This window comes from Streptomyces canarius (assembly GCF_014650735.1).
GTDB classification, from domain to species: Bacteria; Actinomycetota; Actinomycetes; order Streptomycetales; family Streptomycetaceae; genus Streptomyces; species Streptomyces olivaceoviridis.
The window spans coordinates 56,591-113,391 of sequence record NZ_BMVN01000026.1 but is presented as its reverse complement, the minus strand read 5'-3'; the positions used below and the strand labels follow the sequence as shown (position 1 = coordinate 113,391).

Below are 56,801 nucleotides of genomic sequence, written 5' to 3'. Positions count from 1 at the left end.
AGCGCTCATGAGGGTGGCACGAGGGCGATGAGGAATTCCTGGTCGCGCGCACCGGAGCAGCGGCCCTGGACGATTTCCGTGCCCTCTTCGGTGTCCTGGTCGCGGAGCGAAAGGCATTGCCGGGTGGCGACGGAGCGCAGACGGAAATGGGCTGCGCCCGGTGGGCCGATCTGTTCGACACGGAACTGTTGTGCGGGGTCGTCGTCGGCACAGTCGTCCCGGGGTTCGATCAGATCGCGGCCCGGGCCGTCGCGTAGAAGGGTGAGACACCCGATGCCGTACTTCGGGTGATGCCATTGGATCTGCACGACGTTGTCACCGAGAGGTTCTATGTAGGTGCGCGGTTGGCCGGCTTTCGCGCACGGTAATTGTGCTGCGACGGCCGTGGAGTAGCGGTGCGTCCGGTCTCTTCCCTCGGTGAGGCAGAGGTGTGGTGTGCGGGCGGGGTGAATGTGCGCCCAACTGCCCACGGCCAGAATGGACAATCCCTGCACCGGATGTGTCGCGCGCGCCGTTTCGTGTTTTCCACCGAGGCCTGTCAGCAGCGCGTGCCCGCCCAGCGCTGCTCCTGCGCCGATCAATGCCGCCGCGAGCAGGTGCAACAGGTGACGCCGGCGACCCGGATACGGATTTTCGGGGCCATCCGCGGGGTCCGTCGCCGCGTCCAGGTCCGTGTCGGACGGGGTAGCGCCGCTGTGGGGGACGGGTCTCCCCTGGCCCAGGGCGAGGCGTCGGCGAGCGTCCAGCCATCGCTCGACGTCGGCTTCATCGAGCCCGCAGGCGCGGGTGTACACCGCGACGAACGGCTCGCGGGGCAGCGTGTTGCGGCCGAGGGTGGTGGCGATCGTGCTGGCGGGCATGGCGTCCCCGGAAGCCGTGGATTTTCCCTCCAGTTGGCGGTAGGTCAACCCGCTCCAGATCCGCAACGCGCGCAACGCTGCTGTGAACTCCTCCGGAGTGCCGGCCTGCTCCGGTTGCGGTACGTCTGGCGGCACCTCGCCCCGGTTCCTCTCTCGTCCTTGTGGCATCACTCCACGGTAGCGGCCGGCACGGGCACGAGGTTCAGCCGAACTCGTCAATCAGGTGCAGTGTTCGGCCATGTTCGGAACGCTGGTGAGCAACGTTCCGAAGATTCGCGAACACCTTACCGGGTTGATCCTGCCTACCGCCATTGAGACGCTTCGGGCTGTTGTCGCCGGCCGGCCCCGCGCAGAGGACGGCGCGAGGCCCGGTCCAGGGGGGAAGTCGTGGCCGCTTGCCCGGGCGGGGCCGGCCTGGCGATCCGCGAAAGGCGGCAGACCCGAGAAAGGCGGAGCATGAAATCGAGTTGGACGTATTCAGTCGTAGGTGCCGCAGGTGCCGTTCTGGCCCTGGGGATCTCCGTCGCACCCGCGCAGGCCGCACAGTCGGCTCCGGCGGCGTCGCCACTGCGTGCCGTACAGGCGAACTGCGGCTGGGAAGGACCCGACGTGGTCCACGCGGAGGGCACCATCATCAAGGACCGCGCAGCCGTTCACACCGGCCCCGCGGCCGAGTGCAGGGTCACCGACCATCGGTCCCTCAACAGCGGAGTGGAGATCTACTGCAAGTACACGAACACTGCGGGAAATCTCTGGTACTACACCACATTCGGGTGGATTTACAGCTCGTACATCAGGGTCGACAAAGTGTCGGTTCCCCCGGGCTACATAACCAGCTGCTAGTCGCGGAGTGCGTCGACGTACCCCCGTGAGCAGCCGCGTAAGCAACGAGGAACGCGTCTGCCCTCTTCGGCAACGAGATTCACCCGCACCAGACTCTGAAAGGACATCACATGCGCAAGAATGCCATCGGCGTGCTCGGAGCGTCGCTTGTCCTGGGCCTCGCCCTCACCGGCACTGCGTCGGCGGAAGTCGAGTCGGACGCGTCGAGCGGTGCGCCGGCCGTCTCCGCCAAGTTGAGCGCGGTGTCCGGCCGTTTCTACGTGGACGGCGTGAGGATCCACAACAAGCCGGACCTCGACGCGAACGTGAACGGGCTCGGGTACATCGGTCACAAGGTCACCGTGTACTGCTTCACCCGCGGGCCGCTGGAGACGAGCTGGTGGCGTATCACCGACACCACGACCGGGGTGCCCGGCTATATCGAGCAGAGCTACGGCGGCCCCAACAGCCCGGTGACCCAGCGCTGTTAGCCTCCCGCTCCCCCGAACCTGCGCCCAGGCGCCGCCCCGGCCGGAACGATGCCGGGGCGCGCTGAGCGCAGCCTGGTCACCCATGGGCACCTGGCACACAGCCTCTTTCCGACTGAGACAGGAGAATCCATGAAAACCAAGGTAGCCACAGGACTGCTGTGCGCTGCGGCCCTCACGGGTTCAGTTGCCACTGGTGTCGCGCACGCAGGCACCTCGAACGCGGCAGCGACCTCCTGCTACGCCCAGGCCGCCACACCGTTCTACAAGAACGGCACGGTCTATGCGACAGGCCATGCCTATTGCTCGCCGTGGGCTGACGTGGAGATCACGGTGACGATCACGGCGGACGGCGCCTTCGAGGGGGACACGGAGACCGGCGTGATCGCAGCGCCGCACATCTCCGACACCGCAGCCGCGCCGAACCGCTCCGGGAACCAGAAGTGGTGCACGCTGGTGAGCGGAAGCTACTACACCAACGGGAAGACGTATCCCATTTCCGATTCGGCGTGTGAGTCGTCGACGGCGTTCTAGGACGTGCGTCAAGCACGCGCGTGCGAACCATCGACCCCGCTCACCGTTCTTCCCGGCTCGATGTCTCGATCAGGCGGCGCCGTACCCCCCGTCCGAGGGGTCGCTCAGTCCGGCGACGCCGTTCGGGGTGCCGATGCCGGTGGGGGCGTCGTATCCGGGTACCGCGGCGAAGCCGTCGGCGGCGCCGGTGGTGATGTCGAAGAAGTTCCGCGGGTGCGCGTAGGGGTAGGAGTTGGGAAGGTTCCGGGGGCGGGGTTGCCGATCGCACTCCGTTCGCCGCGGTGACCTTCTTCCGTCCCGACGCGACGCGCCACCTGACCGCACCCATGACGAGACACGACGTGGAATCGGTCGTCGACGAACTCGCACCCAGCGGCAACCTGATCCGCGCCGTGCGCGTCGACGGCCACGTCGGCAGCGTCCGCACCAGAACGGTGGCCGAACAGCATCGCCCGTACCCGCCGTTGGTCGAAGCGGCCGAGGGTCGGGCCGTCGCCGCCTTCCAGGACATCGACGGCACCCTCGTGGGGTTCGTGACACCGGAATACGAAGGCGGAGTGTCGGTGCCGGGTCACCACCTCCACTTCATCGACCAGGCGAAGCAGAAGGGAGGGCACTGCTTCGACTTCGAGATCACCGCCGGCACCGTGGCCGTGGCCACCGCGCACGAGTTCCCTCTCAGCCTTCCCACCTCACCGGCGTTCCTGGCCTCGCGGCCTCCCGCCTCTTTCGGAGACCAGGTGCAGCGAGCGGAAGGCGGATCCGACCATGGGGAATGAGGCACAGGGAACAGACGCCGGCCACGTCTCGGACGGGCGGGTGCGGGGTCGCTACGGCGGCGTCGAAGGAAGCTTCCGGCCCAGAGGGCTGTCCACGGCGAGGCTCGGCGGACCGGTCTCCCTGCGGTGAGGATGCCTGCCCTCGGCGTCGCGCGCGAGGTGGCGCTGGGTTCTCACTGCGTCGCGTGCGGCGAGCAGGGGGTCCGCCCGCCGGGGCGGTCGTAGGGGCTGACGCTAAGGAGCGGGTGGTGCCCGCGCCCCGGCGCCACCTGCGCGCCGGAGCCCCCTCCATCCGCGGCTGTGCAGGCTTGGACAGGCGAGGTGGCGGCGCCGGCCTCCGGGGGCTCGACTCCGTACGCGTGGCCCGGTCCGCGATCAGGGACACTCCGCCGGCGCCCGCAGCCGTCGCGCCCGAGCGGGTACCGGGCCGCCCGCAAGCGTCGTATTCGAGATCAGGGACACTCCGCCGGCGCCCGCAGCCGTCGCGCCCGAGCGGGTACCGGGCCGGTCGACTCACGGGCGATGTACGTCGTGTTCAGGGTGTGCCGGCGGGGACGGGCGGCGGCTCCGTTGATGCGGCGGATCAGGATGTCCGCGGCCAGGCCGCCCAGTTCCTGCACGGGCTGGCTGACCACGCTCAGCCGCGGCCGGATGAGCGTGGTCCACTCCGCGTCGTCGAAGCCGATCACCGAGACGTCGTCGGGGATGCGGGCGTCGAGGTCGAGCAGGGCGTCGAGGGTGCCGAGCGTCGCCACGTTGTCGGTGGTGAACAGGGCGGTGGGGCGGTCGCGCGAGGTCATCAGCTCCAGTACCGCCGACCGCGCCCAGGCCCGCTCGTACCCGGTGTGCCGGATCAGCTCCGCGGAGCGCGGGATGCCGGCCGCTCGCAGGGCCTGGCGGTAGCCGGCGACACGTTCCGTGGTCGTCCAGATGTCCGCGCCCGGCGCCAGACGGGTGCCGTCGTCGCCCGGCATGGCCGAGGTGATCACCGCGATCCGGGTGTGTCCCGCCTCGGTGAACCGGGTCACCGCCGCCTTCACCGCCCCCCGGTTGTCGACGACCACGGTGTCCAGGGCGGCCCCGGTCAGCACACGGTCCAGCAGCACCACCGGGATGCCGGCGGAGACGGCCCGGGCGAGGTGCTCGTCGTCGATGGCGGCCGGCGCCACCACGAGCCCGTCGACGCGCCGCTCGATGAACAGCTGGACCGCGGCCTTCTCCTTCTCGCTGTCCTCGTCGCTGTTGGCGAGGATGGCCTGCAACCCCGCCTTGGCCGCGACGTCGGCGATGCCACGCACCGCCCGGGCGAAGTAGGCGTTCTCCACGTCCGCGACGACCACTCCGAGAGTGTCGGTCCGGCCGCTGATCATGCTGCGGGCCACGGCGTTGGTGCTGTAGCCCAGCTCGGCGGCGGCGGCGAGCACCCGCTCCCGGGTGGCCGCGCTCGCCGATCCGTACCCGCCTAGGACGCGTGCGGCCGTCGCCTGTCCCACACCGGCGTGCCGGGCGACGTCCGGGATGGTCACGCGACGCCTCGGCCGCGATTCAGGGGACATGTGCGGATCTCTTCGTGTCGGGCCGGCGAACGCCGGGGAACGGGACGGTGGGATTCACCGCCATTCAACCATTGACGCGGGGCCTCGGGGCGTGGGTAAGGTACGAGCGCGTTGGTAACGTTATCAATCCTGCCCGTCAGAACGCATCCTCCTGCCCTCCCCCGGACGGCCGTCCATGCGCCCTGCCCGACGGCCGCCCGCTCTCCCCTATCCGAACTCCGGAGGTCTCCGCGATGGCAACCGACACCCTTTCGCCGCCACCGGTCGGCGCAGATCCGGCCATCACCCTCGTCGACGTGGTCAAGGACTTCGGCGGCGTCCGCGGCGGAGCGGCGGTGCGAGGGGTGAACCTCACCATCGCCGAAGGGGAGTTCTTCTCCCTGCTGGGGCCGTCCGGCTGCGGCAAGACCACCACCTTGCGGATGATCGCCGGCTTCGAGGAGCCCAGCGGCGGGCAGATCCTGCTGCACGGCCGGAACATGGTCGGCGTCCCGGCCAACAAGCGGGACATCAACATGGTGTTCCAGTCCTACGCGCTCTTCCCGCACCTGAGCGTCGCCGACAACGTGGCGTTCGGGCTGCGCCGCCGGCGTGTCCCCAAGGACGAGATCCACGACCGGGTCGACCGCATCCTGCGCACCGTCGAGCTCGCCGAGAAGGCCGACCACCGCCCCCGGCAGCTCTCCGGTGGCCAGCAGCAACGCGTGGCCCTGGCGCGTGCCCTGGTCAACCGACCGCGTGCCCTGCTCCTCGACGAACCACTGGGCGCGCTCGACCTGAAGCTGCGGCAGTCCATGCAACTGGAGCTCAAGCGCATCCAGCGCGAGGTGGGCATCACCTTCATCTACGTCACGCACGACCAGGCCGAGGCGCTGACCATGTCGGACCGGATCGCGGTGATGAACGGCGGCTTGATCGAGCAGGTCGCCTGCCCGCAGGAGGTGTACGAGCGCCCCGCCACCGCGTTCGTCGCCGGCTTCATCGGCACCTCGAACCTGATCAGCGGCCGTCTGACCACCGCCGGACCGGAGGGCGGGGTGATCGACCTCGGCGACGGACAGCGCATCACCGTCCCGCAGTCCGCCGCCGGATCGGACGTCCAGCTCACCGTACGGCCCGAGAAGATCACCCTGACCACCGGCCCGGCCGGGGACGCGAGCCGCCTTAGGGGCACCGTCAGCGAGGTGGTCTACCTGGGCACCTCCACCAGCTACACCGTGGCCACGAGCACCGGCGCGGAGATGACCGTCTTCCAGCCCAACGACGGCACCGCCTCCGTCGTGCCGGCCCGCGGCGACACCGTCTGGCTGTCCTGGGCCACCGCCCACTCCTACCCGCTCGGCACCACGCCCGCCGCACCGGCCACGTCCACCACCGCCGACCGCGCGGTCCCCGACTCCGGTTCCCTCACCCCGAGCTGACGACAGGTCGACCACGATGCCCCTCCAGCCCACACCTCCCGCGCCCTGGCTGCGCGGACTGACCGAGCGCCGCTGTTCCCGGCGCGGTCTGCTGCGTGCCGCCCTCGGCGCCGCCGCCCTGGCCCCGCTCGCCGCGTGCAGCGTGCCCGGCGCCCGCAAGCCCGTGCCCGGCACGGCCGCCGAGATCGCCGCCGCCGTCGGCGACTTCTGGACCGGACGGAAGAAGAAGGGCCGGCTCAGCTTCGCCAACTACACCCAGTACATCGACACCGACCCCGGCGACCAGAGCCGGCACCCCACCCTGGAGGCGTTCACCCGCGAGACCGGCATCAAGGTCTCCTACGACGAGGTGATCGACGACAGCGCCTCCTGGTTCGGCAAGATCCAGCCGGAGTTCGCCTCGGGACAGGGCATCGGCTACGACCTGATGGTGCTGGGCGGCGACAGCTACCTGCCCAAGTACATCGAACTCGGCTACCTCGCCCCGCTCGACCACAGCCGCCTGCCCCACTTCGCCCAGTACGGCGGTGCCGCGTTCAAGAACTCCTCCTTCGACCGCGGCAACGTCTACACCGTGCCCTGGCAGTCCGGCATGACCGGCATCGGCTACGACCCGGACAAGGTCGGCCGGAAGATCACCAGTTGGCAGGACCTGCTCGACCCGAAGCTGCGCGGCAAGGTCGGCATGTGGAACGACGCGGTGCAACTGGGCAACATCGCCCTGCTGGCCGTCGGCGTCGACCCGGAGACCTCCACGCACGCCGACTGGCGCAAGGCCGCCGCCTGGCTGCGCGAGCAGCGCGACGCCGGCCTGGTCCGCTCCTACAGCACCAGCACCTACCAGTCCTCGCTCCAACGCGGCGACCTGTACGCCTCGTTGGTGTACTCCGGCGATGTCTTCCAGGCCAACCGGAGCGGCTCCCGGCTGGAGTTCGTCATTCCCGAAGAGGGCGGACTGCTGTGGACCGACAACCTGTGCATCCCCTCGACGGCCGCCCACCCCGTCGACGCCCTGACGTACATGGACTACGCCTACCGGCCCGAGGTCGCCGCGAAGATCAGTGAGACGGTGCAGTTCGTCTGCCCCGTCCCGGACGCCCAGCCGCTGATCGCGCGCGACGCGGACGCCGCCGACGGCAAGCGCCGGTCCCTGCTCCGCTCCCTGAGCACCAGCCCCCTGGTCTTCCCGACCAAGGCCGACGAAGCCAAGCTGCGCCACCTGCGGGTGCTCGACGAAACGGAGGAGAAGCAGTGGAACGCCCTGTTCGAACCGATCTACCAGTCCTGACGCGCCGCCGGCGGCGCCCCGGCGCGGTGCTGGCCCCGTATCTGATGGTGCTGCCGGGCTGGCTGTGGCTGGCCGCCTTCTTCGTGACGCCGGTGATCGTCATGGTGTCGCTGTCCCTGCAAACCGGCGACTTCATCGACGGCTTCCGCCAGACCTTCCACTTCGCCACCTACGCCCACGTGGTGCAGACCTACCACGTGCAACTGGTCCGCTCCCTCCTCTACGGCGCCGCGGCAACCGTCGGCTGCGCGCTGGTGGGCTACCCGGTGGCCTACTGGATCGCCTTCCGGGCCGGCCGGCACAAGTCGGTCTTCCTCTTCCTGCTCCTGTTGCCGTTCTTCGTCTCCTTCGTCATCCGCACCCAGTCCTGGAACGTGGTGCTCGCCGACAACGGCGTCCTGCTCGGCCCGCTCAAGCACCTGGGGCTGCTGCCCGCCGGCTTCCACGTCCTGGCCACCCCGTACGCGGTGATCGGCGGACTGACCTACAACTTCCTGCCGTTCATGGTGCTGCCCGTGTACGTGGCCCTGGAGCGGGTGGACGCCAAGGTGATCGAGGCCTCCACCGACCTGTACGCGTCCCGGGCGCAGACCTTCCGGCGCGTGGTGCTGCCGCTCTCCCTGCCCGGAGTCTTCGCGGGCGTCCTGCTGACCTTCGTGCCCGCCTCCGCCGACTACGTCAACGCCGGCATCCTCGGCGGCCCCTCGACCACCATGATCGGGAACATCATCCAGACCGAGTACTTCACCAACCTCGACTACCCGGCCGCCGCCGCCCTGTCCTTCGTCCTCATGGGCGCCCTGCTGCTGGCCGTGTTCGCCTACGCCCGCGCCCTGGGCACCGACGACGTGCTGGAGGTGGCCGCGCGATGACCACCGGCACCGTCACCCGCGCCGAGGACGCCGTCACGGCGCCCCGGCCGCGCACCGGCCGACGCCCGCGCCGCCGTCCCACGCTCACCCTGTATACCTGGCTGGTACTGGCCTGGCTGCTGCTGCCGATCGCCGTCATGGTCCTGTTCGGCTTCAACGACACCCACAGCAAGGTGAACTTCACCTGGCAGGGCTTCACCCTCACCTGGTACCGGCACCTGTTCGCCCTCCCCAACCTGACCTCGGCGCTGGTCAACAGCCTCACCGTCGCGCTGGTCGTCACGGTGGTCGCCACCCTGCTGGGCACGCCGATCGGCCTGGCCCTGGGCCGCCACCGCTTCCGCGGGCGCGGCTCCGTGGACCTGCTGCTGTTCGCCGCCATCGCGGCCCCCGAGATCGCCCTGGGCGCCGCCCTGCTGTCGCTGTTCATCGTCCTCGGCGTGCCGCGCGGCTACTGGACCATCGTCATCGCGCACGTGGCCTTCTGCATCCCGTACGTCGCCATCACCGTACGGGCCCGCATGGCGGGTCACGACCCGACGCTGGAGGAGGCCGCCCGGGACCTCGGAGCCGGGCCGTGGACGGCGTTCCGGCTGGTCACCCTGCCCGCGCTGCTGCCCGGTGTGGCCTCCGGCGCCCTGCTGTGCTTCGCCCTGTCCATCGACGACTACATCATCACCAGCTTCAACGCCGGCCGGACGGTCACCTTCCCGCTGTGGGTGTACAGCGCCAGCCGTACCGGCGTGCCCCCGCAGGTCAACGTCATGGGAACGCTGATCTTCGTCGGCGGCCTCGTCATCGCCGGTGCGAACGTGCTGTTCGCCCGGCGCCGCGCGGCCTGACACCTCTCCCGCGCCGCCAGAACACCGGCCCGGTCGCGGCCGGTCGGAAACAACCCCTCGAAGGAAACCATCACCGTGCTCTCTTTCAACGAAGCCGAGTTCGTCGCGCAGACGGAAAGCCTCGTGGCACTGCGCCCCCGGATCGAGGAGGTCGTCGACCGCCTCGTGGACGAGGGGTACGACAACGTCCTCCTGGTGGGCGCCGGCGGCACCTACGCGCAGATGTGGCCGTATGAGCACCTGGCCCGGCGCACCTCGGTGCTGCCGGTGCGGGCGGCCATCGCGGCGGAGCTGGTCGTCTCCGGTGACGCCCGGCTGGGCGAGCGGACCGCGGCCGTGTTCACCTCCGTCTCCGGCACCACCGAGGACAGCCTCAAGGCCATCGACCACTGCAAGGAGCGGGGCGCGTACACGATCGGCTTCACCGGCCACCCCGACTCCCCCGTCGCCCAGCGGGTGGACACCGCGCTGGTCTCGGCGCCCAAGGCCTGGCCGTTCGACGTCCAGATGCTGCTGTTCATGGGCCGGCTGCTCTCCCGGAGGGGCGAGTTCACCGGCTACGACCGTCTCGCCGACGAACTCGCCGGCCTGCCCCGCATCCTGGTGGAGGTCGCCCGACAGGCCGAGCCGGTGGCGTCCGACTTCGCCGAGGCCCACAAGGACACCGACTACCACTTCCTCATCGGCGGCGGGAACCTGTGGGGGTTCACCTACCTGTACTCCATGTGCATCCTCGAAGAGATGCAGTGGCTGCGCACCACCCGGGTGCACAGCGCCGAGTTCTTCCACGGCTCGCTGGAGCTGCTGGAGGAGGACACCAGCGTGATCGTCTTCCAGGGCGAGGACGAGACCCGCGCGCTCACCGACCGGGCCGAGGCGTTCGCCCGGCGCGTCTCCAAGGACGTCACCGTCTTCGACACCCGCGACTACCCCCTTACCGGCATCAGCCCCGAGTTCCGCGGGCTGCTGGCACCGCTGGTGCTGGACACCGTGATGGACCGGGTCAGCAAGCACCTGGAGCGGGTGCGCGACCACTCCCTGGACCTGCGCCGCTACTACCGCGTCATGGACTACTGACCGCGGTCCGCCCCACCCCACCTCCATCCGCCCCGGCGTGCCCGTGCCCGTGCACCGGCACGCCCCGAGCGGGCGCCGCGCACCCGCGCGGCGCCCGCCCTCCTGGAGACTTTGATGAACATCCTCGGTTTCGGCGACAACGTCGTGGACCGTTTCGTGGACCGCGGCATCGACTACCCGGGCGGCAACTGCGTCAACGTGGCCGTGTACGCCCGCCGTCTCGGTCTCGACACCGCCTATCTGGGGGTGTTCGGCGACGACGGCCTCGGTGCCTTCCTCCGTACGGCCGTGACGGCCCAGGGCGTCGCGGTGGAGCGCAGCGTGGTGCGCCACGGTGAGTCCGGCGTCTCCACTCTCCATGTGCAGGGCGGCGACCGGGTGTTCCTCGGCTACAACGGCGGCGGTGTCACCGTGCGCGATCCGCTCGTCCTGGACGACGCCCTGCTGGCGTACGCGGCGTCGTTCTCACTCGTGCACTCCAGCGTCTACTCGCGCACCGAGAGCGAACTGCCCAAGCTGGCCGCGGCCGGTCCCCTGGTCAGCTTCGACCTCTCCGACGACGACGAGTTCCGCTCCCCCGCCTACCTGGACCGGGTCTGCCCCCACCTCGACCTGGCCCTGCTGTCCTGCTCCGACCTGGACGAGGCGGCCACGCGGCGGTTGCTGGAAGCGGTGGTGGCGCGGGGAGCGCGCATGGTCCTGGCGACCCGCGGCCTGGCGGGGGCCATCGTGTACGACGGCCGGACCCTGGCGACGGCACCGGCGCGCGCCGCGGACCCACGGACCATGACCGACACCATGGGCTGCGGTGACGCGTTCCTCGCCGGTTTCGCGGTGTCCCTGCTCCACGACGGCTGGTCCCGCCGCAATCCGCCGTCCCGCACCTCTTTGGAACGCGCGCTGCGGCACGGCGCGCGGTCGGCCCATGACCAGTGCTTCGTCGAGGCCGCCTTCGGCCACGGCCGGCCCGCCCCCGGGACACCGGTCCCGGTGCCGCTCGACCAGGCCGGCGCGAACGCCGCGGAGTCCCAGCCATGACTCGCCGCGCCGCACGGCAGAGCACATCGCCCGCGCGCTGCCGCGAGGCTCCTGGACCGCGGTGACGGACGCATCCGGGCCGTGCGGGCGCGCGGGAGCGTGGGATCGGAGCCTCTGTGGCAGACCCCAGGTCTTGAGCGGGACGAGGTGGAATGGCACAGTCACCTCATGACGAGCGCCGCCGCCGACCGCCACGACGATCTCAGGACGTGGCTCTGTGCCATCGCGGACCTCGCCGAGGCGGTGAACGGCACCGGAAGCGTGCGCTCACTGCTGGACCTCGTGGCCAGGACGGCCTGCCGGCTGCTGGACTACGACTTCTGTTCCGTGCTGCTGCCGGACCCGGCGCACCGGGTCCTCGCCATCGAGGGGGCCCACGGGCTGTCGGCCGCCTACATCAGAGGCGTGAACATCAAGCACCCGGTGCGGATCGGGGCCGGCGAGTGCGGAGAGGCGCCTTCGAGCCGGGCGTTCCGCACGGGCAGGGCCGTCGCCATCGGTGATGTCACGGCCGAGACCCACTACGCGTGGGGCGGGGTCGCCGAGCAGCAGGGCTACCGTTCCATCATCGCCGTACCTCTCATGACCTCCGGCTCCTGCCTGGGCACGCTGACGTGTTACCGCGCCGGCACGCACGAGTTCTCCGACGACGAGCAGGAACTCCTCACGACCCTGGCGAACCAGGCGGCCATCGCCATCGAGACGGCCCGCCTGCGGGACCGGGAACAGCAGACGATCGGCGAACTGCGGGGACTGAACGACTCGCTGCGCGAGCAGCATGCCCTGCTGCGGCACAGCGAGGACATCCACCGCCAGCTGACCGAGGTCGCCCTGCGCGGCGAGGGCATCCGGGGAGTCGCCGTGGCGCTTGCCGCACTGCTCGACCGTCCCGTTCTGTTCGAGGACGCCGACGGGAGCAGGCTGGCGGCGGCGCAGCCCTCCACAGCGGTGCCGGGCGACCCGTTCGACGGTCCGGACGGCTTCTCGGTGCCGCGCCAGTCGCTCGCGGACCTGCCGGCCACCGGGGTCGTCGAGGTGGGGACGGACGGCGGCGGGATGCCGTGGGCGACGTCCGCGGTCGTCCTGGCCAAGGAAGTCGTCGCCCGGGTGTGGATCCCGGGAGACCTGGCCGGCCTCGGCCCCCTCGGACGACGGGCCATCGAGCACGCGTCGGTCGTGGCCGCCCTGGAGATACTGCGCGAACGCACCGCCGTCGACGTCGAATGGCGGCTGCGCGGAGAGCTGTTGACCGATCTGCTCACCCAGCAGCCGGCCGCCATGGCGACGGTCGTGGCACGGGCCGCCCGCCTCGGCCACGACCTGCACCGGGCGCACTCCGTGCTCGTCGTCCGAGTGGACGACGAGCCGGTGACACCCGGCTCGGCCCGGGGAACCGACACCCCGCGCCGGGTGCTGTCGGCCGTCCACGCCATGGCGACCCGGCAGACCCCCCGCCCCTTGGTGGCCCGTCACGGTGACGACGTCGTCGTGCTGTGGCCGTCGGACCCCGACGGGGAGGACGTTCCCGCGGGAGAACCGACGCCCGTGACAGCACACGTCGCACCGGCGGCGGTGTCGGCGGCCGACACCATCCGCCGGTCCGTCGCACGCGCCCTGCCGATCACCGTGACGGTCGCGGTGTCGCGGCCGTGCGCCGACCTCGCGGACTACCCGGCCGCGTTCCGTACGACACGGGGCGTCCTGACCATCACGCGGTTGCGTGGCCGCCGCGACCGCACGGTGGAACTGGGCGACCTGGGGGTGCAGGGGCTGCTCCTGCAACTTGAGGACCCCTCGGAGCTGCTACGGTTCGCCGACCGCGTGCTGGCGCCCGTTCTCGACTACGACCGGCGCCGCCACACCCGGCTGCTGGACACGCTGCGCACCTATCTCGCCCACGGCCTCAGCACGGCCCGCACGGCCGAGGCCCTCTTCGTACACCCCAACACCGTCGGACTGCGGCTGAAGCGGGTCGAAGAGCTGCTTGAGGTGAGCCTGACGGAACCCGACGCGCTCTTGCAGATCACCGCCGCACTCGCGGCGATCGAGGTCAACGGCCTGGGATGACGGCCGTACCAGGCAGCCGTTCGCACATCCTCTGATCAGCCCCCAGCCCCCTCACGGTCCGGCGACGGTCCGACCGAGCATGCCCCCTGAACGGCCCGCCGTGGACTGTGCGGGTCCACAGCGAACCCCTTTGACGATGTGTGCCCACACATCGAAACGGACGTTGCCTGGGCCAATACTCGATCGCAGTCCGGCCGCCGGAACCACGATTCCGGTTCGACACCCTCGTGCCCCGGCCGACCCGCGGACGCCGGCCGTGCCCGCACCGCGAACCCCATCTCCGCTTCGTCCGAAGTGTGACGCCTGAAGGAGGCGAACCGCCCTGGTTACCCAGATCCCCGTCCCCGCAACGAGCGAGGCCACCACGCACCGCGACCGGGCCATCGTGAACCCCGCCACGGGAGAAGTGATCCGCTCGGTACGGGACAACACGCCGTCCGAAGTGGACGAGGCGGTCGAGGCGGCGAAGGCGGCCTTCGAGTCCGGTCCGTGGCCACGTCTGCCGCGCAGTGAGCGCGCCCGGCACCTGCTCCGCTGCGCCGACGCGATCGAGGCGAACAGCGAGGTGCTGTTCCGGCTGGAGACACAGAACAACGGCCGGCCCCTCACCGAGACCAAGGCACAGCTCTCCCGTGTCCCGGAGTGGTTCCGGTACAACGCGGGACTGCTGGCCGCCCAGCGGGACGCGGTCCTGCCCGGAGACGGCCCCTACCTGACCTACCAGCGGCGTTCACCGCTCGGCGTGTGCGGGATCATCACGCCGTTCAACCACCCGTTGCTGATCCTCGCACGCAGTCTGTCCGCGGCCCTGGCCACCGGCAACACCGTGGTGGTCAAGCCCTCGGAGCTGACTCCGCTGACCACGCTCGCGCTGGTCGACGTGCTGCGCGCTGCCGGACTCCCCGACGGGGTGGTCCATGTGGTGACCGGCGGGCGGGAAGTGGGGGAACGGCTGACCGGGCATCCGGACATCGCCAAGATCACGCTGACCGGGGGGACCGAGGCGGGGCGCGCCGCCGCGGTCGCCACCGCGTCCCGGTTCGCCCGTGTCACCGCGGAACTCGGCGGCAAGACCCCGATCGTCGTCTTCGACGACATCGATCCGCGCGTGGCCGCCGAAGGGGCGGCGTTCGCCGCGTTCGTCGCGGCCGGCCAGTCCTGTGTCGCCGGTTCACGCTTCCTCGTCCAGCGGGGTGCCTACGACGCCTTCGTCGAGGCGCTCGCCTCCCGTGCGTCGGCCATCCGCATCGGCGACCCCGCGCGGGCGGAAACGCAACTGGGTCCGTTGATCAGCGAGGTCCAGCGCGAGAAGGTCCTGCGGCTGATCGGGACCGGCGTCCAGGAGGGCGCCCGTGTCGCCGCGGGAGGAGGCGTTCCCGAGCTGCCGGCGGAACTCGGCGACGGCTACTACGTGCAGCCCACCGTCCTGGCCGACGCGACCATGTCGATGACGGTCGCACGGGAGGAGATCTTCGGTCCCGTCGCGGTCGTCGTGCCCTTCGACGACGAGGACGACGCGGTCGCCATGGCCAACGACAACCGGTTCGGCCTCGGGGCGGGTGTATGGACCCGGGACATCGCACGGGGGCACCGGGTCGCGGACCGCGTCGTCGCCGGAATGGTGTGGGTGAACGACCACCACCGCCTGGAGCCGTCCCTCCCGTGGGGCGGCGTCAAGGAATCCGGTGCCGGCCGGGACGCCGGCCAGGAGTCCTTCGACGACTTCACCTGGGTCAAGACCGTCGTGGTGCGCACCGCCGCCGACGACGTCGACTGGTACGGGAACTCCGCGCCCGGCCGTCTCAACTGACCCTGCCGAAAGGTGAGTTCGTCGCCCCGGTTGCGACGCCCACCGCGTGTCCTGACACATCCGACGAAGGAGTCGCGCATGTCGAACACAGCGAACGGCCGCCACTTCGGTGCGCGATGGCCGAGGGAGATCACCCGCACGCAATGGCTCGTTCTGGCGGGAACCACGATGGGCTGGGCCCTGGACGGGTTCTCCGGAAGCCTCTACGCCCTGGTCCTCGGCCCCGCCATGACCGAATTGCTCCCCCACAGCGGCATCCGGGCGGACGCGAGCGGCATCGGCTTGTACGGGGGCCTGACCGTGGCCCTCTTCCTCGCCGGCTGGGCCGTCGGCGGCATCCTGTTCGGCCTTCTGGCCGACTACTTCGGGCGGGTCAGGGTGCTGTCCGCCGGCGTGGTCGCCTACGCCGTGTTCACCGCGCTGGCCGCGTTCACCGACACCTGGTGGCAGTTGGGCGTACTGCGGTTCGTCGCCGGACTCGGCTCCGGTGTCGAGGCACCGGTGGGGGCCGCGCTGGTGGCCGAGGTGTGGCGCAACCGGTACCGGGCGCGTGCCTGCGGCGTGATGATGTCCGGCTACGCCGCCGGCTTCTTCGTCGCCGCCCTCGCGTACGACTTCCTCGGGGGCCAGGGCTGGCGCGTGATGCTGGGCATCGCCGTGGCCCCCGCCCTGCTGGTCTGGTTCATCCGCCGGTACGTTCCCGAACCCCCGGAGATCAGGGCCGCCATCGCGGACCGCCGGAACCGGAAGGCGCGGGGCCACACCGCCCCGGAGGACCGGTTCGTGCTGCGCAGGCTGCTCGCGCCGCCCTTCCTGAGCCGGACACTCGTCGCGACGACACTCGCCACCGGCTCGCTGGTCGCCTTCTGGAGCGTGTCGACCTGGTACCCCCAGATCATCCGCCACGCCGCCGACGCCGGCGGGCTGCCGCAGCACACGGCCGACAGCCATGTCGCGGTCGCCTCCATGCTGTTCAACGCGGGCGGCGTCCTCGGATACGCCTCGTGGGGGTTCCTCGCCGACGCGGTCGGCCGGCGCAAGGCGTTCGCCGTCAGCTTCGCCGCCTCCACCGCGGGCGTCGCCTACCTCTTCCCCTTCCAGCACGGCTACGCCGAGTTCCTGCTCGCCCTGCCGGTCGTCGGGTTCGGCCTGTTCGGGGCGCTGTCCGGCACGTTCGTCTACGGCCCCGAGCTCTTCCCTCCCAGTGTGCGGGCGACCGGCATGGCGCTGTCGAACAGCGTCGGCCGTCTGATCACCGCGGCGGGCCCGCTGGTGGCCGGCGTCATCGCCGTCTCCTGGTTCGGCGGCGACCTCGGGCTGGCGACCACGTGCGTCGCCGCGGTCGGCCTGACGGCGGCGGTCGGGCTGGCCTTCGCGCCGGAGACGCGGGGGCTGGACCTCCCGAGCGATCCCCTTCCCACCGGTCCGGAGCGGGCACCGGCACCGGCCGAGACCACCACTGCCAAGGAGATGCATTCATGAACGCGTACGACGGCGCCACCGCAGCGGTCGTCGGCGGATCGATCGGGGGGCTCACCACCGCCCTCCTCCTGCGCGACCTCGGCTTCTCGGTCGACGTCTTCGAGCGCACCCCTACCGCCCTCGACGGCCGTGGCAGCGGCATCGTGCTCCAGCCGGACACCCTGCGCTGGTTCACCGAACGCAGCGAGCAGCACCCGCAGGACCTGAGCACGTCCACCGAGTGGGTGCAGTACCTCGGCACCGGCAACGACGTCGTCTACCGCGAGCGGACGACATGGAGTTACACGTCGTGGGGCACGTTCTACCGCGCCCTGCTCGCCGACTTCGGGACGGACCACTACCACCTGGGCGAGTACGCCTGCGGATTCGACCAGGACGAACAGCACGCCACCGTCCGTTTCGTGAGCGGACGCGAGGTGACCGCGGACCTGGTGGTCTTCGCCGACGGGATCACCTCCACGGCCCGTCAGCGCTTCGACCCCGCCGCGGCCCTGACGTACTCCGGCTACATCGGGTGGCGTGGCACGGTCCCGGAGAAGGACCTGTCCGACGACACCCGCGAGCTGCTGCGGAACGCCATCACCTACACGGTGGTCCCGCACTCGCACATCACGCTCTACCCGATCCCCGGCGAGGGGGGAACCGGCCCGCGGGACCGGCTCATCAACTACGTCTGGTACCGCAACGTGCCCGAGGGGCCCGAGCTGTCCGAGATGCTCATCGACAAGCGGGGCATCCCGGGTACCGTCTCGGTCCATCCGTCGCAGGTCCAGGACCGGTACGTCGACGAGATGCGGCAGTCCGCGGCGCGGATGCTCTCCCCCGCGGCGGCGGAGGTGGTGACGTCGACGGCGGCCCCGTACGTCCAGGTCGTCTCGGACGTACGGGCGTCCCGGATGGCCGAGGGCCGGGTGGCCCTGATCGGGGACGCGGCCTGCGCGGCTCGGCCGCACGCTGCGGCCGGCACGGCCAAGGCCGCGGCCGACGCCTGGGCGCTGAGCGCCGCGCTGGAGGCCGCCGCGGGAGACATCGGCGCCGCCCTGCGCAAGTGGGAGCCCGCCCAGCTCGACATCAGTGCCCGGCTGCTCGAACGGGTCGTCGCCATGGGGAGCCGCTCCCAGTTCTCCAACACCTGGACCCCCGGCGACCCGAGCCTGCGCTTCGGGCTCTACGGCCCCGGGCGATGACACCGCCGGACGCCCTGGGCGTATCCGCGGAACTCGACGACGAAGACGGAGGAACGATGACGGACAGCGGATTTCTCACCGACCTGCCCCTCGCGGGCGTGCTCGTGGCCAGCGGATTCGAGGGCTGGTCACCGGCTCTGCGGAAGGAGTTCGAGGAGCACTCCCACGACGGCCGGGTCGGATCCCGGCTGCTCAGCGAGACACCACGGGTCCGGGTGTGGGAGATCCGGCTCGCCCCGGGTGAGCGCTGGCACGCCCACCGGCACGTCCTCGACTACTTCTGGACCGCGGTGAACGCGGGACGCAGCCGCCAGCACACCCACGACGGCACGGTCCGCGAGGTCTCCTACTCCGCCGGGGAGACCCGGCACTTCACCTTCGGTCCGGGGGAATACCTCCTGCACGACATCGAGAACATCGGCGACACCGCCCTGGTGTTCACCACCGTGGAACACCTGGACAGCGCCAATCCGCCGCTGGACATCCACGGCGGCACGGACGGCCGGCGGGAGCGGCAGCCGTGATCAGCGCACCCCTGGCCGACGGCGTGATCGACGTCCACGCCCACTGGCTGCCCGCCGAACTGTTCAGCCTTCCCCCGGGCGCCCCGTACGGGCCCATGCGGGACCGTGACGGCGCCCTGTACCTCGGTGACATTCCGCTGTCGATCCCGACCCGGGCCATGAGCGACGTCGCCGCGATCCTCGGCGACATGCGCACGGCGGGTGTGGGGGTGAGGGTCGTGTCGGCGCCGCCCTTCGCGTTCCCGGTCGGAGGCGTGCCCGGTGCGGGTTCGTACGTAGCCGCGTTCAACGAGGCGCTCTCCGCGGTGGTCGCCGACGCGGGCGGCAGGCTCGTGGGCCTCGGGATGGTCAGCCTCGACGAGCCCGCCGAGGCCCGGGCCCAGATGGAGCGGCTGGCCGGGACCGAGGCCATGGCAGGGATCGCGATACCGCCCCTGCACTACGGCCGGTCCCTGGACCAGGGCTTCCTGAGGGACGTCCTGACCGATGCCGACGCACTGGGTCTGGCCGTACTCGTCCACCCGATGCAGCTGTCCCGGCCGGAGTGGTCGGAGCACTACCTGTCCAACCTCATCGGCAACCCCGTGGAGACCGCCACCGCCGTCGCCGCCCTGCTCCTCGGGGGTGTCAAGGAGCAACTGCCACGGCTGCGGATCTGTTTCGTGCACGGCGGAGGATGCGCACCGGGGCTGCTCGGCAGGTGGACCCATGGCTGGCACGCCCGGGGCGATGTGCGCCGGCACTCGTCCCGGCCGCCGGACGAGGGCTTCGGGGAGCTCTTCTTCGACACCGTCACCCACGATCCCGGTCTGCTGCGCCTGCTGACCACGCACGCGTCCAAGGACGGCATCGTCTGCGGCAGCGACTACCCGTTCGACATGGCCCAGAGCGACCCCGTCCGCTTCGCCACCGACCACGGGCCGTCCGCGGCGGTGCTCACCTCCAACGCGCGTGCCTTCCTCGGCCTGTGACAACGCCTCGACCACTCTTCGAAGGACTCCCCCGTGACCGACACCTCACAGGTCGAGCGCCGTGCCCTGAGAAAGGCCGCCGGACGTCTCGCCCCGCTGGTTCTCCTCCTGTACACCGCGGGCTATCTGGACCGGGTCAACCTCGGGACGGCCGCGCTGACCATGAACGCGGACCTCGGCATCAGCACCGCGGCCTTCGGCTTCGCCACCGGGATCTTCTCGGCGGGCTACATCGCCTTGCAGATTCCCGGCAACCTGGCGCTCAACAAGCTCGGCCCGCAGCGCTGGCTCGGACTGCTGACCATCGGCTGGGGCGTGGTCGCCATGCTGACGAGCCTGGTGCAGGGCGAGCGGAGCCTGGTCGTCGTCCGGATCGCCCTGGGCGCCGTCGAAGCGGGTCTCCTGCCCGGCATGTTCATGTACCTGACGATCTGGTTCCCGCCGAGGATGCGCGGCCGGATCACCGCCATCGTCTGCCTGCCGTTCTACGCGATCCTCGGCACGCCGCTGTCCGCGTACATCATCCAGTACGCCGACGGCATGGGCGGCCTGGCCGGATGGCGGTGGATGTTCCTGCTCGAAGGGGCGCCGACGATCGTCATCGGACTGTTCCTGCTGCGGTTCCTGACCGATTCCCCCGCGACGGCCGACTGGCTGTCGGCCGAGGAGAAGGCGGCCCTGCTGCGGGTCACCGCGGCGCAGCAGACCGAGGGACAGACCGACGAGAAGCCGACGACGGGCGCGCGGGACATCCTTGAGCGGCTGCGCGACCTCCGCCTGGTCACCCTCTCGATGGCCGTCGGCCTGCTGTGGGTCGGATTCGCCGCCATCACCGCCTTCCTCCCGCTGATCGTCGCCGGCTTCGCGGAACACACCCATACGAGACTCAGCCTGGTGCAGACAGGTCTCCTGTCCGGCCTCGTCTACGTCCCGGCGGCCTTGGTCGCCCTCGCCTGGGTCTCCAGTTCCGACCGGCGCGACGAGCGGGTGAAGCACGTGGTCTGGGGAGCGCTGCTGGCCGCGGCCGGCACCGTCCTGGCCGTCAACGCCCCCAACCTGTGGCTGACCCTGCTCGGTACGGTCCTGCTCACCTCCGGCATCTACGCCGCCCTCTTCCTGGTCTGGCAGATCCCGGTGGCGCATCTGAGAGGACCGGTGGCCCTGTCGGTCGGTATCGCCATGACCACGACGCTCGGCAACGTCGGCAGTTTCCTGGCGCCGTACATCGTGGGATGGCTGCGGGACAGCACCGGGAACTTCGACAGCGGGCTGTACTTCATCGCCGTGTCCCTCGTCGCGTGCGCGGTGGTCACCGTGGCCGGCAACCGGATACGGGTGAACCCGGCGCACTCCCGCCCACCGACGAAGAACCCGCTGACACGAACCCGCTGACAGAACCCACTGACAAGAGACGGAACACTGTGCTCAGCATCGACCACATCTCCCTCGGGTGCCGCAACATCTACGAGGGCACCGAACGGCTCTGCGAGGAGACCGGGTTCGGACAGTACGAAGGCGGCTGGTTCCCCCACCTCGGCATCGCCAACCGCATCGTGCCGCTGGGACCGGACCAGTACATCGAGGTCGAGAGCGTCATCGACGCCTACTCCCCGCGGACCAACCCGAGCGCCCGCTGGTTCTACGACCAGATCGAAGGGGGCGACGTCTTCATCGGCTGGTGCCTGCGCGTCGACTCGCACGACGAACTGACGTGGCTGGCACGGCACTTCGGCACCGACATCATCGACAAGCCCCTGCGCAGGCGGACGGACGGTGTGCAGCGCAACGCCGTACGCGTTCCCGAGACGATCCCCTGCTGGCAACGAGGACTCCCCAACGTCTTCCTGGTCGAGGACCTCACCCGGCACCCGGCCGCCCAGCCGCGCTCCGGGGAGAAGACCTCCCCGCAGGGGATCACCTGGATGGAAGTGGGCGGTACCGAGAAGGACATGCGCGCATGGCTCGGCGACGGGGCGTTGGACCTGCCCCTGAAGTACAACGGCGAACGCCCTGGGGTGTACGCCGTGGCCGTCGCCACGGACGAGGGTGAAGTGGTCGTCCGGCGCACGGCGGTCACCCAGCCGGAATGAGCTCGACGGGGGTGCGGCCGGACGGAGTCCGGGGCCGCACCCCCCGCGCGCCGACACCCTTCGCCCGGAACGACCCGTGCGTGAGAGTCACTCGGAGACGAAGAAGCGACGGCTGCCGGCCGTCCCGAGCGACGACCTGTCGGCCAGGTCGATCCCGGCACGCGAAAGCGCGACCAGGTGCAGGAGCCGTTGCTGTTCCCAGTCCGCGAGCCGTCCGGCCGGCAGGTCCTGGCCCGGCGTCCAACCACGCAGGGCCGCCGCGAGCCCGGCCGCGTCGGCGAATGCCTTCGAGGTTCCGGAGGCCGTGTGGGGGCGCACCGTACCGACGGCGTCACCGATCAGGGCGGCGTGGTCGGCGACCATACGGTGGGGCGCCAGATCGAAGACGGGCTGCATGAAGACGTCCGAGAGCCGGACGAGCTGCGCGAACCGCGCCGGGAGCGCCGCGTCCGCCGTGGCGGCGAGTTCCGCCGCGGTCTCCGGGAGGATCTCCCCGGGCGGCAGGAACGTGGTGTACGGCTTCCCGGACCGGCTCGCGAGCAGCCGCGGCAGATCATGCTCGGGCACGTTCGTGTACCACACCCAGTTGACCCGTCTGGAGCCCTCCTCCAGCTCGCCGTCGGGGCCCGGCACCAGGTAACACAGCATTTGCAGGCCGTCCGAGCCGAAGAACGTGAACCGGCCCGTCAGCACCTCCAGCAGATCGGCGGGCAGGGCTGATTCCGGCTCCAGGCCCCGCCAGGCCACATAGCCCGCGTACGAGGGACGCGTGGCGGGATCGAGCAGCCGGCGCGTGGCCGAGCCGATCCCGTCGGCGCCCACCAGGAAGTGGCCCTGCGTGGTGGACCCGTCCGCGAACTCGGCCGTCACCTCGGAACCCTCCATCCGGACCCGGGTCAGGGCGCTGTCCAGGCGGTAGCAGAGCCCGGCGACAGGCTCGCGCAGCACGCGGTAGAGGGTGTCCCACGCGGTCATCAGCTGGGGAGCCGCGTACCGGGTGGCCCTGCCGTGCAGGTGCAGCTGCTGGCGCTCGCGCAGTTCGACGCTGACCTCCCGTGCCGACAGGCCCAGACGGACGAGCAGCGCCTCCACCTCGGGCTGCATGACGACCCCGGCGCCGCGGGCCTGCATCCGGCCCGCGGAACGTTCGTACACGGCTGTCTCGGCACCGATGGCGCGCAGCTCATGGGCTGCCGCGAGACCCCCGACGGACCCTCCGACGATGACGACCCTGGCCGCCTTGGCGTGCTGCATGGGACACCTTCCTGCCGTATCACCCATCCGGTGACATGGTCTCCCCTCGCCCGCCCCGCCGCGCGGGATGCGATTTCCGTCAAGGGGGCCGCCCGCGGCGGCAACGGATCGGGCGTCAGTTCCCGTCTCCTGGCGGGGCGCGGGGAGGGTGGGACGGGGCCTGTCCCGCCGTGGAGCCTTCGGTTCAGAAGAGCCGGCGAATGACTTCGACCGCGCGCGCCAGGTGGGGTTCGTCGCGGTCGGCGCGGTGGGCGACGGCCAGTTCGATCGACGCCGCCGGGCGCACCAGGGGCCGGTAGACGACACCGTCGAGCGCGAGCGCGGTCACCGGCTCGGGCGCGACCGCGACTCCGAGGCCGCCGGCGACGAGGGTGATGAGCGTCGAGGTCTCCCCGACCTCGTGCCGGACCCGCGGCTCGATGCCGGCTTCTCGCAGGACACCGAGCACGACGTCGTGCATCACCGAGCGGCGGTCCGCCGAGTGCATGATCATGTCGAGGCCGGCGAGGTCGGCGGCGCGCACCCGGGTCTTCGCCGCGAGTGGGTGCTCGGCGGGGAGCGCCACCACGAGGCGGTCCCGGCGCAGGGTGTGGACGGCGAGGGACGGGTCGGCCGCGGGCGGGCGCAGCAGGGCCACGTCGATGGCGCCGTTGCGCAGCGCCTCCACCTGATCGGGGGCGAGCATCTCCCCGCGGAAGGAGAAATCGATGCCCGGCAGTTCGGTGGCGAGGTGACGCGAGAGTGTCGGCAGCAGGCTGTACGTCGCCGAGCCGACGCAGCCCAGGGTGAGGTGGCCGACCGAACCGGCGGCGACCCGGCGGGCGTGGTCGGCGGCCTGGTCGACCTCGGCGAGGATCGCTCGCACCCGGTCGAGGTAGGCGCGGCCGGCCTCGGTGAGGTCGACCCGGCGTGTGGTGCGGTGGAACAGGGCGATGCCGAGCTCGCCCTCCAGCCGCCGGATCGCCTGCGAGAGCGGTGGCTGTGCCATGTGGAGCCGTTCGGCCGCACGTCCGAAGTGGCGTTCTTCCGCGACGGCGAGGAAGTAGCGGAGCTGGCGCAGATCCATATGTTCAGGATATCAATCGAAGGCGATATCGATACTTCACGATATCGACGCCGCCGTCTAGCCTTCGAGCCATGAAGAGCGCATTCCTCTACGCCGCCACGCGGACACCGTTCGGCAAGTTCAACGGCGCGCTGGCCGGCATCCGGCCCGACGATCTGGCCGCCACGGCGATCGGCGGCGTGCTCAGGCAGGCACCGGCACTGGATCCCGCCGCGATCGACGAGGTCGTGTGGGGCAACGCCAACGGCGCCGGCGAGGAGAACCGCAACGTCGGCCGGATGGCCGCGCTGCTGGCCGGTCTGCCGACCAGCGTGCCCGGCACGACGGTCAACCGGCTGTGCGGGTCGAGCCTGGACGCGGCGATGGCCGGCTCCCGCACGATCGAGACGGGCGACGCCGAGGTCGTTCTCGTCGGCGGTGTCGAGTCGATGACGCGGGCGCCGTGGGTACTGCCCAAGCCGTCGCGGGCCTTCCCGGCGGGCGACCTCACCGCGGTGTCCACGACTCTGGGCTGGCGGCTGGTCAACCCGCGGATGCCGAAGGAGTGGACCGTCTCGCTGGGAGAGTGCAACGAGCAGCTCCAGGAACGCTTCGGCATCTCCCGCGAGCGCCAGGACGCGTTCGCCGTCCGCTCCCACCGCCTCGCGCACCAGGCGTGGGAGGACGGGTTCTACGACACGCTGGTCACCCCGGTCGGCGACCTGGTCCGCGACGAGGGCATCCGCCCGGACTCGGACCCCGAGAAGCTCGCCGCGCTGAAGCCGTCGTTCCGGCCGGACGGCACCATCACCGCGGGCAACGCCTCCCCGCTCTCCGACGGCGGCTCCGCGGTGCTCCTCGGCAGCGAGGCGGCGGCGACGACCATCGGCCACGACCCGCTCGGCCGGATCCTCGGCAGAGGCGCTATGGCGCTGGACCCGCGGGAATTCGGCTACGCCCCGGTCGAGGCCGCCAACCGGGCGCTCGCCCGTGCCGGGATCACCTGGGACCAGGTCGGTGCGGTCGAACTCAACGAGGCGTTCGCGGTCCAGTCGCTGGCCTGCGTCGACGCCTGGCTCAAGGACGGCCTGCGCGATCCCGGGATCGTCAACCAGCGCGGCGGGGCCATCGCGATCGGGCACCCGCTGGGCGCCTCCGGCGGCCGGATCCTCGGGACCCTGGCCGCGGTCCTGAAGGAGCGCCGCGAGCGGTACGGCGTGGCCGCGATCTGCATCGGTGTCGGCCAGGGGCTGGCCGTCGTCCTGGAGAACCTGGAGGTGTCGAAGTGAGCCGCGCCGCCGTGCTGGAGTCGACCGACGAGGCCGTAGCCGGGATCGAGGACGGTTCCACCGTCCTGGTCGGCGGCTTCGGCCTGGCCGGGATGCCGTTCGACCTCATCGACGCCCTCATCCGGCAGGGCGCGAAGGACCTCACGATCGTCTCCAACAACGCCGGGAACGGCGATGTCGGACTGGCGGCGCTGCTCGCGGCCGGCCGCGTCCGCAAGGTGGTGTGCTCCTTCCCGCGGCAGGTCGACTCCTACGTCTTCGACGCGCTGTACCGCGAGGGGAAGATCGAGCTGGAGGTGGTTCCCCAGGGCAACCTCGCCGAGCGGATGCGGGCCGCCGGCGCCGGGATCGGCGCGTTCTACTGTCCGACCGCGGTCGGCACCCCGCTCGCCGAGGGCAAGGAGGTGCGCACCATCGACGGACGCGACTACCTGCTGGAGTATCCGATCAAGGGCGACTACGCCCTCATCTCCGCGTACCGGTCCGACCCGATGGGCAACCTCGTCTACCGCAAGACCGCCCGCAACTTCGGTCCGGTGATGGCGACCGCCGCCACCACCACGGTCGTCCAGGTCGACGAGGTCGTCCCGCTCGGCGGGCTCGACCCGGAGGCGGTCGTCACGCCGTCCATATACGTCGACCGCGTCGTCCCGGTCGAGACCCGCCACTACACCGTCCAGGGGGCACGATGACCACCGACACCACCGCCGCGGCACGCTCGGCGTCCGCGTCCGACGCGCCGATCGCCGTCGACCACCCGCTCAGCATGGACGAGGTGGCCGCCGTGATCGCCCGGGACATCCCGGCCGGCGCGTTCGTCAACCTCGGCATCGGCCGGCCCACCAGGATCGCCGACCACCTGCCCGAGGAACTCGGTGTGGTCCTGCACACCGAGAACGGCATGCTCGGCATGGGCCCGAAGGCCGAGGGCGCCCGGATCGACCCCGACCTCACCAACGCCGGCAAGGTCCCGGTCACCGAGCTCCCGGGAGCGGCGTACTTCCACCACGCCGACTCCTTCGCCATGATGCGCGGCGGCCACCTCGACGTCTGCGTACTCGGTGCCTACCAGGTCTCCGAGCGCGGTGACCTGGCCAACTGGCACACCGGCGAGCCAGGCGACATCCCCGCCGTCGGCGGCGCGATGGACCTCGCCATCGGCGCCAAGGACGTCTACGTGATGATGACGCTCTTCACGAAGTCCGGCGCGCCCAAACTGGTCCGGCAGTGCACCTACCCGCTCACCGGCATCGGCTGCGTCAGCCGGGTCTACACCGAGGTCGCCACCTTCGACCTACGCCCCCAGGGCGTCCACGTACGGGAGACCTACGGCATCACCCTCGACGAGCTGCGCTCACGCCTCGACGTCGCACTGCACTGACCTCCTTGAGCGTGTCAGCCGCTCGTCCGGCGGATGGCGGTGTCGCTGTCCGGATGGAGCGGGAAGATCTGGTCGAGGCCGACGATCCGCAGGATCCGCAGGGTGTTGGCCGGTACGGCCGCCAGCGCGATGTCGGCCCGGGCGGCGTCGGCGTGGCCGCGTGCGGCGATCAGGGCGGTCATGCCGCTGGAGTCGCAGAATCGCATGCCGCTCAGGTCCAGGACGAGGCGCTGGCCCGGCTGGAGGGTGAGCGCGGCGACCCGTTCACGCAGCTCGCTCGCGTTGGTGTGGTCGAGCTCGCCGAAGATCTCCAGAACAGGACCGGTCGGGGCGTCTCGGGTGGTGATCTTCAGCGGGCTCATCTTCTGTTTCTCGTCGGGTGGTCGGGGGCTGGGACGCCGAGCGCGAGCAGGGCGGTGTCGTCGTCGAGGCCGTCGCCGAAGCTGTCCAGCAGACCGGTCAGGGCCTCGATCACGGCATGGGGCGGCCTGCCGCCGTGGCCGGCGGTGAAGGCGAGCAGCGCCTCGTCCCCGTACAGGCTGGTGCGGTCCGCGCCGGTGCGGGCTTCGGTGAGGCCGTCGGTGTAGAGCAGCAGGGTGTCGCCGGGGGTGAGGACCGTCGCGGCGGTCGTGAAGCGCGCGGTGGGCAGTACGCCGACGAGCAGGCCGCCAGGGGTCGGCAGGAAGTCGGCCGTGCCGTCGGCCCGCAGCACTATGACCGGCGGGTGGCCGCCCGAGGCGAGGTGGACGGTGAGCTGTCCGGTCGCCGGGTCGGGGTCGAGGGTGCCGAAGACGGCGGTGCAGTAGCGCGGGTCGCCGCTGCCGGCGTAGCGCTCGTGGAGCACCTTGTTGAGGGTGGTCAGAGCGGAGACGGGGTCGGGGTCGTGCAGGGCGGCGGCGCGCAGGGTGTAGCGGGTGAGCGAGGTGACCGCGGCGGCCTGGGGTCCCTTGCCGCACACGTCACCGAGGAAGAAGGCGAAGCGTTTGCCGTCGAGGGGGAAAACGTCGTAGAAGTCGCCTCCGAGCCGGTCGGGAGAGGCGGTGTGGTAGTGGGTGGCCGTCTCCACGCCGGGTATCGGGGGCAGGGTGTCGGGCAGCAGTGACTGCTGGAGGACGGCGAGGGCGTCCTGCAACCGGGCGCGATCGGCCTCCGCCTGTCGGCGTGCCGCTTCGGCCGCTTTCCGGCCGCGCAGCAGTTCCTCTTCGTAGGCCCGGCGGTCCCCGGCGTCGAAGACAGTGGTGCGGATCAGCAGCGGCTCGCCGTTGCCGCCGCGTTTGACCACGGAGGAGACCAGCACCGGTATGCGGTCACCGTCGGCCCGCCTGACCTCCAGGGCGATTCCGTTGATCTCGCCCTGCATCCGCAGCAGCGGTGCGAAATGCGTCTCGTGGTACAGCTTGCCGCCCACGGTCAGCAGGTCGGTGAAGCGCATCCGGCCCACCACCGCCTCCCGCTCCAGACCCAGCCAGTCCAGCAGGGTGGCGTTGATCTTCGCGATGGTGCCGTCCATCAGCGTGGACAGATACCCGCACGGCGCCTTCTCGTACAACTCCTCGGCACTGTCCTCCAGCAGTGCGGCGAACGCCGCGTCCGCCGCCTTCTCGTCGTCGGCGTCGTGGCGGTCGTAGGGGTCGGGCTGCTGCCCGGTGCGGCACATCACCGCAGGCCGGCCAGGAAGCTCCGGATCGCCTCGTTGGTGGCTTCGGGCGCGGACAGGTGCGGGCAGTGCCCGGTCGCGTCCAGGGTCACCAGCGTCGATCCGGGGATCGCCCGGTGGACGAAGGCGCCGACCTCCCGGGGGGCGATGACGTCCTCGCTGCATTCGAGCACCAGGGCCGGCACCTTCACGCTCTTGAGGTCCTGCCGTGAGTCCGACAGGAACGTGGTGCGGGCGAAGACGCGCGCCATGTCCGGGTCGGTGGCGCAGAAGCTGTTCCTGAGTTCTTCGCCGAGTTCGGGGCGTTCCGGGTTCCCCATGATCACCGGCGCCATCGCCATCGACCAGCCCAGGTAGTTCGACTCCAGTGACGCCAGCAGTTCGTCGATGTCCTGCGCGCTGAACCCGCCCCGGTAACCGTCGTCGTCGATGTACCGCGGAGACGGAGCGACCATCACCAGCGCCCCGATGCGCTCCGGAGCCGCGTCCGCGGCCAGCACCCCGATCATGGCGCTGACCGAATGCCCCACGAACACCGCGTCGCGCAGGTCGAGTGCCTCACACACCTCCACCACGTCCCGGGCATAGCCGTGCAGAGAGCCGTAACGATTCTCCGAGAACGCGGACAGGTCCGAGCGGCCCGAACCAACGTAGTCGAAGAGCACCACCCGGTAGTCCTCGACCAGAGCAGGCAGCGTCAGTCGCCACATGTTCTGATCACAGCCGAACCCGTGAGCCAGCACCACTGCGGGCCCCTGCGGGTTGCCGGTGACGGCGACGTTGTTCCTGCGAGCGATATCCATACCCGTCAGTCTCCCAGGCACGGGCCACCGCTCCCGCGGGGCCCCGGCCCGACCCCGTTCACGACAGCGCCTGATCGGACGAGGCGGCCTCGTCCGCTCCGACCTACGGGTCGATGACATGCGGGACGTCATTAGCTGTTCAAGCAGGTAATTCGGTGGGCTCCACCTTGGAGATCGATCGCAGCAATGGATACAGGCCCTGTACCTGCCACTGCCTTCTGCACATTCCACCCGTGATGCACTTCACACGCCCTTGAAGGGAACGCCCTCGCATAAATTCTTGTTCGAACAAGTAACGACCTTGCGGAGACCTCGCTCGGCCGTACGAACACGCCCCTTCCGCTACGAAAGAGACGACGATGTCAAAGGCATTCGAGCCTTACGAGCTCGGTGGCAAGCGCCTGGCCAACCACCTGGTGATGGCGCCGATGACCCGAAGCCGCGCCTACGGTCCCGGCCAGAGCCCCATGCCGTTGACGGCGGACTACTACACGCAGCGCGCCTCCGCCGGGCTGATCGTCACCGAGGGCGTCCAGCCCTCCCGGGTCGGCCAGGGCTACCCCGACACCCCCGGCATCCACACCACCGAGCAGGTCGCCGCCTGGCGTCAGGTCACCGGAGCCGTGCATGCCCAGGGTGGCGTGATCTACCTCCAGATCATGCACACCGGACGGGTCGGCCACCCCGCGCTGACGGGCCTGCAACCCGTCGGCCCCTCCGCCGTCGCAGCCGCCGGGCAGGTGTACACCCACGAAGGCCCCCAGGACTTCGTCACCCCGCACGAACTGACCGACGCCGAAGTCCACGCCACCATCGCCGACTACGCCACCGCCGCCCGCAACGCCGTCGAGGCCGGCTTCGACGGTGTCGAGCTGCACGGCGCCAACGGCTACCTCATCCACCAGTTCCTCGCCCCGAACAGCAACCGGCGCACCGACGCATGGGGCGGCAGCCCCGAGAACCGCATCCGCTTCGCCGTGGAGACCACCAAGGCCGTCGTCCAGGCCATCGGCGCGGACAGGGTCGGCTTCCGCCTCTCCCCGGGCAACCCCTTCAACGACATCGACGAGTCCGACACCGCCGTCACCGAGGCCACCTACACGGCCCTGGTCGAGGCCCTCGCCCCGCTGAACCTGGCCTACCTGCACCAGATGGAGGCCCCCGGCGTACGCGACCTGACGCTCCGGCTGCGCAAGGCATGGCCCACGACCTACGTCCTCAACCCCTTCACCGGCCAGGCACCCACCGGACCGGCCGAGCTGGAACTCGTCGAGAACGGCACCACCGACCTGCTCGCCTACGGCACCCTCTTCCTCGCCAACCCCGACCTGCCCGCCCGCCTGGCCCAGGGCGGCCCGTTCAACACCCCCGACCCCACCACCTTCTACGGCGGTGGCGAGAAGGGCTTCACCGACTACCCCACGCTGGACGAAGCCCGCGGCTGACGGCTCGGCGACGGACCCGAGCCCGCCGGGCATGCCGCGCCCGAGCAGCACATACCCTGCTGCACAGGACGCGGACCCGAGAGCCTGTACGCGGCAGCCGGCCCCCGCGCCGGCTGCCGCGGTCGGCACGGGCCAGGACGGCCGCACGGGAGAAAGCGGAAGGCAGCACCATGGACTCCGAGGCAATGCAGCAGGTCACCGAGACCGGGGAGCTCCCCGAGGCCGCACACCGCGGACCCATCAGCCACGCGATCTTCCGGGTGGCCCGCCTGCACCGCATGCTCGCCGGCCAGCTGCTGCGCGAGGTCGGGCTGCACCCGGCCCAGGAACTGGTCATGATGCAGCTGTGGGACCGCGGCCGGATGCGCCAGACCGACCTGGCCCGGCACGTCGGTGCCGACGCCGCCACCATGACCCGCACCATCCAGCGTCTGGAGAAGGCCGGCTTCGTGCGCCGCGTGCGCTCCACCAGCGACAGGCGCTCCGTCCTGGTCGAACCCACCGCCGCCAGCCAGGCTCTGCGCCAACAGGTCGAAGACCTCTGGGCCCGCCTTGAGGACTACGCCACCGGCGACCTCACCGACACCGAACGCGGCGAGGCCCTCACCGTCCTCGAACACCTCGAAACCAACCTCGCCGCCCGCATCGGCGACACCCAGCCGACTTCGCACCCCGACGCGGCCGACGCCTGAACAGGCGCGTGCGATCCGCCGGAGTGGACCAAGCGCCCCTGGCACACCTACGTGTTCGCGTTCCCGGTGCTACGTGACCGACTGCTGCCGGGTCACCTCACCTCTCGTGGGAACCGCGCTCCTCGTCCGGAGCGGTGAGGGGAGGGTGAGAAGGACGCTGACGCTCATCCCGGCGGCGCCGATCCACAGGGTGGCTGCCGCTCCGAGTACGGAACCCAGAGTTCCGCCCAGCAGTCCGCCGAGAGGCATTCCTCCCCAGGAGATGAAGCGGATCGTCGCGTTCGTCCGGCCGAGCAGCCTGTCCGGCGTGAGGGCCTGCTGGAAACTCGTCTGTGCCACCACTCGGACGACTCCGCCCAGCGAGAGAGCCGCGAGTCCCACCGCGGCCACGTACACGCTCCACCCCGGCCGGGCCAGCGGCATCAGGGCAGTCAGCGGACAAGTGACCAGTGACGCCAGCCAGATGACCGTACCCTGACCGACCCGCTTCGAGGCGGTGCTGGCCAGCAGGGCGCCCAGCAGAGCGCCGAGGCCCATCCCCGAGAACAGCAGGCCGATGCCGGAGGGCTGGAGGCCGATCTCGCGCTTCAGGAAAACGAGCAACATGGCCTGGTACACGGCCAGGGAGACGTTGAAGACCGCGTCCCCGAGGGTGATGGCACGCAGTACGGGATGGCGGAGGACGAACTTCAGCCCTTCCTTGGTCTCGCGTCGCAGACCGGGGTGCCTGCCTGGCCGTGGCGTGTGTTCATGTGCGTGGATGGTGGCCGCGAGAAGGCCGGACAGGGCCATTCCTGCCGCGCCGGCCACGAGAGTGGCGGGGGCTCCGACCAGGGCGGTCAAGGGGCCTGCCGCGGCCGGGCCGCTGATGCTCGTCACGGAGCGGACAGCCGACAGTCTCGCGTTGCCTTCCACGACCTTGTCGCGTCCCACCAGGTGCGGGAGGTAGCTGACGTAGGCGACGTCGAAGAAGACGGTCAGCGTCCCGTGGATCAGGGCGATCGCACAGAGCCACCAGATGGTGAGCAGGTCCGCCCACCATGCGACGGGGACGGTCGCGAGTACCAGCGCACGGGCGAGGTCGGCAGCGACCATCACCGTTCGCTTGCGCAGCCGGTCGACCCACGCCCCGGCCGGCAGCCCGACCAGGAACGAGCCCGCCGTCGTCATCGCTGCCAGCAGCCCGACGTGGAACTCGTCCGCGTCCAGTGCCGCTACAGCCACCAGCGGCAGCGCCAGGAAGACGACCCGGTCACCGAACTGACCCAGCGCGGTGGCGGCGAACAGACGGCCGAAGTCCCGGTCACCGAGGAGTCCGGGCCGGGCGGATGCGGACATCGAGTCTCCAGCGGTCGGGGGGAGGCGTCACCTGCGCGGGTCCGGCGGTCACGGGCGATCGATCCCGAACTCGTAGACCACTGCTCGGTGCGCGTCCGGGATGACGATGTCGGCTGTCTCCACCGGCCGGCCGTCCGTGTCGAAGATGGTCCGCTCGATCCGCAGTACCAGGTCACCCACCCCGATCCCCAGGAGCCGCGCCTGTACGGGGGTGGCACGGGCCGGGCGCTGCAGCTCGACCACCGTGTCGACGGTGATGCCGATGGCACGCATACGCGCTACCACCCCCTTCCCCGCGAGCGGCCCCCGCTCGGGAAGCATCACCGGCGTTCCCTCCGTGACGGCCATCGGCTCCCAGGACGCGGAGAGCTGGATGGGCCGGCGGTCGGCGAGGAACTCGTAGTGCGTGTGGACGCAGAGTTCTCCGGACGTGACGGCGAGCCGCTGGGCGATGGTGTCGGGGGCGGGAACACGCACCTGGCTGTGCGCCTCCCAGGCATCCGCCGCGCCCCGCTCCCGCGTACCGACGCGCCCGGGAGAACCACCCGAACGCCCGCGGTGCCAGGAGCGGACCAGACGCAGGCGCTCACGCGGCTCCCGGACATACGTGCCCGAACCCGCACGCCCCTCAAGGAGCCCATCCTCGATCAAACGGTCCATGGCCCTCTGCACGACGTTGCGGCCCACCTGGTACTCCTCGGCGAGCCGCACGCGGGGAGGCAGCCGCTCCCCGGTCTTCCACTCCCCCGCCAGAACCCGGGCGCGCAGCACATCGACCAGTTCGAGGTACGGCGCCTTGCGGGGCATCGCGAATCCTTCCCTCCACGCTCAGCGCGCGGCATCAGGTTGCAGGGGCGCTGGAACGCTACTGCACCGCGAAGAATCTGCTGGAGTAGCCGCACACACAGCACACCTCCCACCAGCTGGGTTTCGTGCCGGCGTCGACGGTTCCCGTATTCGGTGATGGCCCGCCCCACGTCGCGGCGGTCGCCGGCTCCGCCCCCTCTGCCCACGGCACCGGGGTGGTGAGCGGGCCGCCCTGGAGGCGGACGATCACTGGGCCACCGTGAGCACGATCTTGCCCTGGATGTGCCCGCGGGCGGCGCGTTCGTGCGCTGCCCGGGCATCCGCCAGGGCGAACGTGCTGTCGATCGCGACGCGGACCGTGCCCGCGTCGAGCAGGCGCCCCAGTTCGGCGAGCTGCGCACCGTTCGAGCGGACCTGGGCGCTGGAGACCGTGACGCCCAGCTTCGCGGTCTCCTCTTCGTCGAAGTCCCCGGGGAGCACGGGGAACTGGGCGCCGCCGCGCTTGAGTGTGCGCAAGAAGCGCTTGCTGTCGGGGCCGCCGACGGTGTCGACGACGAGGTCGACGTCGTGCACGAGTTCCTCAGCACGGCTCTTGGTGTAGTCGATGAACCGGTCGGCGCCGAGGTCGCGCAGGAACGGTTCATGCGCGCCCGACGCCACGGCGATGACCCGTGCGCCCTTCCACTTCGCCAGCTGGAGCGCGAAGTGCCCCACACCTCCGGCGGCGCCGTTGACGAGCACCGTCGTGTCGGCGTCGAGTGCCGTCGGGCGGTGCCGTGCGTCCTGGAAGGGCGAGGGGTGATCGTGTCCCGGGTCGATCAGGAACTGCCACGCCGTCAGCCCGGCCATGGGCGCCCCGGCGGCGTGCACGTGGTCGATGCCGGCCGGCATGCGCGCGAGGTCCGACGCGGGGGCGGCCACGTACTCGGCGTATGCGCTGCCGTGGAAGCTGGGGAAGCGCAGGAGACCGAAGACTTCGTCACCTACGTCGAAGCCGTCCACGTCCGCGGCGACGGCCTCGACGACGCCCGACACGTCCGTCCCCGGAATCACCGGCAGGCTGACCGTCGATTCCGACTCCCCGGGCATCCTGGTCAGCCCGCCCCGCAGGTACCAGTCGGGAGGATTGACGCCGACCGCGTGGACGCGAACGAGCACCTCGCCCGGCCCCGGTTCGGGGATCGGCACCTCGTCGTAACGCAGCACTTCAGGGCCGCCGTGCTCGTGGAGCCGGACGGCCCTCATCGTGTGTGTCGGCATCGGTTTCTCCTGCCCCAGTTGCGGGATACGCTATCCGGATCAGCGGTCCACATAAACGGACCACTGATCCGAATATATGGATCACTGATCCGGACAGTCAAGAGGGACAGATGCGGGCCGACGCCAGGAAGAACCGCGACCACCTGCTCGCCACAGCGGGCACCGCCATCGCCGAGCACGGCGTCGACGTGTCACTGCGCGACATCGCGCGCAGGGCCGATGTCGGGCTCGCGACGCTGCTGCGCCACTTCCCGACGCGTGAGGCGCTGCTCGACGCCCTGCTGCGCACGAGTTTCGACGAGCTGACGGCCAAGGCAGGCGCACTGGAGGCCTCCAACTCGCCGGAGGACGCGCTGGTTTCGTGGCTGCGCGACTGCGTCGCCTGGACGACCGAGTACCGCGGCGTGACCGTGCTGATGGCAGCCGCCATCGAGGACACCGAATCCGCACTCCATACGTCATGTGTCACCCTGCGCGCGGCCGGAGCGCGGCTCCTCACCCGCGCCCAGGCTGCCGGCGCGGCGCGCACCGACATCGATGGCGCCGATCTGTTCGCGCTGGTAGCGGCGCTCGCGTGGCTCGGCGATCAGCCCTCGCTCGCACCACAGGCGGACCACCTCTTCGAGGTCGTCGCGCACGCGCTCGTGACGAATCCAGGGAGGACCGGCACCGGGTGACGCCCGGTCAGCGGGGCCGGTACCAGCCCCTGGCCGGCACCTCACGGCCGCACCAGTACCTTGAGCGCCTCGCGCGCGTCCACGGCTCGGTAGCCCTCGGGTATGCCGTCGGGGCCGACGGTGCGGTCGAAGACCCGGCCGGGTTCGATGCGTCCCTCAAGGATGTCGGGGAGGAGCTCGTCGATGCAGGCGCGGGCCGGGGCGGGGCCTGCGGTGAGGGTGATGTCGTGGCCGAAGAGGCTGCCGAAGCCGATCGGGGCCTCCTCGTACTGGGGGACGCCCAGACGGCCGGCCGACCAACGTGGAGCTGGCCAAGCGGGTCGGGCTGACCCCGCCGCCCTGCCTGCGTCGGGTCAAGCGGCTGGAGGAGGCCGGCGTCATCGCCGGGTACCGGGTGGTCATCAACCCCGAGGCGCTGGGCCGCGGCCTGGAAGTTCTGATCGACGTCGAGATCTACGCCCAGGACCGCAAGAGCTTCGAGGAGTTCGAGGGCACCGTTGCCTCCTATGAGGAGGTCATCGAGTTCCGTCGCTTGTACGGGCGCCCCGACTACTTCATCCGCGTCGCCGTCGCCGACCACGCCGCCTACGAAGCCTTCCGCACGGGCAAACTCAGCGGCCTGCCGGGTGTCCGGTGTATCGAATCCCATCTGACCATGAAGGACATCAAGACCAACGACCAGGACAGCGCTCGCCCGAGCCATCGCGCGGGCGAGCGCCTGAGACGGTCCCTCACGGAGTCGGGTTACGGCAACAGGACGATCTTCCCGGTGGTGTGACCTGCCATGCTCTCGCGATGGGCGGCGGCTGCCTCACGCAGCGGGTGGCTGGACGCGATCAGGATGCGCAGTCGTCCCGCCGCCGCGGCTTCCGTGAGCTGGAGGCGGGCGGCCTCCCTGATCCCGGTGCCGAGGTCGCCGCCGGGCCCGCTGCCGAGGAGTTTGATCCCGGCCTGGCCCCCGCGCTCGAACGCCGCGATGGTGGCGATACGGGAACGGTCGCTCACGAGTTCCAGGGAGACGTCCACCGCCTCGTCGGTGCCCACGAGGTCGGCCGCCGCGTGGATCCCCTCCGGCGCCGCCGCACGTACGCGGTCCGCCAGGCCGGGCCCGTACGCGACCGGGACCGCGCCCAGTTCCCTCAGCAGCTCGTGCTTGGCGGGGCTTGCCGTCGCGACAACGGTGGCGCCGCGCGCCACGGCCAGCTGGACGACTACGAGGCCGACCCCTCCGGCGGCCCCGTGGACCAGCACCGTCTCGCCCTTGCCGAGTCCGACCGCTTCGAGGACGTGTACGGCGGTCGCGCCGGCGGACATCAGCCCGCCGGCCTGCTCCCAGGACAGGCCGGCCGGCTTCGGCACCACGGACGTGGCCGGGACGACGAGTTCCGCGGCGTACGCGCCGGGCGCACGGTAGGCGATCACCTCGTCGCCCACCTGGACGGGACCTGCGGGGCCGGTCGCGTCGGCGCCCACGGCGGTGACCACACCGGCCGCCTCGGTACCCAGCCGCAGCGGCAGCTTCGCCGGATCGGCTCCGAAGACACCGCCGTACACCTTGTAGTCGAAGGGATTGACACCGATGGCACGGACCGCGATGCGTACCTGACCGGGCCCGGGCTCCGGGACGGTCACGTCGATCACCGACAGCACCTCGGGACCGCCGTAGGCGCTCGCCACTACTGCTTCGCTCATGCCCGTGGGCAACACGTTGCCGACGGCGATCATTCCGCCGTCCTCGCGGTTTCTCATGTGCCGGTGGAAAGCGAGTCGGTATCGCGGGTGCATTTGAGCGGAGCGCTCCGCTCCGATAAGGTGGATGCAGAACACATTGATCCGCCGACCGGAGGACACATGACGACGAGCAAGCCGACCGCGCTGGTCACGGGCGGCAGCCGGGGCATCGGCGCGGCCACCTCGCGTGAGCTGGCGGCCCGTGGGTACCGCGTGGCCGTCAACTACTTCTCGAACCGCGAGGCCGCCGACCAGGTGGTCAAGCAGATCGAGGCCGACGGCGGCGAAGCCTTCGCCGTGCGGGCCGATGTGTACGACCCCCGCCAGGCGGCCGAACTGCTGGAGCACTCCGCGGTCGACGGGCGCCTGGACGTCCTCGTCTGCAACGCCGGTGCCCGCTTCACCCCGACCCCGCTCCCCAACCTGTCCTGGGAGGACTTCCACGCGAAGGTGACGAACGAACTCGCGTCCGTCTACACCCTCACCCAGCAGGCGCTGGCCGTGATGGGCGCCCAGGGCGGGGGCCGGATCGTGTACGTCTCCAGCGCCCTGGCCGAGGGTCCGCCCACCGTCGGCATGGCCGCGCACGGCACCGCCAAGGCGGCCCTGAACACCTTCGCCCGCTTCGTCGCCTACGAGGCCGGCCCGCTCGGCGTCAACGTCAACGTCGTGGCGCCCGGGTTCGTGCGCACCGAGGCCAGCGCCGGACAGCCGGTCGAGTTCCAGCGGCGCCTGGTCGAGCGCACCCCGCTCGGGCGGGTCGCGGAACCGGAGGACGTGGCCCGGGCGATCGCGATGCTCGTCGGCGTGGAGGCCGGTTTCATCACCGGCTCGGTCGTCACCGTCGACGGCGGGCACGGCGTGGGGCGCCCCTGAGGGAGAATGCCGCATCATGGGTGACACGTACACAGGCAAACCGCGAGGCCGACAGCGGGAGGCGGACCGCAACGACGCCCGCCTCTTCCAGGCCGCGCGCGAGGTCTTCGCCGAGCGCGGCTGGGACGCTCCCGTCTCCGAGATCGCCCGCCGGGCCGGCATCGGCATGGGCAGTCTCTACCGCCGCTACCCCAGCAAAGAGCTGCTGGCCCAGCGCATGCGGATCGCGGGGATGGAACAACTCGTCACGCAGGCGCGGACCGCACTCGCCGAGGAGCCCGACCCCTGGACCGCCCTCGTTCGCTTCTTCCGTGACGCGTTGGCCGACCAGGGGGCGGGCGGTCCGCTCCTCCCCCTGGTCGGTGGCCGGCTACCGGCCACCGACGAGGTGCGGGCCGCCGCGGACCGGCTGCGCGCGGCGCTGGACGACCTGGTGGACGGCGCGCACAGGAAGGGCGTGCTGCGCACCGACTTCACCTCCGCCGACATCCCGTTGCTGCTCGAACACCTCACTCCTCGGATCCCCGTCACCAGCGAGCGCGCCACCGCGCTGCACCTGCGCTACCTCGACCTCGTCCTCACCGGGCTGCGCACCCCGGACGCCGGCCGGCCCACGGCCCTGCACGGCCCGGCGACGCGGTGGGCGGAACTCCGGGAGCTGTGGAACGCGCCTGAACGCTGATCCCGGGCACGGTCCCCCGGCCCTGGCGGTACCCGGCCGGCTGATCAGACGGAGCCGCCGCTGATGCTGTGGCCGGGGTCCGCCGCCCAGGACGCCAGCAGGCGCAGGCCGTCGTGGGAGGGGGTGCCGGGCTCGGCGGTCCAGACGACGGTCTGAAGGCCGGGGTCGGCGGCCCAGGTGACGGCGTTCCAGTCGAGATGGAGGTCGCCGACGACCGGGTGGCGCAGATGCCGGGCCCCGGTGTCCCGGACCGCGACGTCGTGAGCGGCCCACCACTGACGGAACCGCTCGACATGATCAGCAGCCTCATGTAGCACCGCTGCTTCTGCGGGATCCTCGCGAAGTCCGTGATCAGGGCGGCGCCCATGGCGTTCCAGGCCACGATCTCGGTACGCGGGACGATCACGAAGGCGGGCGTGTGCGCCATGTCGTCCAGCATGCGCCGCGACTGCGGCTGGACCTTGGGACGCGGCCGGCGACGAGGCGGGCGGTACCGGTGCTCGTGCTTGGCCTCCAGCTCGTACAGACAGTCCCGCTGGTCGCCGTCCAGGCGCAGGACCCGGACCAGGGACTCCAGCACGGACGGCGATGGCTGGATGCGGCCCTGTTCGAGGCGGGCGTAGTAGTCGGTGCTGATGGCCGCCAGCACGGCGACCTCCTCACGGCGCAGGCCCGCGACCCGCCGCGGGCCGCCCTGCGGCAGGCCGACGGCGGCCGGGTCGAGCTCGGCTCGGCGTGCCTTGAGGAATAGCTGGACCGTCTCCGCCGGCTCGCCGAGGAAGGCCGGCTCACCCCACGGGTCGCACGCGTCCTGCCCGCCGAACAGGCCGCGGACGCAGACCGGTTGCTGGAGGCGGGCGGTCTGCGGGGCCGACTGGTGCTCACCTTCTGACGCGACGGCCCTGGACCGACGCCTCCCTCCGGCGACACGTGGTCGGCCCGGTGGCTCAGCGGTGTGGCGGGGCCGGGTCCTCGGGCTGCGGTGCGGGAAGCGCCCCGGGCCACTACGCGGAGGGCGTCAGCTCGCTGACGGGAGGGGCGCACCCGGACGGCACCGCGCCGGACCAGCCGGAGCGGGTGCGGGCGGAGTCGTGGAGCCGTACGTCGCTCACGCCGCGCCGCCGCACTGCCTTCCACGGCCGTCAGCGGGTCCCCGGCGTCCGCGGCGGCCGACGGGATCGGTGTGAACATGGGCTCGCGGGCGACGCCGTCGAGGTGCGTGCCTGTCCTCTGCCCGCCCAAGCAGAAGCGATGGGACACCGGAGGGGTTGAGCGGACCGATGCGCTCGGTGTCGGCAGGGTCGGCCGAGTCCACGGCTCGGAACACACCCCGGGCGCCATTCGTCTACAGTTCGGTAGACGGTCTACTCCACTGTAGTCGCTCGTTCCGGACGCTCGATGTCACCCGATCCGCAAGGAAGGCCCCTATGACCAGTCCGCCGCACCTGGCCGCGCAGCTGGCCGTCAATGTGCTCGACGCCCATTCGCTCCTGGCCGCCTTCGGCGTGCTGGGCGTCGGCGCGGTGCTGTTCGCCGAGACGGGACTGCTGATCGGTTTCTTCCTTCCGGGTGACTCCCTGCTGTTCACGGCGGGTCTGCTGTGCACGGGTTCGGCGGACCAGGGCGTGAAGCTGTCCCTGGCGCCGCTGCTGGTCTCGGCGGCCGTCGGCGCGCTGGCCGGGGCGCAGTGCGGATACCTGATCGGCCGCAAGGCGGGCGGCGCGCTGATCGCCCGCAGCCGTTCCCGACGCCTTCGCGAGGGCGTGCGGCGCGCCGAGGAACTGCTGGAGCGGTACGGGCACGCCAAGGCGATCCTCCTGGCCCGGTTCGTCCCGGTGGTGCGGACGGTGTTGAACCCGATGGCCGGCGCCCTGGACGTGCCGGTGCGGACCTTCACGCTGTGGCAGGTGACCGGTGGCCTGGTGTGGAGCCTCGGCCTCACCCTCGCGGGGTACGCACTGGGGTCCTCGATACCGAACGTCGACCACTACCTGCTGCCGCTCGTCGCGTTGATCGTCATCGTCTCCTTGGTCCCCCTCCTCACCGAGGTGCTGCGCACCCGCCGGGGCGCCGACGCCAGGAGAGGAACCAAGTGATCCTGGCCTTCGACGGGCCCTCCGTCGGCGCGGCGCCGGACACCCGTGGGGCGGAGTTCCCGTTGACCCCCGCCCGGTTCACGGGCGGGGGGCCGGTCCGGTGGCGAGGGGCCGACGGTCCCCGTGGGTCATCGGTCCGGGGCGGCGGGTCCCTACCGCCGGTCGGAGCGGGACGGAGGTCGCCGGCATGTGCGGGGGAACGGCCGACTACGGCGGCGACTCGCGGCCATCGGTACGCGGACCAGGGAGCGACGCCGGACTCGGTCCCGGCCTCGCCGTGCCTCTGGACGAGGTGGCGAACTCGGACTCGCGCCGCGCCCGCTCACCGTACGGAAGCCCGTCGGCCTCCTCTTCCGGGCCGGTCGACAAGCAGCGGACAGTGACCCGTTGGCGGACGGGCCGACGACCGACCGTACCGCTCAGACCGCCCGCAGATCGCCGACCTGTCATCCTCCGCGCCGACCGGTTCCGGTGTGCTGCCGGGGTGGGCGTGATCAGAGCGCGGGCTTGCGCCATGCCCTTGCGGACCGGGCACGTCAGGTGGTGCGGGTGAGGTGCTTCCTTGCGGATTCGCGGAAGTGGGTGACCAGGGGATTGGGGTCGGTGAGGCGCGTGGCGACCACGACCTGGCAGGGTTCGATTTCCTCGACGGGGATGGTGGCGAGGTCGGTACGGAGTGCCCAGCGCCGGTCATCGGCCGGGACGAGGGCGATGGCCCGGCCGTCGGCGACGGCTTCGAGTTTGTCCTCGAAGGTGTCGACCAGCAGCGGACCGAGGAGGGCCGGGCTGCCGTCCGGGCGGGGGTCGAGCCGCCAGAAGCTCGTCCACGCGGCGGCCATTCCGGCGCAGGCCACCAGGGGTTCGTCGGTGAAGTCGCCGGGGGTGACCGACTCCTTCCCGGACAGGCGGTGGGAGGCGGGTACGAGGAGGACCCGGGGTTCGTCGTAGAGGACGGTCACGTCCAGGCCGTCGTCCGGGACGGGGAGCGGGGTGCGGATGACGAGCGCGTCGACCCGGCCCTCGGGCAGGGCGCGTGCCTCGTCCCAGTCCAGGTGACGGGTGCGGACGTGGGCGTCGGGGTGACGGCGGCGCAGGTCGCGTACGGCGGGGGTGATGACGAGGTCCTCGACGTATCCGATGGTGACCGTGCGCGGCGGCGCGGCGGCGCGTGCGGTGAGCACCGCCTGGTGAGCCGTGTGCAGCAGCGCCTGTGCCTGCGGGAGGAAGGCCGCGCCGGCCGCGGTGAGACGGCTGCCCTGCGGGGTGCGCTCCAGCAGCCGTACGCCGAGGGCGTCCTCCAGTCGCTGGATCTGGCGGCTCAGGGAGGGCTGGGCGACGTGCAGTTCCGCGGCGGCCCGGGCGAAGTTCAGGTGCCCGGCGACGACCGTGAAGTACCGCACCAGTCTCAGGTCCAGGTCGGGGCCGGGACGGGGCGTCGCGGGGGGCGGGGCTTCCTCGGGCACGACAGCAGCCTACCGTCATGCGGTTCGCGCATGACGGGTTGCAGGACGGGTCTTGGACGCCCGGTTCGCATCGGTTGTTGACTCGATGGTGTCCGGCCGGGGCCGACCCGCCGGACGGAATCCCGTGGGCGTTTCAGGAAGTGAGTGTGTCCGGCATGGGCAAGTACGAGGGCAAGCACGTGGTGATCACCGGTGGCAGCAGCGGTTTGGGCCTGGCCACCGCGCAGTTGCTCGTGGACGAAGGGGCGCGGGTGCTGATCACCGGGCGCGACCAGGACGCCCTGGACGCCGCCCGCGACCGGCTCGGCGGCAACGCGATCGCGGTCCGCAGCGACGCCGCCTCGCTGCCCGACATCGAGGCACTGGCCGACCGGGTGAAGACCGAGTTCGGCACCGTCGACGCCCTGTTCGCCAACGCGGGCGTCAGCGGTTTCGCGCCGTTCGAGGCGACCGGTGAGGAGCTCTTCGACCACCTGCTGGCCGTCAACGCCAAGGGTCCCTACTTCACGGTGCAGAAGCTCGCTCCGCTGCTGGCGGAGGGCAGTGGTGTGGTGCTCACCACGTCCGTGGCGAACGTGCTGGGGCTTCCGATGCTCAGCGCCTACGCGGCCGGCAAAGCGGCTGTGCGCTCGATGACGCGCAGCCTGGCCCGCGAGCTGCTCCCGCGCAAGATCCGCGTCAACGCGGTCAGCCCGGGCCCGATCGACTCCGGGATCCTGGAGAAGTCGATGCCCAGGGAGGCGGCCGAAGCGACCAAGGCGCAGATGGCCGCCGACAACCCCATGCTGCGCCTCGGCGACCCCGCCGAAGTCGCCAGGGCCGTGGCGTTCCTCGCGTTCGACGCCACCTACACCACCGGCGCCGAACTCGCGGTGGACGGCGGCGGCTCCCAACTCTGACTCCACGTCGGGTCCGGGGGCAAGCGGCGGCAGGACCGTGCGGCACTCATCCGGCACACGCGCGAAGCCTTCGCGGTGATCCCCGCGGTCGCGGCACTGGCGGCACGGGACAGCTGAGCGGACACAACGCCGGCGCGTCCCTTGTCAGTGCGGTGCGTTTCACTGTCCGCCATGGAACCCACGCAAGCGACCGTCGACGACCTGCTGGCCCTGCTCGGCCCGGGGGACGCCTACATGTACCTGCCCGGCGACCCGGACCCGCTGGCTCTGACCGACCTGCTCGCCGACAGGTACGGCGCCCCGCGCACCCTCGTCCTCGACGGTTTCACCGATCCGACGGTCGACGATGCCAAGGGCGCGGCGCTCCTGGCGCCCTTCGAGGACCGGGCCGTCAAGATGCGGGCGTGGGCGTACGGGGACCAGTGGGTCGGCACGGGTACGGCGCGGGACGCCGAAGGGATCGAGCGGGCGGTCCTCGTGGTCGCGCACAGGGAGGTGCCAGAGCCTTTGACGGTCGCTCCCGACGTGGACGAGGACGTCGACTGGATGGAACGGCTCATACGGATCACCGGCTGGACGCAGCCCGCCCAGCGGCCGGACGTGGACTGGACGGAGCTGGAGTCACGTCTGGGCACCGCGCTGCCGAGCGACTACAAGCGCATGGTCGAGACGTTCGGCGCAGGCGCCTTCGACGGCTACCTGGACCTGAACCAGGAGCCGTGGACGGATCTCGGGGAGGACGGGCTGCTCATCTGGGCGGGCACGGAGCACGAGGACCTGTACTGCTGGAGGGCCGACGGCGACGACCCCGACCGTTGGCCCGTCGTGGTCCGGTCCTTCGACAACAAGGACGTCCCCTTCGACTGCCAGGCCGCGGAATTCGTCTGCCGCATCCTCATCGATCCGGACCACCCGTTCACGATGGCCCGCTACTTCGACACCCACTGGTTCATGAACTACCAGCAGAGGGACTGACCGAACCCGCGGCGCCAGAGGGCACGTTACGGTCCTTCTTCCGGTGTCCCTTCTCAGCGTTGTGGGACTTGCCGGTCCGCTCGCCGGACGGGTCCGCTCCGCTCTTGCCGTGCGATGCCGTACCGGACGGTGACGCGACCCCACTGCCTGGCGTGCCCTGTGCGGTGGTGTGTGAAGGTGGGGCCGTGGCGCCGTGGGTGCCCGTGCCGGTGGCCGGCTCCCGGCTCGGGACAGCCGGGGCGGAGCCGGAGACCTGGCTGGGGGTGGGGTCATGAAGCCGCGCTGCGGGGACCTCCCGGGCGGAGGGCCTGGCAGGGACAGATCCCGCCTCGTGACCGGAGGCCGCCTCATGGCTGGAGGCCGCCTCGTGGCTGGAGCCGGACGCGCCTGGTGCGTCGGCTTTCGCGGACGGGCTGCTCACCGCCCGGGGCGCTTCGTGGTGCGCAGGTCCGTCGGACATGCCGACCGTGGCGGCCACGGCAGCCGCCAGCGCCGCGGCCGTACCGACGACCAGATGGCGTCCGCGCGTGGGCGCGGACTTCGGTGCGGCCGTGCCGGCGGCGTGCGACGCATGCGGGTGCGTGAGGTCGGCCCACACCGGCACCTGCTCGGGGACCAGGCTCGTGACGTCAGCCGGGGGCGGGACGGCCCTGGGACCGTTCGACTCGGCCAGGGCGGCCAGGGTCCGGACGCAGTCGTCGGCCGATGGGCGGGCCTGTGCTTCCAGGGCGGTCATGTCCCCCAGCAGGGCCGCGAACTCCTCCGGGAGGGAGTCGGGCAGTTCGGGCCGCCGGTGGAGCCGCGCGATCGCGGCCTCCAAGGGAGCACCGTCGTATTCGAGTCGGCTCGTGACGCATTCGAGGAGCACCAGCCCGAGGGCGTAGACATCGGCGGGCGGGCCGACGGACTGGCCGAGCACCTGCTCGGGAGACAGGTAGGCGGCCGTGCCGACGAGTGTGCCGGTGCTGGTGCGGGTGGTGGCGTCGAGCAGCCGGGAGATCCCGAAGTCGGTCAGGTGGGGGCGGCCGGACGCGTCCAGGATGATGTTCGACGGTTTCACGTCACGGTGGACGATGCCCGCGTCGTGCGCGTGAGCCAGGGCACGCGCGAGGTCGGCTCCGAGAGCGGCGGTCTCCCCGGGCGTCAGGCGGCCCGCGGCGATGCGCGCCTTCAACGTCGGGCCTTCGATGAGCTCCATCACCAGGTAGGCACGTCCGTCATGCCGGCCGGCGTCGTAGACGGTGACCAGGCCGGGGTGCCGCAACCGGGCCAGGATCACCGCCTCGTTGTGGAAGCCGTCCTCCCTGTCGCCACCGTTGCCGTCGCGGAAGACCTTGACGGCCACCGGTCGTTTCAGACGCAGGTCGAAGCCACGGTGGACGTCGCCGGCGCCGCCCGATCCGATGGCACCGTCCAGGCGATAGCGCCCGCCCAGCACGGGTGCGGAACACTGGAACGGCGCCACTGCCGACTGGCGGAGCCTCATGCCATCTCCCACTGCTTCTCCAGGTGCTGCCCACAGGTGCGCCTGCGAGGGGGCGCCGCACACGCGTACCCCTGACAGGCCGGAGTACCCCTGCTCACGTCCGGCAGGGAGGCGCGCACCGCACGGTGACCGTGCCGCTCGGGGCCTTGCTGGTCTCCCAGGGCACGGGTGCGGCGATGGCCTGCGGGCCGAGGGCAGTGAGGGCCACGGCGGCCAGGAAGGTGAAGGCCGGTGCGCGCTTGCACAGACGCATGTGAACTCCCGTACGCGAGGCTGAGGTTCGGCTGTCGGCTCCTGTGTGGGAGGCGCGCCGCCCGGGCCGGCTGCCAGTCTCACCATGCGCGTCACTGCATGCCAAGGAGTCCTGCGTGCGCTTCGTGGATCTCCCTGCGATCACCGCGACCGGCGGGCCGTGTTCCGCGCGGGCGCCGCCGGCGGCGAGCAGACCAGGATGGAAGATGTCGGCGCCGTTGACGGCCCGTCAATCACCCCACTATGGTCTCGACGATCCAGCGAACAACGTTCGAAATCACGAACCCATGCAGTCGCTCACCGATCCCGTGGCCCTTCGCGGCAGGCCCCCGACGTGAACCCCGGCCGGGCGGCGTCGGCCACGGCCCCATGCGCTCGACTCCCCCACGCAAGGAGACGTTCGAGAATGCCCGAGTTCAGCAGAAGACGGCTCATCCAGTTCGCCGGAACCGCGGTCGCCGGCACCACCGTCGGCCCCCTGCTCGGCAGCACCGCGTCGAGGGCGGCGACGCTCCCGCCGGTCCGCACCGATATCGGGACCGAGGCGCTGCCCTTCGACTTCGGCCAGGTCAGGCTGACCGCGAGCCGGTGGCTGGACAACCAGGACCGCGCCGCCGCCTACCTCCGGTTCGTCGACGTCGACCGGCTGCTGTACAACTTCCGCGCCAACCACCGCCTGTCCACGGGCGGCGCGAGCGCTACGGGCGGCTGGGACGCTCCCACCTTCCCGTTCCGCAGCCACGTCCAGGGCCACTTCCTCACCGCCTGGGCGCAGTTGTACGCGGTGACGGGTGACACGGTGGCCCGGGACAAGGCCCTGTACATGGTGGCGGAGCTGGCCAAGTGCCAGGCCAACAACAGGGCCGCGGGCTTCGGTGCGGGCTACCTCTCCGGCTACCCCGAGTCCGACTTCGCGGCGCTGGAGGCCGGCACCCTGCGCAACGGCAACGTGCCGTACTACACCGTCCACAAGACCATGTCCGGCCTGCTGGACGTGTGGCGGCACCTCGGCAGCACCCAGGCCCGCGATGTGCTGCTGGCCCTCGCGGGCTGGGTCGACGCGCGCACCGGCCGGCTGACCACGGCCCAGATGCAGGCCGTGCTGGGCACCGAGTTCGGCGGCATGAACGCGGTCCTGGCCGACCTCTACCAGCAGACCGGTGACGCCCGGTGGCTCACCGCGGCCCAGCGCTTCGACCACGCCGCGGTGTTCGACCCGCTGGCGGCGAACCAGGACGCGCTGGCCGGGCTGCACGCCAACACCCAGGTGCCGAAGTGGATCGGAGCGGTCCGCGCGTACAAGGCGACCGGCGTCACCCGGTACCGCGACATCGCCACCAACGCCTGGAACCACTGCGTCGGCTCGCACACCTACGCCATCGGCGGCAACAGCCAGGCCGAGCACTTCCGCGCCCCGAACGCCATCGCCGCCTACCTGGCCGACGACACCTGCGAGAGCTGCAACACGGTCAACATGCTCACCCTCACCAGGGAGCTGTTCACACTGACGCCGGACCGGGCCGCGCTGTTCGACTACTACGAGCAGGCCTGGCTCAACCACATCATCGGCAACCAGAACCCGGCCGACCCCCACGGGCACATCACCTACTTCACCCCGCTGAGGCCCGGAGGCCGGCGCGGTGTCGGCCCGGCGTGGGGCGGTGGCACCTGGAGCACCGACTACACCACCTTCTGGTGCTGCCAGGGCACGGGCGTGGAGATCCACACCCGGCTCATGGACTCCGTCTACTTCCGTTCCGGCACCACGCTCACCGTCAACATGTTCGTGCCGTCGGTGCTCACGTGGACCCAGCGCGGCATCACCGTCACCCAGACCACCTCGTACCCGGCGAGCGACACCACGACGCTGCGCGTCACCGGTGACGTGGGGGGCACCTGGGCGATGCGCATCCGCATCCCCGGCTGGACGACCGGGGCGAGCGTCAGCGTCAACGGCGTCGTGCAGAACATCACCGCGGCCACCGGGAGTTACGCGACCCTGGAGCGGGCCTGGGCCTCCGGCGACACCGTCACCGTACGCCTGCCCATGCGCACCGCGCTGCGGCCGGCCAACGACAACCCGAACGTCTCCGCGGTCACCTACGGCCCCGTCGTCCTGGCCGGCGACTACGGCGACACCGCCCTCGGTTCCCTGCCCGCCCTCGACACCTCCTCGATCAGGCGGACCAGTTCCACCGCGCTCGCCTTCACCGCCACGGCGAACGGCAGCGCCGTCGGCCTCGGCCCCTTCCACGACGCGCACGGCCACAACTACACCGTCTACTGGAACACCGGCGGCCTGCGCTCCGTCCGCCTCGCCAACGCGGCCAGTGGTCTGGTCCTGGGCATCCAGGACATGTCCACCGCCGACGGTGGCCGCGCCCTGCTCTGGAGCGACAGCGGAACGGCCGACCACGACTGGGAGATGGTCCCCGACGGCGACGCGTTCCGCTTCCGCAACATCCACAGCGGCAAGGTGCTCGGCGTGCTGAACATGTCCACGGCCGACGGCGCCACCGTCCTGCAATGGTCGGACAACGGCACCGCCGACCACCGGTGGACCCTGCTCGACCAGGGCGACGGCACCTTCATGATCCGCAACGTGCACAGCGGGAAACTGCTCGCCGTCGAGAACGGGTCCGGCGCCGTCGGCGCCTTCGCGGTCCAGGCACCCGACGACGGCACGGCCGACAACCGGTGGCGCGTCGTACGGTGACCGCCAGGCGTCCGGGGTGACCCACGTGTGGATCTCTCCCCGTACAATTTGGTACCGAACGATCGCCGGCCCGTGGGGCACGCGATCCAGGGACGACGTGAGGGAGCCACGGTGCCCAGCCAGCGGTCCATCAGCGAGGCGGAGAAGCTCGCCGCGGAGAAGCTCGGCGACATCCCCCTGCGCCGCGAGCAGATGGCCGCGGTGGCCAACATCCACCGGGCCGCGTCCGCCGTGCGCCAGCACCTGGAGAACTCCGTGCTGCGCGGCTCGGACCTGACCTGGACCGCCTTCGTGGTGCTGTGGGTGGTGTGGGTCTGGGGCGAGTCCGAGACCCGGCACGTGGCCGAGGAGGCGGGCATCTCCAAGGGCACGCTGACCGGTGTCTCCCGCACGCTGGAGTCGCGTGGACTGCTGCGGCGCGCCGGTCACCCCACCGACGGGCGGCTCGTCCTGCTGGCCCTCACGGAGGAGGGCGAGGACTTCATGCGCCGGGTGTTCCCCGCGTTCAACGAGGAGGAGGCCTTCGTCACCGCTCGGCTGAGCGACGCGGAGTGCCGCGGTCTCGCCGACGGGCTGCGGCGTGTCGTCCTCCAGATCGAGGAGGAGGGCGAGGACCGCCGCAGGTCGCTCCTGAACGGTGAGTGCCCGTCGCCGCGCCGCAGCGGACGGCGCCCCAAGGGCTGACCCGGGGCCGGCACCGCGCCCGGGCACGCGGCCCCTCGCCCCCTCCCTGCCGTCGTCAGACCGGCGCGCGTGCGGCGCGCACCAGCGCGTCGAAGAGACGCTGCTGCACCGGGTCCTCGTACGCGGTGTCCTCAGGATGCCACTGCACGGCCAACAGCGGGCCTCCGCTTGTGAGTTCGACGGCCTCGACGGTCCCGTCGGCGGCGCGGGCGGTGACCGTCAGCCCCTCCCCCAGCCGGTCCACGTGCTGGTGGTGATAGCAGGACGCCTCCGCCTTGTCGACGCCGGTGGCCTGGGCCAGGGCCGAGCCGGGGGCGATGGAGACGGGGTGGCGCACGTGCCGGTGTTCTCGCCCGGGGCCGCCCATGTCCTGGTGGAGTGTGCCGCCCAGGGCCGTGTTGACCACTTGCAGGCCGCGGCAGACGGCCAGGAGCGGCGTGCCGTGCGCGAGCGCCTGACGGGCGAGTTCCAGGTCGAAGGCGTCCTGCTCGTCGTCGACGTCGTAGACGGCCTCGTGCGCGTCGGCCGCTCCGTAGCGGTGGGGGGCGATGTCGCCCCCGCCCGGGAGCAGCAGGCCGTCGAAGCGGGCGAGGCGGGCGGCGACCTCGGCGGGGTCGGCCGTGCCGCCGGGGGCGTGCGGGTGCAGGGTGACGGGCTCGCCGCCGGCCCGCCACACGGCCTCGATCAGGGCGCGCGCGTTGACCTCGGCGGCGTAGCGCAGCGCCGAGGTGGTGGCGGAGAAGCGGGCGGGTACGGCGATCAGCGGGCGGTGGGTCACAGCTGGATCCAGGTGGTCTTCAGTTCGGTGTACTTCTCCAGGGCGTGGGCGGACTTGTCCCGTCCGTTGCCGGACTGCTTCATGCCGCCGAAGGGCACGGTGAGGTCGCCCTCCTCGTAGCAGTTGACCCAGACGGTGCCGGCCTTGAGGGCGCGGGAGACCCGGTGGGCGGTGGACAGGTCGGAGGTCCACAGACCGGCGGCGAGGCCGTACTCGGTGGCGTTGGCGAGGCTGACGGCCTGGTCGATGTCGTCGAAGGCAAGAACGGAGAGCACGGGCCCGAAGACCTCCTCGCGCGCCAGCCGGCTGCCCGGTGCGACCTGGTCGAAGACGGTCGGTTCGAGGTGGACACCGCCCGTCTCGGTGAGGATCCGGGTGCCGCCGGTGCGCAGGCGGGCGCCGTCACGCCGCGCGGCGTCGATGTGGTCGAGCACGCGCGCGAGGTGCTGCTCGCCGACCAGGGCACCCATCTCGGTGTCCGGGTCGAGGGGGTCGCCGACACGCAGCTCACGGGCGCGTCGTACGACGGCTTCGGTGACGTCCTCGGCGATGGAGGAGTGGACCAGCAGCCGGGAGGGCGCGGTGCACATCTCCCCCTGGTTGAAGAAGATGCCCCAGGCGGCGGTGGCCGCGGCCTTGTCGAGGTCGGGGGCGTCGGGCAGGACGATGTTGGGGGACTTGCCGCCCAGCTCCAGCCAGACGCGCTTGAGGTTGGAGTCGGCGGAGTAGCGCAGGAAGTGGCGGCCGACGGCGGTGGAGCCGGTGAAGGCCAGGACGTCGACGTCGGGGTGGAGGCCGAGGGCGCGGCCGGCGACCGGGCCGTCGCCGGCCACGACGTTGAGTACGCCGGGGGGCAGACCGGCCTCCAGGGCGAGCCGGCCGAGCAGCAGTGCCGACAGGGGCGAGTTCTCCGAGGGCTTGAGGACGACCGTGCAGCCGGCGGCCAGGGCGGGGGCGACCTTCCAGCCCGCGAGCGTGAGGGGGAAGTTCCAGGGCACGACCGCGCCGACGACACCGGCCGGCTCCCGGGTGACCAGGGCGAGGGCGTCGGGAGCGGTGTGCGGTGACTCGTCGGTGAGCTTGCCGGCGAGCTGGCCGTACCAGCGGAAGGTGTTGATCACGGCCCGCAGTTCGATGTCGTGGGCGTCGGTGATGGGCTTGCCCATCTCCAGGCTGACGGTGAGCGCCAGCTCGGACCGGTGTGCTTCGAGGAGATCGGCGACGCGCAGCAGGACCCGGCCGCGGTCGGCGGGGGCGAGCCGCGGCCAGGGGCCGTGGTCGAAGGCGCGGCGGGCGGCGGCCACGGCGGCGTCGACCTCGGCGGCGCCGCCGTCGGCGACTTCCGCCAGCGGCTGTCCGTCACGCGGCGAGATCACGGTGAACGTGCTGCCGCCCCCGGCTTCCTCGGTGCCGTCGATGAGATGGGTGCGGGGCAGGTCGAGCGTCTTCGCCCGGCGGAGCCACTCGTCGTGGGTGGCAACGGTCATGCGGTCCTCCAGAGCGGGGGTCAGCGGTGGGAAGGGCGGTCGGCCGCCCGCCGCGGGCGCGCGCCGGACGGACGGGCGGGCGGGCGGCCACCCGGTGTCAGCGGGCGTCGGGGGTGGTGCGCCGTCGCCTGAGGCGTTCGTTGGCCACTCCGAGCGCCAGCACGACGGGCACGGACAGCACGAGCCAGAACGCCGTGCTCGCCTCGCCGCCGATGAGGGTGGTGAAGTTGGCCAGGATGAGCCAGATCGCGCCCGCGAGGCCGAGGGCGCCGAGGACGGGCGCGATCAGCGTGTTCCACATCCGGCCGTCGACCCGTCGGCGGCGGAAGAACACCACCACGGACACCGAGGTCAGCAGGTAGAGCAGCATCATGGCGAGGACGGCGAGTCCGCTGAACCAGGAGAAGAGGGTGAGCACCGGATCCTTGCCGGCCAGCGCGAACGGCACGACGAGGAGGACGGCGATCACGGTCTGCACACAGCCCGCGGTCCACGGGGCGAGGCGGCTGTTGAGCCGGCAGAGGCAGACGGGCAGCTGGCGGTCGCGGCCGAGGGAGAACAGATAGCGGTTGGCGGAGTTGTGGAAGGTCAGGATGCCGGCGAACAGGGAGGTGGCCAGGAGGATCGGCAGGACGTCGTTGATCCAGCCGCCGAACTGTCCCGCTATGGGAGCGAAGACGAACCCCGCGGAGTCGCCGCTCGCCAGTGCCGTGCCCGCGGCTGCCGGCGCCTTGGACGCGCCGTAGGCCGAGATCAGCATCCAGGAGGTGAGGGCGAAGAACACGGTCACCACGATCACCGACAGATAGGTGGCCCGCGGCACCGTCTTCTTCGGCTCCTTGGCCTCCTCGCCGTAGATCGCGGTGGCCTCGAAGCCGAACATCGACGCCACGGCGAACATCACGGCGACGCCGGGGGCGCCCTGGAGGGCCGCCGCCGGGGAGAAGCTGTCGGCCACGCCCAGTCCCTCGGGGCCGCCCCCCTTGAACAGGGTGACCAGGCCGAAGACCAGCAGGATGCTGAACTCCGCGAGCACGAAGACGGCCAGGACCCTGGCCCCCATCTCGATCCCCGCGGAGCCCAGGGCCTGGACCACGGCCATGGTGACCAGCGTGCACACCCACCAGGGCACGTGGAGTGGGGTGTGGTCGGCCACGAGCCCGCTGACGATCGAGCCGTACAGGCCGTACATCGCCGCCTGGATGACGCAGTACGCGAAGAGGGCGACGCTCGCGCTGCCCGCCCCGGCGGTCCGGCCCAGGCCGGTGCCGATGTACGTGTAGAAGGCGCCGGCGTCCACGACGTGCCGCCCCATGGCGACGAAGCCGACGGAGAAGAGCAGGATGACGGCCCCGGCCAGCAGGTAGGCCGCCGGGGTCCCCGATCCGTTGCCGAGGGCGACGGAGATCGGGGCCGCGCCGGCGATTCCGGTGAGCGGGGCCTGACCGGACAGGACGAAGAAGAGGATGCCCAGGACACCCAGGGCGTTGGGTTTGAGCGTGGCTGTAGTGGGGGCGTCCCGTACGGTCCGCTCGGCGGAGGCCGTCTGACTGTCCACTCGGATCACCTGCCAGAGAAGGGGAGGATCGTTTCAGGCCAAACGAGTTGCCTCATCGTGGGGCGGAACTATCCGTTTGACAAGGGGTTGGGCGCAGGGAATCCCCGGGAGAGCGCATTCTCACCTCGGCGTGACACGGGGCGGCCCCACCGCCCGCCGCCTGCGCGAACGATCCGACGAGAAGCCGGTCAGCTCCCGGCCGGCCCCTCGGCCAGTCCGCGCAGCAGGGTCCTGAGCTCGTCGAGCGCCTCTTCGGTGACCTCGCGCTCGCCGAAGACGAGCTGGTGCAGCACCAGGCCCTCCAGGGCCGCGAAGACCAGCCGGGACGTGCCGCGGCTCACCGGGGCGGGGAGCATGCGGGACAGTTCTCGCCGGGTGGCCTCGAAGTACTCCTCGTACAGGCTGCGCAGGTGCGGCAGCAGCTCCGGCCTGCGCCGGGCTTCGAGGAGCAGCTCGTACTGGAACGCCTGGAGCTCCGGACCGCTGTCCACCATGTCCGTGAGCCCGCCGGCGAAGTCGTCCGGGTCACCGGTGCCGATGTCGAGCGTGCTGCTGGTCAGCGAGGTACGGACGGCGTGGGTGACGGCTTCCTCGATGAGCGCGTCTCGCGAGCCGAAGTGGTGCACGACCAGGCCGTGGGTGACCCCGGCCTCCTCCGCGACCGCCCGGTAGGTGAGCTTGCGCAGCCCGCCGCGGGCCACCACGCGGACGGCGGCGTCCAGCAGGGCGGCCCGGCCCGTCCCGTAGTGGTTGACGCGCTTGCGGGGACGGCGCTCGCCGGCGGGCTCGACGGAGTCGGTCATGACGCCGACCCTACCGGCGGCGGTCCGGTCAACGCCTGGGCGGCCTGATGCCACGGAACTCCCAGTCGCCGCCGAGCGCGGTGGACAGCACCTCCTCGGATTCGGTGGGCTGGGCCCCCACGTCGGTGCGGATCGCGGTCGGGCCGGTGACGATGTGGTTGGTGAGCCGGCCGAGGCCCTCGACCTCCACCTCCACGACGTCGCCGGGCTCCACCGGCCGGGAGTTGGCGGGGGTGCCGGACAGCAGGACGTCGCCGGGGTACAGGGTGATGGTGCGGGCGATGTCCGCGACGAGGTAGTGCATGTCCCACGTCATCTCGTCGGTGGAGCCGTCCTGGACGACCTCGCCGTTGACGTAGGTGCGCAGCCTCTTGCCGCGGAAGTCCCAGTCGGTGACCAGGCCGGGGCCGAGCGGGCAGAGGGTGTCGGAGCCCTTGACCCGGAGCATGGAGCCGGCGTCGGTGTCGCGGAAGTCGTGCAGGCCGTAGTCGTTGGCGACGGTGTATCCGGCGATGTACCGCCCCGCCTCGGCCGGGGCGATGTTGCGCGCCGTCCTGCCGATGACGATGGCGACCTCGCCCTCGTAGTTGAGCCACTTGCAGCCCTCGGGCCGGACGATGGCGCCCTGGTGGGAGTTGAGGGCCGAGGTCGGCTTGTGGAAGTAGGTCGGGGTGCCGGGCAGGCCGATCTGGAACTCCTCCACGCGGCTGCGGTGGTTGAGGTGGACGGCGATCACCTTGGAGGGGACGACCGGAGGGAGGTGCCGCGCCTCGTCGGCCTTGACGCGGCGGCCGTCTCCGGCGACCAGTTCGTCACCGTCCCGGACGGTTTCCACGGCGGCGCCGTCGAGGAGGATGCGGCGGTATTCGGGCATGTCGGTGCTCCTGGAGGACGTGCGTCGGCTAGATACGGCTGTGAGGGGTGCGCGGGGCGGGCAGGCCGGTGCCGGTCCAGCCGTCGGCCGGGCGGTCGAACCAGAGGTGGACCTGGCCGGTGCCGATCGAGTTCTCGTACTCGCCGTACTGGCGGGCCCGGGCGACGCACGCCTGCTCGCCGAGGGCGCCGGCCATCATCAGGTAGTGGAAGAACCTGGCCTCGGGCCGGTACTTCCAGAACTCGTCCATGGTGTCGAGGACCTTGTCGTGGCGGCCCTCCTTGAACCAGGCGATGCGCTCGGAGTCGGCCTCGCGTGCCTCGGGTGTGAAGATGTGCGCCGGGTCGCTGGACTCGTGGTCGCGCAGCTCGCGCAGCGGCCAGAAGGTGTGGGAGAGCGCGCCGGAGGCGATCAGCAGCACCCGGCGGCCCGGCGTCGCGGCGATGCCGTCGGCCAGGGCCCGGCCCAGGCGCAGGTGGTCCTCCATGTCGCCGGTCTGGCAGACGCCGATGGTCACCCACCGCTTGTCCGGCAGGCCCTCGCCGAGGAACTTCCACAGGTTGATCGTGGCGTAGTAGACCGGCAGGTACTCGTCGTCGATCGCGGTGATCCACGTGCCGTGCCTGTCGGCGAACGAGGCGATGTTGCGGGCCAGTTCGGGGTCGCCGGGGAAGTCGTACGGCATCCGGCACATGCCCCGCGGCAGCTCCTCGGAGGTGAACAGCCCGGCGCGGCGGCCCTGCGCGGTGACGACGAACTCGACGGTGGTGGCCCAGTGCGAGTCGAGGACGACGACGGTGTCGTAGTCGTCGCGCTCGAAGACGTCCTCGCGGAGCTGCTCCAGGCCGGTGACGAGGGTGATCTCCTTGCCCTCGTTCAGCTCCAGCCGGGTCTCCCTCGGGAGCACGATGGTGGGGACGTGCGCGAGCAGGCCCGCCCCGACGATCTCACCCATGGTCCTTGAATCCCTTCGGCGCGGTGACGGTGTTCTTCACGTCGCAGTAGAAGTCGAAGCTCCAGGTGCCGCCCTCACGGCCGACGCCGGACTGGCGGGAGCCGCCGAAGGGGGCCTGGAGGTCGCGGACGAAGAAGCAGTTGACCCAGACGGTGCCCGCGACCAGTTGCGCGGTGACGCGCTCGGCGCGCTCGCGGTCGCCGGTGGCCACGGTGGCGGCGAGGCCGAACCGGGTGTCGTTGGCGAGCCGGACCGCCTCCTCCTCGGTGGTGAACGTCTGCAACGTCAGGACGGGGCCGAAGACCTCCTCCTGGACGATCTCCGCGTCCTGCGCCACGTCCGTGAGCAGGGTCGGCGCGTAGTACAGCCCGTCCCCGCGGTGGCCGCCGACGACCGCGCGGGCGCCCGCCGCGAGGGCGCGCCGCACGAAGCCGTCGATCTTCTCGACCTGGCGGGGGTGGATGTTGGGGCCGATGTCGGTGGCCTCGTCGCGCGGGTCGCCCTGCTTGAGCCGGGCCGCCTTCTCGGTGAAGCGGGCGGTGAACTCCTCGGCGACGGCGTCCTCGACCAGGATGCGGGTGGCGGCGAGGCAGACCTGGCCGGCGTTGTCGTACTGCTCCACCGCGAGGTCGACGGCGAGGTCGAGATCGGCGTCGGCGAAGACCAGCAGCGGGGACTTGCCGCCGAGTTCGAGGCTGAGGGGCGTCAGGTTGGCGGCGGCCGAGGCGGCGATGCGCTGCGCGGTCGGGACCGAGCCGGTGAAGCTGATGCGCCGTACGTCCGGGTGCGAGGTGAGCGCGTCACCGATCTCGGAGCCGTAGCCCTGTACGACGTTGAGGACGCCGGCCGGGAGTCCGGCCTCGGCCGCGATGTCCGCGAGGAGGGAGGCCGTCAGGGGGGACCACTCGGCGGGCTTGAGGACGACCGTGTCGCCGGCCGCGAGCGCGGGGGCGACCTTCCATGTCGCCAGCATCAGCGGCGCGTTCCACGGGGTGATCAGGACGCACGGGCCGGCGGGGTCCCAGCTGACGTGGTTGGTGTGCCCGCGCGTCTGGAAGTCCTCGTGGTCCAGTCGCAGCAGCCAGTCGGCGAAGAAGCGGAAGTTGTGGGCGACCCGGGGCATCACCCCG

Annotated in this window: 52 protein-coding genes and 3 pseudogenes (1 of these 55 cut by a window edge); 32 read left to right on the top strand and 23 right to left on the bottom strand. The window is 71.2% G+C overall.

The annotated features are described in order from the left end of the window. Positions 1-5 precede the first annotated feature (5 nt). Positions 6-995, bottom strand: a complete 990-nt coding sequence (locus tag IE294_RS30250) for an XRE family transcriptional regulator (protein WP_229917421.1) — start codon at positions 993-995, stop codon at positions 6-8. Positions 996-1,813: 818 nt separating this feature from the next. Between IE294_RS30250 and IE294_RS30245 the strand changes: the two genes are divergently transcribed. The 3 genes and pseudogenes from IE294_RS30245 to IE294_RS30235 form a co-directional block, all read left to right on the top strand. After that, positions 1,814-2,173, top strand: a complete 360-nt coding sequence (locus IE294_RS30245) for a hypothetical protein (RefSeq protein WP_189891302.1) — start codon at positions 1,814-1,816, stop codon at positions 2,171-2,173. A gap of 129 nt (positions 2,174-2,302) precedes the next feature. Then, the gene (locus IE294_RS30240; protein WP_189891300.1) at positions 2,303-2,704 is read left to right on the top strand and encodes a hypothetical protein; all 402 of its coding nucleotides are present in this window, start codon (positions 2,303-2,305) and stop codon (positions 2,702-2,704) included. A 272-nt stretch (positions 2,705-2,976) separates the two neighbouring features. After that, positions 2,977-3,483, top strand: a pseudogene (locus IE294_RS30235) (acetolactate decarboxylase); the annotation flags it as partial. Between the two features lie 452 nt (positions 3,484-3,935). On the opposite strand, the gene IE294_RS30230 reads toward IE294_RS30235, so the two are convergent. Beyond that, positions 3,936-5,009: a LacI family DNA-binding transcriptional regulator gene (locus tag IE294_RS30230; RefSeq protein ID WP_189891298.1), complete on the bottom strand. Its 1,074-nt coding sequence runs from the start codon at positions 5,007-5,009 to the stop codon at positions 3,936-3,938. Between the two features lie 263 nt (positions 5,010-5,272). Between IE294_RS30230 and IE294_RS30225 the strand changes: the two genes are divergently transcribed. From IE294_RS30225 to IE294_RS30160, 14 genes are all read left to right on the top strand, one after another. Continuing rightward, entirely contained in the window at positions 5,273-6,460 is a 1,188-nt protein-coding gene (locus IE294_RS30225; protein ID WP_229917419.1) for an ABC transporter ATP-binding protein, read from the top strand. A gap of 16 nt (positions 6,461-6,476) precedes the next feature. Next, on the top strand, positions 6,477-7,748 hold the full coding sequence (locus tag IE294_RS30220) for a polyamine ABC transporter substrate-binding protein (protein WP_189891296.1): 1,272 nt from the start codon (positions 6,477-6,479) through the stop codon (positions 7,746-7,748). Between the two features lie 26 nt (positions 7,749-7,774). Then, positions 7,775-8,620: an ABC transporter permease gene (locus tag IE294_RS30215; RefSeq protein WP_373315866.1), complete on the top strand. Its 846-nt coding sequence runs from the start codon at positions 7,775-7,777 to the stop codon at positions 8,618-8,620. Beyond that, positions 8,617-9,462, top strand: coding sequence for an ABC transporter permease (locus tag IE294_RS30210; protein ID WP_189891295.1), 846 nt, complete (start codon positions 8,617-8,619; stop codon positions 9,460-9,462). The genes IE294_RS30215 and IE294_RS30210 overlap by 4 nt, the downstream gene beginning before the upstream one ends. A gap of 75 nt (positions 9,463-9,537) precedes the next feature. Then, on the top strand, positions 9,538-10,539 hold the full coding sequence (locus IE294_RS30205; RefSeq protein ID WP_014670361.1) for an SIS domain-containing protein: 1,002 nt from the start codon (positions 9,538-9,540) through the stop codon (positions 10,537-10,539). 114 nt (positions 10,540-10,653) lie between these two features. After that, positions 10,654-11,577, top strand: a complete 924-nt coding sequence (locus tag IE294_RS30200) for a PfkB family carbohydrate kinase (RefSeq protein WP_189891293.1) — start codon at positions 10,654-10,656, stop codon at positions 11,575-11,577. Positions 11,578-11,745: 168 nt separating this feature from the next. After that, a complete protein-coding gene (locus tag IE294_RS30195; protein ID WP_189891291.1) occupies positions 11,746-13,644 on the top strand; it encodes a helix-turn-helix domain-containing protein in 1,899 nt (632 codons plus the stop codon). A 322-nt stretch (positions 13,645-13,966) separates the two neighbouring features. Beyond that, positions 13,967-15,454, top strand: a complete 1,488-nt coding sequence (locus tag IE294_RS30190; RefSeq protein WP_359833878.1) for an aldehyde dehydrogenase — start codon at positions 13,967-13,969, stop codon at positions 15,452-15,454. Between the two features lie 78 nt (positions 15,455-15,532). After that, a complete protein-coding gene (locus IE294_RS30185; protein WP_189891289.1) occupies positions 15,533-16,936 on the top strand; it encodes an MFS transporter in 1,404 nt (467 codons plus the stop codon). Beyond that, a complete protein-coding gene (locus tag IE294_RS30180; protein WP_189891287.1) occupies positions 16,933-18,123 on the top strand; it encodes an FAD binding domain-containing protein in 1,191 nt (396 codons plus the stop codon). The genes IE294_RS30185 and IE294_RS30180 overlap by 4 nt, the downstream gene beginning before the upstream one ends. A gap of 56 nt (positions 18,124-18,179) precedes the next feature. Then, the gene (locus IE294_RS30175; RefSeq protein WP_189891285.1) at positions 18,180-18,647 is read left to right on the top strand and encodes a cupin domain-containing protein; all 468 of its coding nucleotides are present in this window, start codon (positions 18,180-18,182) and stop codon (positions 18,645-18,647) included. Further along, entirely contained in the window at positions 18,644-19,618 is a 975-nt protein-coding gene (locus IE294_RS30170; protein ID WP_189891283.1) for an amidohydrolase family protein, read from the top strand. Before IE294_RS30175 ends, IE294_RS30170 begins: the two co-directional genes overlap by 4 nt. Positions 19,619-19,651: 33 nt before the next feature. After that, a complete protein-coding gene (locus IE294_RS30165; RefSeq protein WP_189891281.1) occupies positions 19,652-21,010 on the top strand; it encodes an MFS transporter in 1,359 nt (452 codons plus the stop codon). A gap of 29 nt (positions 21,011-21,039) precedes the next feature. Then, the gene (locus IE294_RS30160; RefSeq protein ID WP_189891279.1) at positions 21,040-21,708 is read left to right on the top strand and encodes a VOC family protein; all 669 of its coding nucleotides are present in this window, start codon (positions 21,040-21,042) and stop codon (positions 21,706-21,708) included. 87 nt (positions 21,709-21,795) lie between these two features. On the opposite strand, the gene IE294_RS30155 is transcribed toward IE294_RS30160, so the two are convergent. Beyond that, on the bottom strand, positions 21,796-22,962 hold the full coding sequence (locus tag IE294_RS30155) for an FAD binding domain-containing protein (RefSeq protein ID WP_189891277.1): 1,167 nt from the start codon (positions 22,960-22,962) through the stop codon (positions 21,796-21,798). Positions 22,963-23,146: 184 nt separating this feature from the next. Next, positions 23,147-24,028, bottom strand: a complete 882-nt coding sequence (locus tag IE294_RS30150) for a LysR substrate-binding domain-containing protein (RefSeq protein WP_189891275.1) — start codon at positions 24,026-24,028, stop codon at positions 23,147-23,149. Between the two features lie 71 nt (positions 24,029-24,099). Between IE294_RS30150 and IE294_RS30145 the strand changes: the two genes are divergently transcribed. The 3 genes from IE294_RS30145 to IE294_RS30135 are packed head-to-tail and all read left to right on the top strand — an operon-like array spanning position 24,100 to position 26,677. Further along, complete coding sequence (locus IE294_RS30145; RefSeq protein WP_189891273.1) at positions 24,100-25,296, top strand: thiolase family protein; 1,197 nt, start codon at positions 24,100-24,102, stop codon at positions 25,294-25,296. Continuing rightward, positions 25,293-25,988: a 3-oxoacid CoA-transferase subunit A gene (locus tag IE294_RS30140; RefSeq protein ID WP_189815075.1), complete on the top strand. Its 696-nt coding sequence runs from the start codon at positions 25,293-25,295 to the stop codon at positions 25,986-25,988. The genes IE294_RS30145 and IE294_RS30140 overlap by 4 nt, the downstream gene beginning before the upstream one ends. Beyond that, positions 25,985-26,677, top strand: a complete 693-nt coding sequence (locus IE294_RS30135; RefSeq protein WP_306433478.1) for a 3-oxoacid CoA-transferase subunit B — start codon at positions 25,985-25,987, stop codon at positions 26,675-26,677. The genes IE294_RS30140 and IE294_RS30135 overlap by 4 nt, the downstream gene beginning before the upstream one ends. Before the next feature lie 14 nt (positions 26,678-26,691). On the opposite strand, the gene IE294_RS30130 is transcribed toward IE294_RS30135, so the two are convergent. Genes IE294_RS30130 through IE294_RS30120 form a run of 3 tightly spaced genes read right to left on the bottom strand, consistent with a single transcriptional unit; the run spans position 26,692 to position 29,137 of the window. Further along, positions 26,692-27,039, bottom strand: coding sequence for an STAS domain-containing protein (locus tag IE294_RS30130; protein WP_189891271.1), 348 nt, complete (start codon positions 27,037-27,039; stop codon positions 26,692-26,694). Further along, positions 27,036-28,334 (bottom strand): PP2C family protein-serine/threonine phosphatase, encoded by a 1,299-nt coding sequence (locus IE294_RS30125; RefSeq protein WP_189891270.1) that lies wholly within the window; start codon positions 28,332-28,334, stop codon positions 27,036-27,038. The genes IE294_RS30130 and IE294_RS30125 overlap by 4 nt, the downstream gene beginning before the upstream one ends. Beyond that, a complete protein-coding gene (locus IE294_RS30120; protein WP_189891268.1) occupies positions 28,334-29,137 on the bottom strand; it encodes an alpha/beta fold hydrolase in 804 nt (267 codons plus the stop codon). The genes IE294_RS30125 and IE294_RS30120 overlap by 1 nt, the downstream gene beginning before the upstream one ends. Before the next feature lie 359 nt (positions 29,138-29,496). On the opposite strand from IE294_RS30120, the gene IE294_RS30115 reads away from it, so the two are divergent. Both IE294_RS30115 and IE294_RS30110 read left to right on the top strand, forming a co-directional pair. Further along, complete coding sequence (locus IE294_RS30115; RefSeq protein ID WP_189891266.1) at positions 29,497-30,582, top strand: alkene reductase; 1,086 nt, start codon at positions 29,497-29,499, stop codon at positions 30,580-30,582. 170 nt (positions 30,583-30,752) lie between these two features. Then, positions 30,753-31,274: a MarR family winged helix-turn-helix transcriptional regulator gene (locus IE294_RS30110; protein ID WP_189891264.1), complete on the top strand. Its 522-nt coding sequence runs from the start codon at positions 30,753-30,755 to the stop codon at positions 31,272-31,274. 69 nt (positions 31,275-31,343) lie between these two features. Here the strand turns inward: IE294_RS30110 and IE294_RS30105 are convergent, their stop codons facing one another. From IE294_RS30105 to IE294_RS30095, 3 genes are all read right to left on the bottom strand, one after another. Beyond that, positions 31,344-32,612, bottom strand: a complete 1,269-nt coding sequence (locus IE294_RS30105) for an MFS transporter (protein ID WP_189891262.1) — start codon at positions 32,610-32,612, stop codon at positions 31,344-31,346. 48 nt (positions 32,613-32,660) lie between these two features. Continuing rightward, positions 32,661-33,419, bottom strand: coding sequence for a GntR family transcriptional regulator (locus IE294_RS30100; RefSeq protein ID WP_189891260.1), 759 nt, complete (start codon positions 33,417-33,419; stop codon positions 32,661-32,663). Between the two features lie 246 nt (positions 33,420-33,665). After that, positions 33,666-34,679, bottom strand: coding sequence for an NADP-dependent oxidoreductase (locus IE294_RS30095; RefSeq protein WP_189891258.1), 1,014 nt, complete (start codon positions 34,677-34,679; stop codon positions 33,666-33,668). A 110-nt stretch (positions 34,680-34,789) separates the two neighbouring features. Here IE294_RS30095 and IE294_RS30090 point away from each other — a divergent pair, with 110 nt between their 5' ends. After that, positions 34,790-35,356 (top strand): TetR/AcrR family transcriptional regulator, encoded by a 567-nt coding sequence (locus IE294_RS30090; RefSeq protein WP_189891256.1) that lies wholly within the window; start codon positions 34,790-34,792, stop codon positions 35,354-35,356. Between the two features lie 41 nt (positions 35,357-35,397). Here IE294_RS30090 and IE294_RS47930 read toward each other — a convergent pair. Continuing rightward, positions 35,398-35,643 (bottom strand): annotated as a pseudogene (locus IE294_RS47930) (IMP dehydrogenase); the annotation flags it as partial. A gap of 14 nt (positions 35,644-35,657) precedes the next feature. Between IE294_RS47930 and IE294_RS30085 the strand changes: the two are divergent. Continuing rightward, complete coding sequence (locus IE294_RS30085) at positions 35,658-36,134, top strand: Lrp/AsnC family transcriptional regulator (protein WP_189891255.1); 477 nt, start codon at positions 35,658-35,660, stop codon at positions 36,132-36,134. On the opposite strand, the gene IE294_RS30080 is transcribed toward IE294_RS30085, so the two are convergent. Further along, a complete protein-coding gene (locus IE294_RS30080) occupies positions 36,101-37,033 on the bottom strand; it encodes a quinone oxidoreductase family protein (protein ID WP_229917425.1) in 933 nt (310 codons plus the stop codon). The genes IE294_RS30085 and IE294_RS30080 overlap by 34 nt on opposite strands. A gap of 174 nt (positions 37,034-37,207) precedes the next feature. Here IE294_RS30080 and IE294_RS30075 point away from each other — a divergent pair, with 174 nt between their 5' ends. Both IE294_RS30075 and IE294_RS30070 read left to right on the top strand, forming a co-directional pair. Continuing rightward, entirely contained in the window at positions 37,208-37,963 is a 756-nt protein-coding gene (locus tag IE294_RS30075) for an SDR family oxidoreductase (protein ID WP_189891253.1), read from the top strand. A 16-nt stretch (positions 37,964-37,979) separates the two neighbouring features. Beyond that, the gene (locus tag IE294_RS30070) at positions 37,980-38,645 is read left to right on the top strand and encodes a TetR/AcrR family transcriptional regulator (RefSeq protein WP_189891251.1); all 666 of its coding nucleotides are present in this window, start codon (positions 37,980-37,982) and stop codon (positions 38,643-38,645) included. A 44-nt stretch (positions 38,646-38,689) separates the two neighbouring features. Here IE294_RS30070 and IE294_RS49820 read toward each other — a convergent pair. Continuing rightward, positions 38,690-39,294, bottom strand: a pseudogene (locus IE294_RS49820) (helix-turn-helix transcriptional regulator). A gap of 102 nt (positions 39,295-39,396) precedes the next feature. Here IE294_RS49820 and IE294_RS30055 point away from each other — a divergent pair. Beyond that, entirely contained in the window at positions 39,397-39,537 is a 141-nt protein-coding gene (locus IE294_RS30055) for a zinc-binding dehydrogenase (protein ID WP_189891323.1), read from the top strand. A gap of 535 nt (positions 39,538-40,072) precedes the next feature. Next, on the top strand, positions 40,073-40,741 hold the full coding sequence (locus tag IE294_RS30050) for a DedA family protein (RefSeq protein ID WP_189891249.1): 669 nt from the start codon (positions 40,073-40,075) through the stop codon (positions 40,739-40,741). Positions 40,742-41,277: 536 nt separating this feature from the next. Here IE294_RS30050 and IE294_RS30045 read toward each other — a convergent pair. Further along, positions 41,278-42,204 (bottom strand): LysR family transcriptional regulator, encoded by a 927-nt coding sequence (locus tag IE294_RS30045; RefSeq protein ID WP_189891248.1) that lies wholly within the window; start codon positions 42,202-42,204, stop codon positions 41,278-41,280. Positions 42,205-42,359: 155 nt separating this feature from the next. Here IE294_RS30045 and IE294_RS30040 point away from each other — a divergent pair, with 155 nt between their 5' ends. Beyond that, positions 42,360-43,103: an SDR family oxidoreductase gene (locus tag IE294_RS30040; RefSeq protein ID WP_189891246.1), complete on the top strand. Its 744-nt coding sequence runs from the start codon at positions 42,360-42,362 to the stop codon at positions 43,101-43,103. Positions 43,104-43,274: 171 nt separating this feature from the next. Next, complete coding sequence (locus IE294_RS30035; RefSeq protein ID WP_189891244.1) at positions 43,275-44,078, top strand: SMI1/KNR4 family protein; 804 nt, start codon at positions 43,275-43,277, stop codon at positions 44,076-44,078. Here the strand turns inward: IE294_RS30035 and IE294_RS30030 are convergent. Together IE294_RS30030 and IE294_RS30025 are read right to left on the bottom strand one after the other, a co-directional pair. Next, positions 44,053-45,564, bottom strand: a complete 1,512-nt coding sequence (locus IE294_RS30030) for a serine/threonine-protein kinase (RefSeq protein ID WP_229917416.1) — start codon at positions 45,562-45,564, stop codon at positions 44,053-44,055. The two genes, IE294_RS30035 and IE294_RS30030, sit on opposite strands and share 26 nt — an antisense overlap. A gap of 94 nt (positions 45,565-45,658) precedes the next feature. After that, entirely contained in the window at positions 45,659-45,817 is a 159-nt protein-coding gene (locus IE294_RS30025; protein WP_189891319.1) for a hypothetical protein, read from the bottom strand. 405 nt (positions 45,818-46,222) lie between these two features. On the opposite strand from IE294_RS30025, the gene IE294_RS30020 reads away from it, so the two are divergent. Beyond that, positions 46,223-48,532 (top strand): beta-L-arabinofuranosidase domain-containing protein, encoded by a 2,310-nt coding sequence (locus tag IE294_RS30020; protein ID WP_189891242.1) that lies wholly within the window; start codon positions 46,223-46,225, stop codon positions 48,530-48,532. Between the two features lie 111 nt (positions 48,533-48,643). Beyond that, complete coding sequence (locus tag IE294_RS30015; RefSeq protein ID WP_189815095.1) at positions 48,644-49,216, top strand: MarR family winged helix-turn-helix transcriptional regulator; 573 nt, start codon at positions 48,644-48,646, stop codon at positions 49,214-49,216. Positions 49,217-49,271: 55 nt separating this feature from the next. Here the strand turns inward: IE294_RS30015 and IE294_RS30010 are convergent, their stop codons facing one another. The 7 genes from IE294_RS30010 to IE294_RS29980 all read right to left on the bottom strand — a co-directional run. After that, complete coding sequence (locus tag IE294_RS30010; RefSeq protein WP_189891241.1) at positions 49,272-49,994, bottom strand: gamma-glutamyl-gamma-aminobutyrate hydrolase family protein; 723 nt, start codon at positions 49,992-49,994, stop codon at positions 49,272-49,274. Continuing rightward, a complete protein-coding gene (locus IE294_RS30005) occupies positions 49,991-51,481 on the bottom strand; it encodes an aldehyde dehydrogenase (protein ID WP_189891239.1) in 1,491 nt (496 codons plus the stop codon). Before IE294_RS30005 ends, IE294_RS30010 begins: the two co-directional genes overlap by 4 nt. 97 nt (positions 51,482-51,578) lie before the next feature. After that, on the bottom strand, positions 51,579-53,039 hold the full coding sequence (locus IE294_RS30000; protein WP_189891237.1) for an APC family permease: 1,461 nt from the start codon (positions 53,037-53,039) through the stop codon (positions 51,579-51,581). A 188-nt stretch (positions 53,040-53,227) separates the two neighbouring features. Next, positions 53,228-53,842, bottom strand: a complete 615-nt coding sequence (locus IE294_RS29995) for a TetR/AcrR family transcriptional regulator (RefSeq protein WP_189891235.1) — start codon at positions 53,840-53,842, stop codon at positions 53,228-53,230. Between the two features lie 28 nt (positions 53,843-53,870). Further along, positions 53,871-54,716, bottom strand: coding sequence for a fumarylacetoacetate hydrolase family protein (locus IE294_RS29990; protein WP_189891233.1), 846 nt, complete (start codon positions 54,714-54,716; stop codon positions 53,871-53,873). Positions 54,717-54,744: 28 nt separating this feature from the next. Then, positions 54,745-55,671 (bottom strand): 3,4-dihydroxyphenylacetate 2,3-dioxygenase, encoded by a 927-nt coding sequence (locus IE294_RS29985; RefSeq protein WP_189891231.1) that lies wholly within the window; start codon positions 55,669-55,671, stop codon positions 54,745-54,747. Beyond that, positions 55,664-56,801, bottom strand: partial view of an aldehyde dehydrogenase gene (locus tag IE294_RS29980; protein ID WP_189891229.1) — the 3' portion only. The gene runs 326 nt beyond the window's last position; 1,138 of the gene's 1,464 nt are visible here — the last part of the coding sequence; its start codon lies off the right edge, out of view; the stop codon is at positions 55,664-55,666. The genes IE294_RS29985 and IE294_RS29980 overlap by 8 nt, the downstream gene beginning before the upstream one ends.

What these genes read in the sequence shown, in the direction of transcription:
- IE294_RS30245 (WP_189891302.1), top strand. Translation starts at nt 1,814, where the DNA reads ATGCGCAAGAATGCCATCGGCGTGCTCGGAGCGTCGCTTGTCCTGGGC.
- IE294_RS30240 (WP_189891300.1), top strand. Translation starts at nt 2,303, where the DNA reads ATGAAAACCAAGGTAGCCACAGGACTGCTGTGCGCTGCGGCCCTCACG.
- IE294_RS30225 (WP_229917419.1), top strand. Translation starts at nt 5,273, where the DNA reads ATGGCAACCGACACCCTTTCGCCGCCACCGGTCGGCGCAGATCCGGCC.
- IE294_RS30220 (WP_189891296.1), top strand. Translation starts at nt 6,477, where the DNA reads ATGCCCCTCCAGCCCACACCTCCCGCGCCCTGGCTGCGCGGACTGACC.
- IE294_RS30210 (WP_189891295.1), top strand. Translation starts at nt 8,617, where the DNA reads ATGACCACCGGCACCGTCACCCGCGCCGAGGACGCCGTCACGGCGCCC.
- IE294_RS30200 (WP_189891293.1), top strand. Translation starts at nt 10,654, where the DNA reads ATGAACATCCTCGGTTTCGGCGACAACGTCGTGGACCGTTTCGTGGAC.
- IE294_RS30195 (WP_189891291.1), top strand. Translation starts at nt 11,746, where the DNA reads ATGACGAGCGCCGCCGCCGACCGCCACGACGATCTCAGGACGTGGCTC.
- IE294_RS30185 (WP_189891289.1), top strand. Translation starts at nt 15,533, where the DNA reads ATGTCGAACACAGCGAACGGCCGCCACTTCGGTGCGCGATGGCCGAGG.
- IE294_RS30180 (WP_189891287.1), top strand. Translation starts at nt 16,933, where the DNA reads ATGAACGCGTACGACGGCGCCACCGCAGCGGTCGTCGGCGGATCGATC.
- IE294_RS30175 (WP_189891285.1), top strand. Translation starts at nt 18,180, where the DNA reads ATGACGGACAGCGGATTTCTCACCGACCTGCCCCTCGCGGGCGTGCTC.
- IE294_RS30155 (WP_189891277.1), bottom strand. Translation starts at nt 22,962, where the DNA reads ATGCAGCACGCCAAGGCGGCCAGGGTCGTCATCGTCGGAGGGTCCGTC.
- IE294_RS30150 (WP_189891275.1), bottom strand. Translation starts at nt 24,028, where the DNA reads ATGGATCTGCGCCAGCTCCGCTACTTCCTCGCCGTCGCGGAAGAACGC.
- IE294_RS30145 (WP_189891273.1), top strand. Translation starts at nt 24,100, where the DNA reads ATGAAGAGCGCATTCCTCTACGCCGCCACGCGGACACCGTTCGGCAAG.
- IE294_RS30135 (WP_306433478.1), top strand. Translation starts at nt 25,985, where the DNA reads ATGACCACCGACACCACCGCCGCGGCACGCTCGGCGTCCGCGTCCGAC.
- IE294_RS30130 (WP_189891271.1), bottom strand. Translation starts at nt 27,039, where the DNA reads ATGAGCCCGCTGAAGATCACCACCCGAGACGCCCCGACCGGTCCTGTT.
- IE294_RS30125 (WP_189891270.1), bottom strand. Translation starts at nt 28,334, where the DNA reads ATGTGCCGCACCGGGCAGCAGCCCGACCCCTACGACCGCCACGACGCC.
- IE294_RS30120 (WP_189891268.1), bottom strand. Translation starts at nt 29,137, where the DNA reads ATGGATATCGCTCGCAGGAACAACGTCGCCGTCACCGGCAACCCGCAG.
- IE294_RS30115 (WP_189891266.1), top strand. Translation starts at nt 29,497, where the DNA reads ATGTCAAAGGCATTCGAGCCTTACGAGCTCGGTGGCAAGCGCCTGGCC.
- IE294_RS30110 (WP_189891264.1), top strand. Translation starts at nt 30,753, where the DNA reads ATGGACTCCGAGGCAATGCAGCAGGTCACCGAGACCGGGGAGCTCCCC.
- IE294_RS30105 (WP_189891262.1), bottom strand. Translation starts at nt 32,612, where the DNA reads ATGTCCGCATCCGCCCGGCCCGGACTCCTCGGTGACCGGGACTTCGGC.
- IE294_RS30100 (WP_189891260.1), bottom strand. Translation starts at nt 33,419, where the DNA reads ATGCCCCGCAAGGCGCCGTACCTCGAACTGGTCGATGTGCTGCGCGCC.
- IE294_RS30095 (WP_189891258.1), bottom strand. Translation starts at nt 34,679, where the DNA reads ATGCCGACACACACGATGAGGGCCGTCCGGCTCCACGAGCACGGCGGC.
- IE294_RS30090 (WP_189891256.1), top strand. Translation starts at nt 34,790, where the DNA reads ATGCGGGCCGACGCCAGGAAGAACCGCGACCACCTGCTCGCCACAGCG.
- IE294_RS30075 (WP_189891253.1), top strand. Translation starts at nt 37,208, where the DNA reads ATGACGACGAGCAAGCCGACCGCGCTGGTCACGGGCGGCAGCCGGGGC.
- IE294_RS30070 (WP_189891251.1), top strand. Translation starts at nt 37,980, where the DNA reads ATGGGTGACACGTACACAGGCAAACCGCGAGGCCGACAGCGGGAGGCG.
- IE294_RS30050 (WP_189891249.1), top strand. Translation starts at nt 40,073, where the DNA reads ATGACCAGTCCGCCGCACCTGGCCGCGCAGCTGGCCGTCAATGTGCTC.
- IE294_RS30040 (WP_189891246.1), top strand. Translation starts at nt 42,360, where the DNA reads ATGGGCAAGTACGAGGGCAAGCACGTGGTGATCACCGGTGGCAGCAGC.
- IE294_RS30035 (WP_189891244.1), top strand. Translation starts at nt 43,275, where the DNA reads ATGGAACCCACGCAAGCGACCGTCGACGACCTGCTGGCCCTGCTCGGC.
- IE294_RS30030 (WP_229917416.1), bottom strand. Translation starts at nt 45,564, where the DNA reads ATGAGGCTCCGCCAGTCGGCAGTGGCGCCGTTCCAGTGTTCCGCACCC.
- IE294_RS30025 (WP_189891319.1), bottom strand. Translation starts at nt 45,817, where the DNA reads ATGCGTCTGTGCAAGCGCGCACCGGCCTTCACCTTCCTGGCCGCCGTG.
- IE294_RS30020 (WP_189891242.1), top strand. Translation starts at nt 46,223, where the DNA reads ATGCCCGAGTTCAGCAGAAGACGGCTCATCCAGTTCGCCGGAACCGCG.
- IE294_RS30005 (WP_189891239.1), bottom strand. Translation starts at nt 51,481, where the DNA reads ATGACCGTTGCCACCCACGACGAGTGGCTCCGCCGGGCGAAGACGCTC.
- IE294_RS29995 (WP_189891235.1), bottom strand. Translation starts at nt 53,842, where the DNA reads ATGACCGACTCCGTCGAGCCCGCCGGCGAGCGCCGTCCCCGCAAGCGC.
- IE294_RS29990 (WP_189891233.1), bottom strand. Translation starts at nt 54,716, where the DNA reads ATGCCCGAATACCGCCGCATCCTCCTCGACGGCGCCGCCGTGGAAACC.
- IE294_RS29985 (WP_189891231.1), bottom strand. Translation starts at nt 55,671, where the DNA reads ATGGGTGAGATCGTCGGGGCGGGCCTGCTCGCGCACGTCCCCACCATC.